The 53,995-nt window shown below is 62.5% G+C and carries 58 protein-coding genes, 3 tRNA genes and 4 pseudogenes (1 of these 65 only partly in view); 29 read left to right on the top strand and 36 right to left on the bottom strand.

Going from position 1 to position 53,995, the window contains the following annotated elements:
• Both IM733_RS04360 and IM733_RS04365 read right to left on the bottom strand, forming a co-directional pair.
• Positions 1–1,033 carry the 5' portion of a nucleobase:cation symporter-2 family protein gene (locus IM733_RS04360; RefSeq protein WP_248919703.1) on the bottom strand. It extends 347 nt beyond the left edge of the window, so only the first 1,033 of its 1,380 coding nucleotides appear in the window; the start codon lies at positions 1,031–1,033; its stop codon lies off the left edge, out of view.
• A 210-nt stretch (positions 1,034–1,243) separates the two neighbouring features.
• The gene (locus IM733_RS04365) at positions 1,244–1,915 is read right to left on the bottom strand and encodes a Bax inhibitor-1/YccA family protein (RefSeq protein ID WP_248919704.1); all 672 of its coding nucleotides are present in this window, start codon (positions 1,913–1,915) and stop codon (positions 1,244–1,246) included.
• 148 nt (positions 1,916–2,063) lie between these two features.
• Between IM733_RS04365 and IM733_RS04370 the strand changes: the two genes are divergently transcribed.
• A tRNA-Ser gene (locus tag IM733_RS04370) sits at positions 2,064–2,151 on the top strand.
• 177 nt (positions 2,152–2,328) lie between these two features.
• Here the strand turns inward: IM733_RS04370 and IM733_RS04375 are convergent.
• Positions 2,329–2,507: pseudogene (locus IM733_RS04375) on the bottom strand (integrase); the annotation flags it as partial.
• 301 nt (positions 2,508–2,808) lie between these two features.
• Between IM733_RS04375 and IM733_RS04380 the strand changes: the two are divergent.
• From IM733_RS04380 to IM733_RS04390, 3 genes are all read left to right on the top strand, one after another.
• Positions 2,809–2,991, top strand: coding sequence for a hypothetical protein (locus tag IM733_RS04380; RefSeq protein WP_248919705.1), 183 nt, complete (start codon positions 2,809–2,811; stop codon positions 2,989–2,991).
• Between the two features lie 307 nt (positions 2,992–3,298).
• A complete protein-coding gene (locus IM733_RS04385) occupies positions 3,299–4,159 on the top strand; it encodes an RNA ligase family protein (protein WP_248919706.1) in 861 nt (286 codons plus the stop codon).
• 14 nt (positions 4,160–4,173) lie between these two features.
• Entirely contained in the window at positions 4,174–5,319 is a 1,146-nt protein-coding gene (locus IM733_RS04390) for an AAA family ATPase (RefSeq protein WP_248919707.1), read from the top strand.
• Positions 5,320–5,389: 70 nt separating this feature from the next.
• Here the strand turns inward: IM733_RS04390 and IM733_RS04395 are convergent, their stop codons facing one another.
• Complete coding sequence (locus IM733_RS04395) at positions 5,390–5,818, bottom strand: anti-virulence regulator CigR family protein (protein WP_248919708.1); 429 nt, start codon at positions 5,816–5,818, stop codon at positions 5,390–5,392.
• Positions 5,819–5,938: 120 nt separating this feature from the next.
• Here IM733_RS04395 and fos point away from each other — a divergent pair, with 120 nt between their 5' ends.
• Positions 5,939–6,349: a fosfomycin resistance glutathione transferase gene (fos, locus tag IM733_RS04400; protein WP_248919709.1), complete on the top strand. Its 411-nt coding sequence runs from the start codon at positions 5,939–5,941 to the stop codon at positions 6,347–6,349.
• Positions 6,350–6,360: 11 nt separating this feature from the next.
• Here the strand turns inward: fos and IM733_RS04405 are convergent, their stop codons facing one another.
• Positions 6,361–6,546 carry a hypothetical protein gene (locus IM733_RS04405; protein ID WP_248919710.1) on the bottom strand — a complete coding sequence of 62 codons (186 nt, stop codon included), beginning with the start codon at positions 6,544–6,546 and terminating at the stop codon, positions 6,361–6,363.
• A 355-nt stretch (positions 6,547–6,901) separates the two neighbouring features.
• On the opposite strand from IM733_RS04405, the gene IM733_RS04410 reads away from it, so the two are divergent.
• Positions 6,902–7,393, top strand: coding sequence for a GNAT family N-acetyltransferase (locus tag IM733_RS04410; RefSeq protein WP_248919711.1), 492 nt, complete (start codon positions 6,902–6,904; stop codon positions 7,391–7,393).
• A gap of 46 nt (positions 7,394–7,439) precedes the next feature.
• On the top strand, positions 7,440–7,793 hold the full coding sequence (locus IM733_RS04415) for an SH3 domain-containing protein (RefSeq protein WP_248919712.1): 354 nt from the start codon (positions 7,440–7,442) through the stop codon (positions 7,791–7,793).
• 2 nt (positions 7,794–7,795) lie between these two features.
• Here the strand turns inward: IM733_RS04415 and IM733_RS04420 are convergent, their stop codons facing one another.
• Entirely contained in the window at positions 7,796–8,356 is a 561-nt protein-coding gene (locus tag IM733_RS04420) for a cysteine hydrolase family protein (RefSeq protein WP_248919713.1), read from the bottom strand.
• A 512-nt stretch (positions 8,357–8,868) separates the two neighbouring features.
• On the opposite strand from IM733_RS04420, the gene IM733_RS04425 reads away from it, so the two are divergent.
• Positions 8,869–9,063, top strand: a complete 195-nt coding sequence (locus IM733_RS04425; protein WP_248919714.1) for a hypothetical protein — start codon at positions 8,869–8,871, stop codon at positions 9,061–9,063.
• A 117-nt stretch (positions 9,064–9,180) separates the two neighbouring features.
• Here IM733_RS04425 and IM733_RS04430 read toward each other — a convergent pair whose 3' ends face one another.
• On the bottom strand, positions 9,181–10,098 hold the full coding sequence (locus tag IM733_RS04430; protein ID WP_248919715.1) for a LysR family transcriptional regulator: 918 nt from the start codon (positions 10,096–10,098) through the stop codon (positions 9,181–9,183).
• Between the two features lie 99 nt (positions 10,099–10,197).
• Here IM733_RS04430 and IM733_RS04435 point away from each other — a divergent pair, with 99 nt between their 5' ends.
• Positions 10,198–10,959, top strand: a complete 762-nt coding sequence (locus IM733_RS04435; protein WP_248919716.1) for a sulfite exporter TauE/SafE family protein — start codon at positions 10,198–10,200, stop codon at positions 10,957–10,959.
• A gap of 1 nt (position 10,960) precedes the next feature.
• Here IM733_RS04435 and IM733_RS04440 read toward each other — a convergent pair whose 3' ends face one another.
• The 4 genes from IM733_RS04440 to IM733_RS04455 form a co-directional block, all read right to left on the bottom strand.
• The gene (locus tag IM733_RS04440; RefSeq protein WP_248919717.1) at positions 10,961–12,385 is read right to left on the bottom strand and encodes a GGDEF domain-containing protein; all 1,425 of its coding nucleotides are present in this window, start codon (positions 12,383–12,385) and stop codon (positions 10,961–10,963) included.
• A gap of 115 nt (positions 12,386–12,500) precedes the next feature.
• Positions 12,501–14,330, bottom strand: a complete 1,830-nt coding sequence (locus IM733_RS04445; RefSeq protein WP_248919718.1) for an SLC13 family permease — start codon at positions 14,328–14,330, stop codon at positions 12,501–12,503.
• Between the two features lie 300 nt (positions 14,331–14,630).
• Positions 14,631–15,011, bottom strand: a complete 381-nt coding sequence (locus IM733_RS04450; protein WP_050706284.1) for a glycine zipper domain-containing protein — start codon at positions 15,009–15,011, stop codon at positions 14,631–14,633.
• Positions 15,012–15,084: 73 nt separating this feature from the next.
• Positions 15,085–15,270 carry a hypothetical protein gene (locus IM733_RS04455; protein WP_248919719.1) on the bottom strand — a complete coding sequence of 62 codons (186 nt, stop codon included), beginning with the start codon at positions 15,268–15,270 and terminating at the stop codon, positions 15,085–15,087.
• A gap of 183 nt (positions 15,271–15,453) precedes the next feature.
• Here IM733_RS04455 and IM733_RS04460 point away from each other — a divergent pair, with 183 nt between their 5' ends.
• Positions 15,454–15,804, top strand: a complete 351-nt coding sequence (locus IM733_RS04460; protein WP_248919720.1) for a hypothetical protein — start codon at positions 15,454–15,456, stop codon at positions 15,802–15,804.
• A gap of 178 nt (positions 15,805–15,982) precedes the next feature.
• On the top strand, positions 15,983–16,804 hold the full coding sequence (locus tag IM733_RS04465; protein ID WP_248919721.1) for a class I SAM-dependent methyltransferase: 822 nt from the start codon (positions 15,983–15,985) through the stop codon (positions 16,802–16,804).
• A 3-nt stretch (positions 16,805–16,807) separates the two neighbouring features.
• Here IM733_RS04465 and IM733_RS04470 read toward each other — a convergent pair whose 3' ends face one another.
• The 4 genes from IM733_RS04470 to IM733_RS04485 form a co-directional block, all read right to left on the bottom strand.
• Positions 16,808–17,575, bottom strand: coding sequence for an SDR family oxidoreductase (locus IM733_RS04470; RefSeq protein WP_248919722.1), 768 nt, complete (start codon positions 17,573–17,575; stop codon positions 16,808–16,810).
• Between the two features lie 27 nt (positions 17,576–17,602).
• Positions 17,603–18,670: a phosphotransferase family protein gene (locus tag IM733_RS04475; RefSeq protein WP_248919723.1), complete on the bottom strand. Its 1,068-nt coding sequence runs from the start codon at positions 18,668–18,670 to the stop codon at positions 17,603–17,605.
• 197 nt (positions 18,671–18,867) lie between these two features.
• On the bottom strand, positions 18,868–19,185 hold the full coding sequence (locus IM733_RS04480) for an SCP2 sterol-binding domain-containing protein (RefSeq protein ID WP_110995549.1): 318 nt from the start codon (positions 19,183–19,185) through the stop codon (positions 18,868–18,870).
• Positions 19,186–19,239: 54 nt separating this feature from the next.
• Positions 19,240–19,953, bottom strand: a complete 714-nt coding sequence (locus IM733_RS04485; protein ID WP_248919724.1) for a histidine phosphatase family protein — start codon at positions 19,951–19,953, stop codon at positions 19,240–19,242.
• Between the two features lie 200 nt (positions 19,954–20,153).
• Here IM733_RS04485 and sohB point away from each other — a divergent pair, with 200 nt between their 5' ends.
• From sohB to IM733_RS04505, 4 genes and pseudogenes are all read left to right on the top strand, one after another.
• Positions 20,154–21,170: a protease SohB gene (gene sohB, locus IM733_RS04490; RefSeq protein WP_248919725.1), complete on the top strand. Its 1,017-nt coding sequence runs from the start codon at positions 20,154–20,156 to the stop codon at positions 21,168–21,170.
• Between the two features lie 144 nt (positions 21,171–21,314).
• A tRNA-Cys gene (locus IM733_RS04495) sits at positions 21,315–21,388 on the top strand.
• A gap of 139 nt (positions 21,389–21,527) precedes the next feature.
• Positions 21,528–22,424, top strand: a pseudogene (locus tag IM733_RS04500) (tyrosine-type recombinase/integrase); the annotation flags it as partial.
• Between the two features lie 39 nt (positions 22,425–22,463).
• Positions 22,464–22,904, top strand: a pseudogene (locus IM733_RS04505) (IS66 family transposase); the annotation flags it as partial.
• Between the two features lie 316 nt (positions 22,905–23,220).
• Here the strand turns inward: IM733_RS04505 and IM733_RS04510 are convergent.
• Both IM733_RS04510 and IM733_RS04515 read right to left on the bottom strand, forming a co-directional pair.
• Positions 23,221–25,149: an acyltransferase family protein gene (locus IM733_RS04510; protein ID WP_248919727.1), complete on the bottom strand. Its 1,929-nt coding sequence runs from the start codon at positions 25,147–25,149 to the stop codon at positions 23,221–23,223.
• Between the two features lie 141 nt (positions 25,150–25,290).
• Positions 25,291–25,966: pseudogene (locus IM733_RS04515) on the bottom strand (SOS response-associated peptidase).
• Between the two features lie 422 nt (positions 25,967–26,388).
• On the opposite strand from IM733_RS04515, the gene IM733_RS04520 reads away from it, so the two are divergent.
• The gene (locus IM733_RS04520) at positions 26,389–26,577 is read left to right on the top strand and encodes a hypothetical protein (RefSeq protein ID WP_248919728.1); all 189 of its coding nucleotides are present in this window, start codon (positions 26,389–26,391) and stop codon (positions 26,575–26,577) included.
• 26 nt (positions 26,578–26,603) lie between these two features.
• On the opposite strand, the gene IM733_RS04525 is transcribed toward IM733_RS04520, so the two are convergent.
• The 3 genes from IM733_RS04525 to IM733_RS04535 all read right to left on the bottom strand — a co-directional run bounded on the left by IM733_RS04525 (position 26,604) and on the right by IM733_RS04535 (position 27,509).
• Positions 26,604–27,017 carry a DoxX family protein gene (locus IM733_RS04525; protein ID WP_248919729.1) on the bottom strand — a complete coding sequence of 138 codons (414 nt, stop codon included), beginning with the start codon at positions 27,015–27,017 and terminating at the stop codon, positions 26,604–26,606.
• 102 nt (positions 27,018–27,119) lie between these two features.
• Positions 27,120–27,204 (bottom strand) — tRNA-Leu (locus tag IM733_RS04530).
• Positions 27,205–27,296: 92 nt separating this feature from the next.
• Complete coding sequence (locus tag IM733_RS04535) at positions 27,297–27,509, bottom strand: hypothetical protein (RefSeq protein WP_248919730.1); 213 nt, start codon at positions 27,507–27,509, stop codon at positions 27,297–27,299.
• A 103-nt stretch (positions 27,510–27,612) separates the two neighbouring features.
• Here IM733_RS04535 and IM733_RS04540 point away from each other — a divergent pair, with 103 nt between their 5' ends.
• The 4 genes from IM733_RS04540 (at position 27,613) to IM733_RS04555 (ending at position 30,966) form a co-directional block, all read left to right on the top strand.
• Positions 27,613–27,903, top strand: coding sequence for a hypothetical protein (locus IM733_RS04540; protein ID WP_248919731.1), 291 nt, complete (start codon positions 27,613–27,615; stop codon positions 27,901–27,903).
• Positions 27,904–27,983: 80 nt separating this feature from the next.
• Entirely contained in the window at positions 27,984–29,144 is a 1,161-nt protein-coding gene (locus tag IM733_RS04545; protein ID WP_432760392.1) for a two-component system sensor histidine kinase NtrB, read from the top strand.
• Positions 29,145–29,150: 6 nt separating this feature from the next.
• Entirely contained in the window at positions 29,151–30,596 is a 1,446-nt protein-coding gene (locus IM733_RS04550; protein WP_248919732.1) for an ATPase domain-containing protein, read from the top strand.
• A 10-nt stretch (positions 30,597–30,606) separates the two neighbouring features.
• Positions 30,607–30,966: a response regulator gene (locus IM733_RS04555; RefSeq protein ID WP_248919733.1), complete on the top strand. Its 360-nt coding sequence runs from the start codon at positions 30,607–30,609 to the stop codon at positions 30,964–30,966.
• A gap of 72 nt (positions 30,967–31,038) precedes the next feature.
• Here IM733_RS04555 and csrA read toward each other — a convergent pair whose 3' ends face one another.
• The 8 genes from csrA to IM733_RS04595 form a co-directional block, all read right to left on the bottom strand.
• A complete protein-coding gene (gene csrA, locus IM733_RS04560; RefSeq protein ID WP_248919734.1) occupies positions 31,039–31,236 on the bottom strand; it encodes a carbon storage regulator CsrA in 198 nt (65 codons plus the stop codon).
• Positions 31,237–31,488: 252 nt separating this feature from the next.
• The gene (locus tag IM733_RS04565; protein WP_248919735.1) at positions 31,489–32,502 is read right to left on the bottom strand and encodes a DNA topoisomerase IB; all 1,014 of its coding nucleotides are present in this window, start codon (positions 32,500–32,502) and stop codon (positions 31,489–31,491) included.
• 56 nt (positions 32,503–32,558) lie between these two features.
• A complete protein-coding gene (gene modC / locus IM733_RS04570) occupies positions 32,559–33,650 on the bottom strand; it encodes a molybdenum ABC transporter ATP-binding protein (RefSeq protein WP_248919736.1) in 1,092 nt (363 codons plus the stop codon).
• A 1-nt stretch (position 33,651) separates the two neighbouring features.
• Positions 33,652–34,332 carry a molybdate ABC transporter permease subunit gene (gene modB / locus IM733_RS04575; protein ID WP_248919737.1) on the bottom strand — a complete coding sequence of 227 codons (681 nt, stop codon included), beginning with the start codon at positions 34,330–34,332 and terminating at the stop codon, positions 33,652–33,654.
• Positions 34,332–35,090, bottom strand: coding sequence for a molybdate ABC transporter substrate-binding protein (modA, locus tag IM733_RS04580; RefSeq protein ID WP_248919738.1), 759 nt, complete (start codon positions 35,088–35,090; stop codon positions 34,332–34,334). Before modA ends, modB begins: the two co-directional genes overlap by 1 nt.
• A gap of 94 nt (positions 35,091–35,184) precedes the next feature.
• Positions 35,185–36,258, bottom strand: a complete 1,074-nt coding sequence (locus tag IM733_RS04585) for an NAD(P)H-dependent flavin oxidoreductase (protein ID WP_248919739.1) — start codon at positions 36,256–36,258, stop codon at positions 35,185–35,187.
• Positions 36,259–36,293: 35 nt separating this feature from the next.
• Entirely contained in the window at positions 36,294–36,464 is a 171-nt protein-coding gene (locus IM733_RS04590) for a hypothetical protein (protein WP_011533503.1), read from the bottom strand.
• 6 nt (positions 36,465–36,470) lie between these two features.
• Positions 36,471–36,773, bottom strand: coding sequence for a DUF1883 domain-containing protein (locus tag IM733_RS04595; RefSeq protein ID WP_008090281.1), 303 nt, complete (start codon positions 36,771–36,773; stop codon positions 36,471–36,473).
• Between the two features lie 163 nt (positions 36,774–36,936).
• Here IM733_RS04595 and IM733_RS04600 point away from each other — a divergent pair, with 163 nt between their 5' ends.
• From IM733_RS04600 to ahpF, 7 genes are all read left to right on the top strand, one after another.
• On the top strand, positions 36,937–37,296 hold the full coding sequence (locus IM733_RS04600) for a hypothetical protein (protein ID WP_248919740.1): 360 nt from the start codon (positions 36,937–36,939) through the stop codon (positions 37,294–37,296).
• 145 nt (positions 37,297–37,441) lie between these two features.
• Positions 37,442–38,092 carry a c-type cytochrome gene (locus IM733_RS04605; protein WP_248919741.1) on the top strand — a complete coding sequence of 217 codons (651 nt, stop codon included), beginning with the start codon at positions 37,442–37,444 and terminating at the stop codon, positions 38,090–38,092.
• Positions 38,089–39,003 (top strand): c-type cytochrome, encoded by a 915-nt coding sequence (locus tag IM733_RS04610; protein ID WP_248919742.1) that lies wholly within the window; start codon positions 38,089–38,091, stop codon positions 39,001–39,003. Before IM733_RS04605 ends, IM733_RS04610 begins: the two co-directional genes overlap by 4 nt.
• A gap of 275 nt (positions 39,004–39,278) precedes the next feature.
• Positions 39,279–40,118 carry a UTP--glucose-1-phosphate uridylyltransferase GalU gene (gene galU, locus IM733_RS04615; RefSeq protein WP_110993910.1) on the top strand — a complete coding sequence of 280 codons (840 nt, stop codon included), beginning with the start codon at positions 39,279–39,281 and terminating at the stop codon, positions 40,116–40,118.
• Positions 40,119–40,216: 98 nt separating this feature from the next.
• Positions 40,217–41,572, top strand: coding sequence for a glutathione-disulfide reductase (gorA, locus tag IM733_RS04620; protein ID WP_248919743.1), 1,356 nt, complete (start codon positions 40,217–40,219; stop codon positions 41,570–41,572).
• Between the two features lie 222 nt (positions 41,573–41,794).
• The gene (gene ahpC / locus IM733_RS04625; RefSeq protein WP_011533509.1) at positions 41,795–42,358 is read left to right on the top strand and encodes an alkyl hydroperoxide reductase subunit C; all 564 of its coding nucleotides are present in this window, start codon (positions 41,795–41,797) and stop codon (positions 42,356–42,358) included.
• 125 nt (positions 42,359–42,483) lie between these two features.
• Positions 42,484–44,046: an alkyl hydroperoxide reductase subunit F gene (gene ahpF / locus IM733_RS04630; protein WP_248919744.1), complete on the top strand. Its 1,563-nt coding sequence runs from the start codon at positions 42,484–42,486 to the stop codon at positions 44,044–44,046.
• A 394-nt stretch (positions 44,047–44,440) separates the two neighbouring features.
• Here the strand turns inward: ahpF and IM733_RS04635 are convergent, their stop codons facing one another.
• Positions 44,441–45,544, bottom strand: a complete 1,104-nt coding sequence (locus IM733_RS04635) for an IS110 family transposase (protein ID WP_248917269.1) — start codon at positions 45,542–45,544, stop codon at positions 44,441–44,443.
• A gap of 158 nt (positions 45,545–45,702) precedes the next feature.
• Between IM733_RS04635 and IM733_RS04640 the strand changes: the two genes are divergently transcribed.
• Entirely contained in the window at positions 45,703–45,894 is a 192-nt protein-coding gene (locus IM733_RS04640) for a hypothetical protein (RefSeq protein ID WP_248919745.1), read from the top strand.
• 1 nt (position 45,895) lies between these two features.
• On the opposite strand, the gene IM733_RS04645 is transcribed toward IM733_RS04640, so the two are convergent.
• The 3 genes from IM733_RS04645 to IM733_RS04655 all read right to left on the bottom strand — a co-directional run bounded on the left by IM733_RS04645 (position 45,896) and on the right by IM733_RS04655 (position 49,282).
• Complete coding sequence (locus IM733_RS04645) at positions 45,896–46,543, bottom strand: YceH family protein (protein ID WP_248919746.1); 648 nt, start codon at positions 46,541–46,543, stop codon at positions 45,896–45,898.
• 126 nt (positions 46,544–46,669) lie between these two features.
• Positions 46,670–47,881 carry a serine/threonine transporter SstT gene (gene sstT, locus IM733_RS04650; RefSeq protein WP_248919747.1) on the bottom strand — a complete coding sequence of 404 codons (1,212 nt, stop codon included), beginning with the start codon at positions 47,879–47,881 and terminating at the stop codon, positions 46,670–46,672.
• A 93-nt stretch (positions 47,882–47,974) separates the two neighbouring features.
• Positions 47,975–49,282: a hypothetical protein gene (locus tag IM733_RS04655; protein WP_248919748.1), complete on the bottom strand. Its 1,308-nt coding sequence runs from the start codon at positions 49,280–49,282 to the stop codon at positions 47,975–47,977.
• Between the two features lie 223 nt (positions 49,283–49,505).
• Between IM733_RS04655 and IM733_RS04660 the strand changes: the two genes are divergently transcribed.
• Positions 49,506–50,720 carry a sugar transporter gene (locus IM733_RS04660; RefSeq protein ID WP_248919749.1) on the top strand — a complete coding sequence of 405 codons (1,215 nt, stop codon included), beginning with the start codon at positions 49,506–49,508 and terminating at the stop codon, positions 50,718–50,720.
• A gap of 110 nt (positions 50,721–50,830) precedes the next feature.
• Here the strand turns inward: IM733_RS04660 and IM733_RS04665 are convergent, their stop codons facing one another.
• The 4 genes from IM733_RS04665 to IM733_RS04680 all read right to left on the bottom strand — a co-directional run bounded on the left by IM733_RS04665 (position 50,831) and on the right by IM733_RS04680 (position 53,941).
• Positions 50,831–51,415, bottom strand: a complete 585-nt coding sequence (locus IM733_RS04665; protein WP_248919750.1) for a LysE family translocator — start codon at positions 51,413–51,415, stop codon at positions 50,831–50,833.
• 49 nt (positions 51,416–51,464) lie between these two features.
• Complete coding sequence (locus tag IM733_RS04670; protein ID WP_248919751.1) at positions 51,465–52,295, bottom strand: AraC family transcriptional regulator; 831 nt, start codon at positions 52,293–52,295, stop codon at positions 51,465–51,467.
• A gap of 76 nt (positions 52,296–52,371) precedes the next feature.
• Positions 52,372–52,986, bottom strand: a complete 615-nt coding sequence (locus IM733_RS04675; protein ID WP_248919752.1) for a LysE family translocator — start codon at positions 52,984–52,986, stop codon at positions 52,372–52,374.
• A gap of 34 nt (positions 52,987–53,020) precedes the next feature.
• Positions 53,021–53,941: a LysR family transcriptional regulator gene (locus IM733_RS04680; RefSeq protein ID WP_248919753.1), complete on the bottom strand. Its 921-nt coding sequence runs from the start codon at positions 53,939–53,941 to the stop codon at positions 53,021–53,023.
• Positions 53,942–53,995: the final 54 nt, after the last annotated feature.

Consider the following 53,995-nt stretch of genomic DNA (forward strand, 5'->3'; position numbering starts at 1 on the left):
TGTGGCGGCTGGCGATGCCGGTCAGCTGAATCACGCCGTTGTTCTGGGCGAAGATCGAGCTGGGGAAGGTGTTGAACAGACCCGCCAACAGCGAGTTGGCGCCGTTGACCAGCACGCCGCCCTTGATCCGCTGCATCCACACCGGGCCTTCGACGGGTTGGCGCGAGACCTTGCTTGTGGCGGTGACGTCACCAATGGCTTCCAGCGAGGTGACCAGGTAGATCACCAGCATCGGGATGAACAACGCCCAGGAGAAGCCCAGGCCAAAGTGCAGCGGTGTGGGTACCTGGAACAGCGCGGCCTGGTGCATGCCGGTGAAGTCCAGGCGGCCCAGATAGCCGGCAAGGGCATAGCCCACTGCCAGCGCGATGACGATGGCGCAGCTGCGCATCCACACCACCGGGATACGGTTGAGGATGACGATGATCGCCAGCACCACGCCCGACAGCAACAGATTCTCGCCGTTGGCGAAGGTGCCGTCGGCCATGGCGCCGAAGCCGCCGCCCATACTGATCAGGCCGACTTTGATCAGGGTCAGGCCGATCATCAGCACGACGATGCCGGTCACCAGCGGTGTGATCAGGCGTTTGACGAAGGGCAGGATACGCGAGACGCCCATCTCCACGAACGAACCGGCGATGACCACGCCAAAGATCGCCGCCATCACACTTTCCACCGGCGTCCCTTGCTTGACCATCAGCGCGCCACCGGCAATCAGCGGCCCGACGAAGTTGAAGCTTGTGCCTTGGACGATCAGCAGCCCTGCACCGAATGGCCCGAAGCGCTTGCACTGGACAAAGGTGGCGATCCCCGAGATCACCAGCGACATCGACACGATCAGGTTGGTGTCGCGGGCAGACACGCCCAGCGCCTGGCAGATCAGCAAACCGGGCGTGACGATCGGCACGATGATCGCCAGCAAATGCTGCAGGGCGGCCAGCAGGCCGATCATCAGGCGTGGCTTGTCTTCGAGGCCTAGAACCAGTTCATTGGCAGGCGCCGTGGCGCCCGGGCCCTGTTCGAGTGAACTCATGGAAATTGCTGCCCCGGATGAAAAAAGGAGCGCATTCTACGGGGTGAAATCGCAGAGGGGTAGTGGCAAGCACGATGGCCGCATAATCACAGAAGAATCAACGAATAAACTGACTTTTAGGTCAATTGCTTTTGTTGTCTATTTCCAGTTTTGACCAAGCACGAAAAAGCCCGCCGAGGCGGGCTTTTCGAGGTGTGGCGGGCAATTGGATCAGTCGTCGCGACCCATGATGCCGAACAGCTGCAGCAGGCTGACGAACAGGTTGTAGATCGATACATACAGGCTGATGGTTGCCATGATGTAGTTGCGCTCGCCGCCGTGGATGATCGCGCTGGTCTGGAACAGGATGCAGACCGACGAGAACAGCACAAAACCAGCGCTGATCGCCAGTTGCAGGCCACTGATCTGGAAGAAGAAGCTGGCCACCACGGCGCCCAGCAGGACGAAGAAGCCGGCGGTGATGAAGCCGCTGAGGAAGCTCATGTCCTTGCGGGTGATCAACACGTAGGCGGACAGGCCACCGAACACCAGCGCGGTCATGGCGAATGCCGAGCTGACCACTTCGGCGCCACCGGCCATACCCAGGTAGCGGTTGAGGATAGGGCCAAGGATGAAGCCCATGAAACCGGTGAGGGCGAACGTGGATACCAGGCCCCAGGCCGAGTCACGCAGCTTGTTGGTGAGGAAGAACAGGCCGTAGAAGCCGATCAGCACCACGAAGATGTTCGGGTAGCCAACACGCATCTGCTGGGCGACGAACGCCATGATGCCGCTGAAGGCGAGGGTGAGCGCCAGCAGGCTGTACGTGTTGCGCAGGACCTTGCTGACCTCCTGCTGCTCGGCCTGCTGGCCGTGTTGGATGGCGTAATCCTGTTCGCGCATGGCGCACTCCTTTGGTGTGAAACCGGTGGGTTGGGACCCGTGGTATTGGAACGTATGGGCTGAAGCATACCAGAGCTGCCACAACCCGCGACACAGAGAGTTTGACAGCGTGTTTCATTAAGGTATTATTGCCGCCGCAAAACTAGCTGGAAGCGTGGCCGAGTGGTTTAAGGCAACGGTCTTGAAAACCGTCGATGGGCAACTATCCTAGAGTTCGAATCTCTACGCTTCCGCCACATTCAAAGCCCTGATTATTCAGGGCTTTTTGCGTTTTTGGGGCATGGAAAAACCACACATGGGAACACTCCTGGGAATGGTTTCCTTCGGAAGCGCTTTCGAAACTTTCGCTATTGGGTGGGTTACGCCAAGGCTCCAACGCAGCGATAGACTCGCTCTGTAGTATCGCCCTTGGCCTCGATGTCGTCCCTCCTCATCACCAGCACGTCCGCTGGACGCTGGCCCGTCAGATACGTCAGGTCCATGGCGTCTTTCAGTTCACCCACCGCTTTGCATACACCGCGTTCCAGATCGCACCATTCGCGTAGAAATCCCGCGGTACTTCCTTGTTCTGACGTGCGCCTTGGCACGGGTTCCATGAGCGGTCCTTGATGGGCTGGACTTCGAGATCGCCCTGAAAGTAAAGGTACGGTCTGATCTCGCTCGTTAATTGCTCGATGCGCTTTCATAGAAAGGATCGGGCAGTTAACGTCAGGCTGACATGGCGCTGGTTGTTCAACTGCAATGCTGGGCCAGGAAGGCGTCTGCTTCCGACTTGATCGTGTCCCTGGATGCTGTACCAATGTTCAGGATTGCTGGAGTGGTTTGCGTGGGTATGGGATCTCGCGCCGAGACGCATCTAGAATATTGATAGGCGGGGAGTCGTGAGGTGAGTCATGCGCTACTCGAAGATTCGGCCCTTTCTATGGTGGGCAGCCGCACTGCAGTTTTTTGCCATCTTGGCGGCCATTGAGCACAAGGCGTGGGATGTCGTGTTCATCTGCCTGATGGTGATAGGGGGCGGGGTATGGTTCGCCAGGAATGCGCAGCGGCTGGAGACACCCAAGCAGCACAGCTGATCACGCCGATATCTGCTCAAGATGCTCTTGCAGCATCTGGCGACGGCTCGCAGTTGGAAGTTGCGCAATGGCACATGGCCGGTATCGCTTGACCCAACACGGCCATTTGCTGTTGAATGCTCGCCCTAAAGCCCCCGCAACCTTTCCCCCCAAGTGGTGAAGCCAGTGCCCTACGCCAGCCAACACGCCTGATACCGACGACGGTCCATCGTGCCTGATGGCTGCCCGCGCCCGTGCGCGGCGGCGCTTCATCGCTGTGCCTGCCTGATCCTGTCGTCGGTTTTTCCCTATTTGAATGGAGAAACCCATGAACATGGATTTTCGTGCCGACCTGCACACCCTAGAACTACTCAAGTACCCCCGCACGCCCCACCTAGAAGGTTCGCGCCTTCAAGATGGTGATACCGACGCAGGTCAGGTTCGCTATGCCTCCCTGGCCGGCCAATGGCTAGTAGTGGAGGAAAAGCTCGACGGCGCCAACGCTGGCATCAGCTTCACCGAAGGCGGTGAGCTGCGCCTGCAGTCGCGCGGTCACTACCTCAGCGGCGGCGGCCGCGAGCGCCAGTTCAACCTGTTCAAACAGTGGGCCGTGGCCCACGAGCGCTGGTTGCTGGAGCGCCTCGAAGACCGTTTCGTGCTGTATGGCGAGTGGCTGCACAAGAAGCACTCGGTGTTTTACGACCACTTGCCGCATTACTTCTGCGAGTTCGACATCTGGGACCGCGCCACAGGGCTGTTCCTGTCCACCGCGGCGCGCCGAAGCTTGCTCGAGGGCGGGCCGGTGCTGTCGGTGCCGGTGTTGTACGAGGGCCCGGCGCCGCGCCGTTATGCGGACCTGATGGCGCTGGTCAGTGATTCGCTGGCCAAGACCGTACGGTGGCGAGCGGTGTTCGAGCAGGTAGTGCGCCGCGAAGGCCTCGACCTGGCACGCGCCTGGCGCCAGTGCGACTGCTCCAGCCGCATGGAGGGGCTGTACCTGAAGCTCGAGGACGAGCGGCAGACCCTGGGGCGGCTCAAATGGGTTCGCCAGGACTTCGTCCAGGCCATCCTCGATGCCGACCAGCACCATGCCAACCAACCGTTCATCCCCAATCAACTGGCCGACGGCGTGGACCTGTACGCACCTTGCCTGTCCATGGACTGGCAAGGCCCGCGCCGCGGTTACTGAAGGAGCATCCCGAAATGGATATTCGACACCTGCAACAACTGGTGCCCGAGCCTGGGCACGACATGGACGCCACGGCCTGCCTGGCGGCGATCCCGGCCCTGGCGCGCCTGGCCGAGACACCGCAGGACCCGACCTACCACGCGGAGGGCGATGTGTGGATACACACCCGCCTGGTGGTTGAGGCACTGCTGGCACAACCCGCTTATCAGCAGGCCACTGCCGAGCAACGCCTGGTGCTGTTCTTCGCCGCGCTGTTGCATGACATCGCCAAACCCGACACCACGGTGATCGACCCGGAAACCGGGCGCATCGGCCAGCCCGGCCACTCGCGTCGGGGCGCGGTGGATGCCCGGCTGCTGTTATGGCGAGCTGGCGTGCCGTTCGAGCTGCGCGAGCAGATCTGCCGCATCATCGCCGTACACCAGTTGCCGTTCTTTGCATTGCAGGGCGATCGCAGCGGACGCAGTGCGGAGTTTCTGTTGCACAAGCTGTCGTGGGAGCTACCGGTGTGGATGCTCTGCGCGGTGGCCGAAGCCGACATGCAAGGCCGCCATTACGCTGGCAAGGCCGACGTACTCACCGCCATCGAGCTGTGGAAGGAGCTGGCGGCCGAGGAGGGCTGCCTGCACGGGCCGCGGGCGTTCGCCGACGACTACACGCGCATCCAGTACCTGCGCGGTGCGCGGGTGCACCCCGATTACTCGCTGCACGAGCCGGAGGGCTCGCAGGTTGTGATGCTCTCGGGCCTGCCGGCCAGCGGCAAGGATACCTGGACCGCGCGGCATCATCCGGATCTGCCGGTGGTGTCGTTCGACGATGCGCGTCAGGCTTTGGGTTTGCGCCATGGGCAGAACGAGGGGGCCGCCGCGCACTACGCCATCGACCGGGCCAAGGCCCTGTTGCGTGAGCAGCGGCCGTTCGTGTGGAACTCGACGCACCTGTCGGCGCAGATGCGCAGCCGTACCCTGGACTTGCTCTACGGTTACGGTGCCCAGGTGGAGATCGTCTACCTGGAGCGCCCCGAGGCCGAGATCATGCGGCGCAACCAGCGGCGTGACACGTCGCTGCGCAACGACGATATCCGCCGCATGCTGTTCAAGTGGGAGGTGCCGTTACCGACCGAGGCGCACCGGGTCATGTATCAGGCCGTGACGGTTTGATCGGGCCCGCATCACGAAAGCCCCGGCGCGTCGGGCTTTCGCGATGCCATGTGCCCTTGGCCAAGCGCCTTCAATCCAGCACGTTGTGCAGGACCTCATAGATCACGCCCGTGGCAATCGTCACCAGCAGCAGGTCTGCCCCGGCCTGTCGCCATTCATAGCCGTCGTAATGCGGAAGTCTCCCCAACAGCCGGCTATCCAGCTTCTTGGCAATCCCCGGCGGAAGTGGTTTGCCCCGTTCAAGATTCTTTTGCACTCCTGGCGGTAGCGCCGAGCCGCGGCTCCAGTACTCGCGGTTGTCATCGAGTACGACCCGCACCCCACCCAGGTCCACGGATGGGCCGCCATGCCAGTCGCTACCGTTCTGTGAATGGCCCTGGCCGCCATGCGGGTTACCCTTGTCATGGCCCTTGCCTTTGCCTGGATCCGCCAGCAAGGTAGGGCTCGCGCAAACAAGGGCCAGGCTCAATGCTGCCGTGAACAGCGATTCAAGCTTCATTAGCGGCTACCTCTGGATGGCTTCCTTGTAGCGTAGAGCGTAGTCAGTTCCTTGTGCGGTGCAGACATTCCACTGCTCGTGACCTACAGTCCAGCGGTCAATCTCTGCTGAGCCTTTTCCATGCTGACGGGTTTCAATCACCTCACCCTCGCCGTAAGCCACTTACCTCGAAGCATCGCGTTCTATCAGCAAACCCTGGGCTTCAGGTTGCACGCTAGCTGGGCGGCGGGCGCGTACCTCAGCCTGGGTGACCTGTGGCTCTGCCTGTCATTGGACGAAGTGCGTGCGACGGACTTGCAGCGTAATTACACACACTACGCATTCTCCATCGAGCAGGGGTATTTCAGTGCCTTCGCGCAACGCCTGCGTGAGCGGGATGTTGCACTTTGGAAGCAGGACAAGAGCGAAGGCGATTCACTCTACTTCCTCGACCCCGACGGTCATCAACTGGAAGCCCATGTCGGCGGCCTTGCGTCGCGTTTGGCAGCTTGTCGTGCCAACCCCTACAGCGAGATGGTGTTTTTCGACTGACCCGTGTCAGATCACTGCAAGGTGGTCGGCTTGAAGGCCTGCGAGGTCGTGATCAACCCCTGTTCCAGCTTGGCAATGATGCGCGCCAACTCGTCCGCGCGTTTCAGGTCCCCGGTTGCTTTCAGTTGTGCGTGGTCCTTGCGCATGTTCAGCAGGCATTTCTGTAGCCCCAGTGCGGAAGCGTCGTAGTTTTCCATGGTGTTCTCACTTGGCGTGGCATCCGTGCCGTTGTAGGAATGTGGCGACGGTATCAGCTCAATTCAGCATTCAGTACTGATTATTCATACACGGACGAGGGTTTTGAGTGAAACCTCCTACCTAACTAAATGATTGCTCCTACAAAGTGTTCGTCGAGACTGTTTCCACATGCTTCCAGCCGATTAGCGTCAGGCCCTGAACCTTGCGGCCTTGCACCGAAAAGGGGGGCATTCATGGACCTTTCGGGTTGGCGGTGCTTGCAGGCCCCTGCTGAAAAGATATGTTGCAAATCAGCCCCGCAGGACAAACTTCCGTTAGCATGTTGCGCTCTGTTTCCAGATATCCGGACACCCCATGAGTTCCCTGACCTTCCGCCAGGCCACGCCACACGATGTGGACCGTTGTTATCAGATCGAAACCACTGCCTACGAGGGCGATGAAGCTGCCACTCGGGAGAAGATCGCCACGCGCATCGCCCAGTATCCGGAAGGTTTCCTGATTCTGGAGCTGGATGGCCAGGTGATCGGTTTCATCAACAGTGGTTGCGCCCACGAAGTCGTGATGTCCGATGAGGCCTTCAAGGAGTTGCTTGGGCATGACCCGGTGGCCCTCAACGTGGTGATCATGTCGGTGGTGCTGGACCCGGCACACCAGGGCCAGGGCCACGCCGGGCGCTTGATGGCACGCTTCGTCGAGCAAATGTGCGAGCGCGGCAAGGCGACCATCCACCTGATGTGCAAGGATCGGCATGTCAGCCTTTACGAGAAACTGGGCTATCGCTATGTCCGCCCATCGGCCTCTGACCACGGTGGCATGGCCTGGCACGAGATGGTCATGGTGCTCTGAGACAGGTCTGTTAGCATCGACGCTTTTCGCAGCCAGGGAGAGGCTTGTGAAGTACGTCGTGATAGCACCCCACCGCAGTGAATACCCGGCACCCATCACGTTCGCCAGGGATACCCTGCTGGATATAGGCCAGCGCTACGAGGGCAACGAGCACTGGGAGGACTGGTACTTGTGCAGTTGCGCGGGGCAGGCCCCTGGCTGGGTGCCGGCCCAGGTCATCGAGCGGCTCGGTGTTGGCCAGGGCAGGGCACTGGAGGCCTACAGCGCCCATGAGCTGGACATCGACCCTGGCCAGATGGTCGAAGGCCTGCGGCCATTGAACGGTTGGCTGTGGTGCCGCAGCCTGCGCAATGGCGAACTGGGCTGGCTGCCATTGGCGAAGCTGCGGCTGATGGCCTGAGCTCAGTCGGCGGCCAGTACAGTGGCGCTGTCGACGATACGGGCATAGTCCATGGCCAGGTTGCTCAGAGACAGGGTGTGCACCTCCTCGGCAGGCCATCTGCGGCCCTGCAGATCCTGCTGGTCGAAGGTGTAGCAGGCATCGCTGACCACCGTTGTGGCGAAGCCCAGGTTGCCGGCCGAGCGCGCGGTCGACTCCACCGAATTGTTGGTGATCACCCCGATGATCACCAGCTCGGTAATGCCGCGTGCCAGCAGCCAACGCTCAAGGCCACTCTGGCAGAATGCATCGGGCACCTGTTTGGTGAAGACAGCTTCGCTGGCCAGTGGCGTGAAGGCGGGCTGGAACTCGCAGCCAGGCTGTCCGGGCCAGAACACCGAGCCGGGATCACGCGATACGTGCCGCACGTGCACCACTGGGCGACCATGCAAGCGCCAGGCCTGGAGCAACTCGCCCATGCGCAGCTCCGCCTCAGGATTGTTGCGCCGCCCCAGTCGAGGGTGGTTGATACCTGCTTGCATGTCGATGATCAGCAGGGTGGCGTTGCTGGTGAATAGGGTCATGCGTGGGCGCTCTTCGGTGTGTCTCGCGGACCGTAGCACAGCTTGTCCAAACAGCGGGTCAGCGATTCGTCTGATCCGCTTTTTTTCCACGAACCTGCATCTGTAACCGTATCAGCCAAGTGTCGACAATAGCGACCAGGCCCAGCTTTGCGAACCGGCGTGCTGGGCAGGTTGGCCTCCCTCGGCTGGCCCCGCCGTCTAGTCATCACATCGTAGAGGTTCCAATGGGCAAGCTCGCTCTGTTCCTGGGTGGTTTTCTGCTGCTGACCATCATGATTGGCCTGCTGGGAACCATCCCGCCAAGCTGACACGCACATTTTCCTTGTCTCAGCCCGTCTGCCCGCAAGGCGGGCTCGATCCTCCCCCAGGCTGGCAAGCCGCCTTTTTGCAGTTGTCTGGACAAGCGGTAGCTGCAGTCATTCTCAAGTGCAGAACGCTCGTGTAATCTCGCGCCCCCATCTACCAGGTCCGGGCACACGGGCCAATCACCTGCCTTGGAGTCGAAGTTCACTATGGAATGCAAGAAAGGCACTGCAGCGATGCTGGAGTGGCGTGGTCGTTTTCTTGGAGAAGGTATCCTGCACGAAGAAGATTATGACCAGGCACTGCGCCGTGCCGAGGCGTTGGAGCGTTCCGGGGTGATCAGCCCAAGCGAGTGGATTGAACTGGTCAAGTTGGCCAATGCGGCCTTGCTGCAATTGCGATAAACCCTACAGCCCCTGCTGAAACTGTCCACAAAAAACGTGGGTAGGTCTGTGGATAAAACGCTACAGGCCAGGTTTCGCAGGGGGTCTGTCAGATTGAGCAGAATTTGAACAGCGTTTTCACGCACGTGTTTGCGGCCAAGGGTGAGCCTCACGCAGGGCCTGCAGCAATTCGCGAACCCGTGCAGGCATATTGCCTGCGGGGTACACCGCATGCATCTGTGGGTCATGGCCGCTGCTGGAGGTCAGGTGGTACTCCGGGCAAATCTTTACCAGGCGACCAGCCTGCACATGTGGCTCGGCCAGCCAGTCGGCCAATCGCGCGATACCCGCGCCAGCCAATGTACTTTGCAAGACGGCGATGCCCGAACCCAGCCGTAACCGTGGCTGTGGGCGCAGGCTGGTGATCTGGCCGTCGCGGCAGAAATGCCAGGCCTTGAGGATGCGCGGGGCGGTGTGCAGGATCAGCGCGTGCCGCTCCAGTTCGTCCAGCGTTGTGGGTGTGCCTGCGCACGCCAGATAGCGTGGGCTGGCATAGAGGTAGCGACGATAAGCCCACAGTGGGTAGCCGATCAGCTCACTGGACTGTGGAAAAGCCCCGCGGATGACGAAGTCGAACTTGCCCTGCAACGGGTCGAGTGCCTGGTCGTCGAACTGTACGTCGAGGGTCACTTTCGGGTGGCACTGGGAGAAATCGGCCAGCACCGTGGGCAGTACATGCTGGGCCAGCACCTCAGGGGCGGCCAGGCGGATCCAGCCTCGTGCAGAGCCGGTCAGTGCCGCGAGCTCGTCGGCGGCATCCCGTTGCACATCCAGCAAGCGCTCGGCGTGGGGCAGCAGCCGCTCACCGGCTTCGGTCAGGCTGACGGCACTGGCACTGCGATTGAACAGCTTGGCCCCGGTATTGTCCTCGAGCGCCTGTACCGCACGGGTCACGGCGCTGGGTGAACGCCCCAGCGAACGGGCGGCGCTGATGAAACTGCGCTTGTGCGCAACGCTGACGAAGGCTTGTATCTCTCGCAACATGTCCAGGGCCATGGGCTTTACTCGTTGCAGTTTTTGCAATGTGGCATTTCAACACAAGCGCGATGCTTTGATTAGTCTGGTTGCCTGTTTTTCGCTACTTGGACGTTCAACATGATGGATATTGCCCTGCTTTCACTGTTCGCCTTCGCCGCCGGCTTGGTCGATGCCGCCGTGGGAGGTGGCGGGCTGATCCAGATCCCGGCGCTGTTCAACGTGTTGCCGAACGCACAACCTGCCGCGTTGCTGGGCAGCAACAAGCTGGCCTCGGTGTGCGGCACAAGCTTTGCCGCACGCTCGTTCATTCGCAAGGTGAAGTTGGACTGGGGGCTGATCGTGCCTGCGGCGTTGAGTGCCTTCGTCATGTCGTTCTTCGGCGCGGCCACGGTATCGCTGGTACCGGCGAGCGTGATGCGGCCGATGGTGCTGGTGCTGATCGTGGTGATGGCGGTCTACACCTTCTGCAAGAAGGATTTCGGCACCCTGCACAAGCCCACCGTGATTGGCCGCAAGGAACAATGCCTGGCGGTGCTGATCGGTGGCGCCATCGGTTTTTACGACGGGCTGTTCGGCCCGGGCACCGGCAGCTTCCTGATCTTCTTGTTCATCCGCTTCTTCGCTCTGGACTTCCTGCATGCCTCGGCGTCGGCCAAGTTGGTCAATATCGCCACCAACTTGGCCGCGCTGGTGTTCTTCATCCCTTCCGGCAACGTGCTGTGGGCCATCGCCCTACCCATGGCGGTATTCAACATCCTTGGCGCGCTGACGGGAACCTGGCTGGCAGTGCGCAAGGGGGCGGGCTTTGTGCGGGGGTTGTTCCTGATCCTGCTCTGCGTGCTGATTGCCAAGCTGAGCTGGGACCTGCTGGCCATTTGACTCAGACCAGCTGGCGTAGCGTCTCGGCTTGCTCGATGCGATTGCGGCCATGCGCTTTTGCCCGGTACAGGGCCAGGTCGGCCTGGGCCAGCAGTTCGTCGAGGCTGGAGGATGGATGTTCGGTGGAGCAGCCCGCCATGCCGATGCTGACGGTGATCTGCAAGCGTTGATCGGCTTGGCTGATGTGCAGCTCCTGTACCGTGCGGCGCAGGCGTTCGGCGCTGAACCTGGCCTGTTCGGGCGTAAGCCCAGGCATGACGATGGCGAACTCTTCACCCCCCAGGCGGGCGAACAGTTCGCCTTCATGCAACTGATCTTGCAGGGCCAGGGAGAATTGACTCAGCACCTGATCGCCAAGTGCGTGGCCATGGCGATCGTTGATCGTCTTGAAGTGGTCGATGTCGAGCATCATCAAGGTTAGCGGCATCGGCTGGGCGTCTTGCATACGGCTCTGCAGCAAGGTGTTGGCACGCTGGATGAAGGCGCTGCGGGTGAGGGCGCCGGTCAGGTGATCGATGGATGCCTGGTGTGCCAGGCGGGCCACCAGGTTGCGGTTGGCGCTGCTCACACAGGCCAGTACCAGCGGGCCTAGCACCAGCATGGCGATGCCCAGCCGCGCCGACATCAATGCGGTGACCCCAGGTTCGCTCTGCGGCACGCTGAAATGCATGAGGTTCTGCGCCACGGCGACGATCAGCGTACTACCGGCGGTCAGCGCCAGCAGCGAAACCAGGAACGGCGTGTAGCTCAACGCACACCACAGCAGTGCGGCGATGGGGAAGGCGATGGCGCCGGGGCCGCCGAAGGCGATGCTCAGGGCGAGGGAGGCCAGCAGCACCAGCAACGGCGCGACAGGGATTGACTGGCTGCCGCTGCGTGTCAGGGCGCGCGGCGAGGGCGCGGTGAGCAGCACCGGCAATACCAGCACGCTGGTGGATAACTGCTCGCTGAACCAGGCCAGCCAGGTGGCGCGCAAGGATTGCTCGAACCACGGAGTGGCCATCACGCAGGCCAGGCTGGCGGCCACCGCGGCACCGGCGGCGCAGGCACCGAACAGGCAAAGCGTGCCGTGTGGTGTTCGCAGGCGACGGTGCTGGCGTGGCAGGCGTGAGACCAGGTACCAGACGGTGGCGATGGCGCCCAGGTTGCACAGGTTGAACCACAGGGCCGGTTGCCAGGCTGTACCGCAGGCCAGGTCGGCGATGACCATGGCCAGGTAGATCAGGCCGAAACCTGCCGGCGTGGAGTGGCGTGGGTTGCGTAGCAACACGCCAGCGAGCACTGCATTGACCGGCCAGAACAGTGAAAGGGACTCGATCGGCCGGGCCAGGATGCCGCCCAGGGTCAGTGCCAAGGTGAGTCCGAACAGGATCAGGGCTGGCAGCAGGCGCGAAGTGACTGGAGACACCATAGGCTCGACCGGCAAGCGAGGACGGAATCCAGGAAAGCGGCTGTAGGCACCTGGGATGATGTTGTGTCAGTGTCTTTCAAGTCGCCAATTGATGTCAATTCACGAAAAAACGTGGGGATATTGCCAGGGACTACAAGTCGAACACCCAGGGAACCATCAGTACGGTCACCAGCATGACCAGCAGCGTGAAGGGCACGCCAACCTTGACGAAGTCGGCGAAGCGATATTGGCCGGGGCCGAGCACCAGTGTATTGACCGGCGACGAGACCGGCGTCATGAACGCCGCCGATGCGGCCAGGGCTACGGTCATGGCAAAGGGGTAGGGCGACATGCCCAGTTGCTGGGCAGTGCTGATCGCCACCGGGGCCATCAGCACAGCGGTGGCGGTATTGGAGATGAACAGGCCGATCAGCGCGGTGAGGGCGAACAGGCAGCCGAGGATCACGCCAGGGCCGGCGCCACCGAGCAGACCAACCAGCGCCCCGACCGCCAGGTCGATGCCGCCGGTCTTCTGCAGAGCCAAGGCGAAGGGCAGCATGCCAACGATCAGCACCAGGCTCTGCCAGTGAATGGCGCGGTAGGCGCTGTTCATGTCGATGCAGCGGCCGGCCCCCATCAGCAGGCAGCCGATCAGCGCGGCGATGACGTTGGGTACCAGGCCGCTGACCATCAGCCCGACCATCACCGCCAGGCTGATCAACGCGTAGGGCGCGCGGGCGCGTGCCGGCGCCACCTGGTCGATCTCGGCGGGCAGGCTGAGCACCAGGAAGTCGCGTGGCTTGCCTTGCAGTTGGCGTACCGCTTTCCAGGGGCCGATCACCAGCAGGGTGTCGCCCAGGCGCAGCTTTTCTTCCACCAGTTGCCCTTCGATGGCCACTTGGTCGCGGCGCAGGCCGACCACGTTGAGGTCGTAGCGGGTGCGGAAGGCCACGTCGAGAATGGTCTTGCCGATCAGTTGCGAGCCGGGCGGCAGCGAGATCTCGGCCATGCCCACTTCCTGGGACTGGTCGATGAAGTAAGCCGCCTTGAAGTGCAGCGGCTCGAGCAGCATGCCCTGGCATAGGCTGCGCAGGTCGTCGCGGTTGGCGAACAGGTCGAGCAGCAGGATGTCGCCTCGCTGCAGCAGTGTGCCGGAGTCGGCGGGGATCACCCGGGTGGTGAATTTGTGCTGGCGTTCGATCCCCACCACATTGGCGCCGTGACGGGTGCGCAGTTCCAGTTCGCCCAGGGTGTGGCCAATCAGCGGCGAGTGCGGGCGGATGCGCAGACGCCGCTCGCGACCACTGAGCTTGTAGTCCAGGACCAGGTCGAGCAGGGTGCGACGGGTCTCCACCCTACCATCCTTTCGCACCTCACCGTTGAGCCAGTGGCGAGTCAGCAGCATGTAGCCGATGCCCAGCACCAGCACCACCAGGCCGAAGGGGGTAAAGCTGAAGAAGTTGAAACCCTGTTCGCCGTGGCGTACCAGTTCACTGTGCACCACCACGTTCGGAGGCGTGGCCACGAGGCTGAGCATGCCGCTGATCAGGCCGGCGAAACTCAGGGGCATCATCAGGCGGCTGGGCGAGAGCTGCAGGCGCGCGGCGATGCTCAGCACCACCGGGATGAAAATGGCGACCACGCCGGTCGAACTCATCACCGAGCCAAGACCTGCCACCGCGAGCATCAGCAGCACCAATAGGCCGGTTTCGCTATTGCCTGCGCGCTCGCTCATCCACTCACCGATGCGGTAGGCGATGCCCGTGCGAACCAGGCCTTCACCGATCACGAACAATGCGGCAATCAGTACCACGTTGGGGTCGCTGAAACCGGCCAGTGCCTGTTCCACGGTAAGGATGCCAGACAGTGGGAGCGCGAGTATCACCAGCAGGGCGACCACATCCATGCGCGGGCGGTTGATGATGAACAGAAAGACGACAACGGCGAGCAGGCCTAGGACCCAGAGCAGCTCATGGTTCATGGGGGGAGGGGGTTCCTTCACACGAGGGCACGAACGGTAATGGCACCAGTGTGGCAGCTTGGCGTGAAGGTGGTGTTGACGTGTTGCAGTATTTTGCCGGGGAACGGAGCGTGGGTTTGAAAGCGATGTGTCTCTTATGGGGACGGACTAGGCACGAACTCGGTGCCATTCATCGCGTCGACCACGGAACAAACTTGATCCTTTGTCCAAGAGCGGCTTCAGCCGCGATCTCCCGCGTCACGGTGCCTGTATCGCGGCCAAAGCTGCTCCTACCCACGGGCTCGGCGCCCCGGTCCTGTATCAGTGACGGTGCTTGTGCTTGCGGTTGTTGTCGCCCATGTGGTTGCCGATGGCACCACCGGCCGCACCACCCAGACCTGCACCAATGGTCGAGCCATTGGAGCCACCCAGCTTGCCGCCGATCAGCGAGCCGCCGGCGGAGCCCAGGCCGCCACCAATGGCCGCCTCGGTGCGGTTGCCCTTGCGTGCACCCACCGCGCTGCCGGCGGCGCCGCCCAGGCCGGCACCTATCGCAGCGCCGGTGCTGCCACCGATCTGTTTTCCGACGACGTTACCCAGTGCGCCGCCCAGGCCACCACCAATAGCTGCGGTACCGTCACCGGCGAAAGCGCCTTGGCACAGCAGCAGGCCGAGGGCGAGAGAAGGCAGAGTCAGACGCATGTTATGAACCTCAGGGGGAGTCATCAGGGAATTTGCCGCACGGTCAGCGGCGAGTCAGGGATGCAAAGACGTTTCAGCGGTAGTAGCGGTCACGGTACTGGTGGTCATCGTCATCGCGGTCACCCCTGTCATGGCGATGGTGGTGCCGGTGCTCACGGTCACGCCAGCCGTCATCGTCATCGTGGTAATGATGGCTGTAGCAGCCCCCAAGCAGCAGGAAGGCGGCAATCAGCGAGGCACTTGCGAGGCGCGAAGTCATGAAGTAGGTCCTTGATCCGAATAGGTTTACCGGATACGCGATCAGACCTGGGATGATTCATTTGGTTCTTTGACGCACAAAATTTTGTTGTGACGTATTCATGTGGATCGTAAAGATGGAGGGCTCACTCTTCAGGCCTGCACGATGCTAGAGTCGCCTTCTTTTTTGTCCCGAGGATGGAACATGCGAGCGATTCTGCCGATCACCGTGGCGCTGCTGCTGGCGGGCTGTGCGTCATCTACCATGGAGGCGGCGCGCACTGGCACGCCGACCGCGCGGCTGGATTCGCACAAGACCCCGGACGTGGTCGCCCAATGCATCCAGTTCAGCTGGCAGGAAGAGTCGTCGTTTGGTGTCGATGCCAGCGGCTATCTGGAGGCGCGCAAGCAGGGCGGGTTTACGGTATATACCCGTGAAGCGGAATCGTTCGTCGATGTCTATGCACAGGCGGGTGGGACGCGGGTGGACTACTACGCCCAGCAGGATGATGGCATGGCATTGCGCCGGCGGGCCGCGGCCGCGACCTGCCTGTAATGATGGGCAAGGCCAGCCCCCACTTCCATGGGAGATTGTTGCCCGGCCTACTGTAGTAGCGGCTTCAGCCGCGATGAAGGCACCGCGGTGTCGGGCACTGGTTTCGCGGGTGAGTGGTTGTAAGGCGATTCACCGGCGGCTAACGTGGCGTCACGCCATCAAGCCAAGGAAGGACCGCATGAGCCGTTCACTTGAACTCAACCGCGCCAGCTGGGACGAACGAGCCCCGCTGCACGCCGCGTCAAAGGACTATGAGGTCGAGCGTTTCGTCAGCCACCCAGGGTATCTCTCCGAAGTGGTACGTTTCGACCTGCCTCGGTTGGGCGACATCCGTGGCTTGCGCGCGGTGCATCTGCAATGCCATATCGGTACCGATACCTTGTCACTGGCTCGTCTGGGTGCCCAGGTCAGTGGGCTGGATTTTTCAGAGGCCTCATTGCACCAGGCGCGGCAACTCGCCGAGCGCGCCGGGGCACGCATCGACTACGTACAAGCGGAGGTCTACCGGGCGGCCGAAGTGCTGCAGGCGGGCAGTTTCGACCTGGTCTACACCGGTATCGGCGCCCTGTGCTGGCTTCCCAGCATCGAGCGCTGGGCACGCACCGTGGCGGCGTTGTTGAAGCCTGGCGGGCAACTGTTCCTGCGTGATGGCCATCCGATGCTGATGGCCGTCAACGAAGACTATCAGGATCGCCTGCAACTGGATTACCCGTACTTCGAGCGGGAAGCACCGACGATCTGGCACAGCGACCAGACCTACGTCGACACCGACCAGGCCCTGACCCATACCGAAACCCATGAGTGGAATCACGGCCTGGGCGAGGTCATCAGCGCCTTGTTGGCCAACGGCCTGCGGATAGTCGGCCTGGAAGAACACCAGAGCATCCCTTGGGAGGCTTTGCCCGGGCAGATGGCGCTCGGAGCCGACGGCGAATGGCGCCTGTGCGAAGCACCCTGGCGCCTGCCGCTGAGTTACACGCTGCAGGCGCTCAAGGCCTGAACATCAGGACAGGAAGCCACCGTCGACATTGAGTGCGGTACCGGTGGTGTAGCTTGACGCGTCGCTGGCCAGGTACAGCACCGCGCCGGCCATCTCGCTCGGGTCGGCCACGCGTTTGAGCGGGATCTGCTGCAAGGCGGCATTGCGGATGCTGTCGTTCTTGACCAGCGCCGAGGCGAACTTGGTGTCGGTCAGGCCCGGCAGCAAAGCGTTGCAGCGGATGCCGAACTGCGCGCACTCCTTGGCGAAGACCTTGGTCATGTTGATCACCGCGGCCTTGGTCACCGAATAGATACCTTGGAACAGCCCTGGCGAGACACCGTTGATCGACGCGACATTGATGATGCTGCCGCCCCCATGCTCGCGCATCAGTTTGCCGGCTTCGACCGACATGAAGAAGTAGCCGCGAATGTTTACATCGACGGTCTTCTGGAACGCGCCCAGGTCGGTGTCCAGCACATTGCAGAACTGCGGGTTGGTGGCCGCATTGTTGACCAGGATGTCCAGGCGCCCGAATTGCTCGCGGATGCCGGCGAACACCTGCCGGATCTGTTCCATCTCACCGATGTGGCAAGCCACTGCGGTGGCCTTGCCGCCCGCGGCGATGATCGCCTCGGCCACCTGCTGGCAGCCTTCGAGCTTGCGGCTCGAGACGATCACATGGGCACCCTGCTGGGCCAGCAGATGGGCGATGGCCTCGCCGATGCCACGGCTGGCGCCGGAGACGAAGGCAATCTTGCCGTCGAGGTCGAACAGGTGGGTCTTGGACATGCCGGGATTCCTTGTTGTCTGCCGGTGTTACAGGCTGGATTTGTCGATCAGTTGCAGGCTCATGTGCTCCAGCAGCCGGTTCATGTGGATGAACTGGGCGAAGCGCTTATCCTGGGTCTGGCCGTGGAAGAAGCGGTAGTAGATCTGCTGAACGATGCCGGCCAGGCGGAACAGGCCATAGCAGTAATAGAAGTCGAAGTTGTCGATGCGGATGCCGGCGCGCTCGGCGTAGTAATCGACGAACTGCCGGCGGGTAAGCATGCCGGGTGCGTTGCTGGGCTGGCGGCGCATCAATTGCACGGGGGCCGGGTCGCTTGCCTCGATCCAGTAAGCGAGGCTGTTGCCCAGGTCCATCAACGGGTCGCCGATAGTGGCCATTTCCCAGTCCAGCACACCGATGATGCGCATGGGGTTGTCGCTGTCGAGGATGACATTGTCGAAGCGGTAGTCGTTGTGCACGATGCCAGGGCGAGGGTGGTCGGCGGGCATTTTCTCACGCAGCCAGGCGATTACTTTCTCCCAGCGTGGCGCGTCGGGGGTCAGCGCCTTTTCGTAGCGGCTGGCCCAGCCCTCGATCTGGCGACGTACATAGCCTTCCGGCTTGCCCAGGTCGGCCAGGCCGCAGGCGGTGTAGTCCACCTGGTGCAGTTCGACCAGGCGATCAATGAAGCTCTTGCACAGGGCTTCGGTGCGGGTGGCGTCGAGGTCGAGTTCAGCGGGAATGTCCGAGCGCAGAATGATGCCCTTGACCCGCTCCATCACATAGAACTCGCCGCCGATCAGCGCTTCGTCGGTGCAGTGCGCATAGGCTTTCGGGCAGTAGGGGAAGCCTTCGTTGAGCTGGTTGAGGATGCGAAACTCGCGGCCCATGTCGTGGGCCGACTTGGCCTTGTGGCCGAACGGCGGGCGACGCAGGACGAACTCCTTGCCCGGGTAGGCCACCAGGTAGGTGAGGTTGGAGGCGCCGCCAGGGAACTGGCTGATCGTCGGTATACCTTCCAGGCCTGGAATGTGATCCTTGAGGTACGGATCGATGACGACGGCATCGAGTTCTTCGCCGGGGCGGACCTGGGTGGACTGGTCGGTGAGCGTCATGCGATTTCCTTATGATCGGTAGCAAGGACTATTGGTTAATCTAATTTCCTGAAGCAGTTGGTACAAGCGTGCCAGGCCGTTATAGGCCAGGTTGTTGCACGACGATCAATGGCCCTGATGGCCCGATCATTTTCGTGCGCAAAAAAAAACCGAAGCGCGTCGGCTTCGGTTTTTTCTTTTACGATACGCCCTGGCGATCAGGCCGGGAACAGCTCGCTGAGCTTCATCGACAGCATCATGTCGCCTTCGACGCGCAGCTTGCCGCCCATGAAGGCCTGCATGCCGTCGGTTTCACCGCTGACGATGCCCTTCAGCGTCTCGCTGTCCAGTACCAGGGTGCAGTTGGCGTCGGCGTTCTCGCCTTCCTGGATCTCGCAGGTGCCATCCTTGACGAGCAGTGCGTAGTGCTTGTCTTCATCGGTGATGTTGAAGCCGAACACCAGGTCCAGGCCGGCGGCCGCTGCAGGGTTGAATTTTGCCTTCATCGCCTCGACGGCTTTAGCTACATCGCTCATGGTGTATTCCTTGTTAAGTGATATTCGCGTCCGCAGGGACACAACAGACCGGGCTCATCGATAGGTGATGAGCTCCGGCGCCCGCAACAGCTGCACATGGGCTTGGCTGTTGAAGGAAGCCAGTGCCACGTCGCGGCCTCGGAATTTCAGGTGGCTGAGCGACGTGTTGATGATCTGCCAGTTCAGGTTGAAGGCCTGCGCCGGCGTGACTCCGGTAACCAGGTGGAGCAGGGCGGCAATGGTGCCGCCCGAGGTGAACAGGGCAATGTTGTCGCCACTGGCGGCGCTTGCAAGCAAACGACGAAGGCCGTCGCCGACCCGGTCCATGAAGGCCTGCCAGGTTTCCAGATGGTCAACGTGGTTGTACTCGCCGTCATGCCAGCGCTGTACCATCAGCGCGAACAGGCGCTGGAACTCGCTGCGATGCTGCGTGCCATTACGCAGGATGTGCAGCGCCTCGGGTTCGTCGGGCAACAGTCCCGGGAGCAGGGCGCGGATGACGCCGTCGGCGTCGAACTCGTTGAAGGCGGCATCGGTTTCTACGGCCGGTACCGGGCTACCGCTTTGCTGCAGTGCCTGGAGTGCCAGCCGGGCTGTGTCCTGCTGGCGACGCAAGGTGCCAGCGACGCAGCGATCCAGACGCAGCCCCAGCTGGGCGAGGTGCTCACCTAGGGCTTGGCTCTGGCGCTCACCCACGGGCGAGAGGACGTCGTAGTCGTCGGCACCGAAGGAGGCTTGGCCATGTCGGATCAGGTAGAGGTTGCCCACGAGGTAGTCCGGCCCGGTTGGAGGTTGCTGCGAGGTTAGGATGCCCTAGGCAGGCTGTCAACGAAAAAACATACAAGCGTTTGAAAAGGTCGTTTGAACTGTGTTGCCAGCGTTTTCCCTAGCTGGCAGCCGCTCATGCGCACCGGTATGCTTGCAAGCATTTCGCGCCCCTCGTGGCGCTGGTCTATCAAGGAGTCAATGTGGAGTTTCTTGCCGAATACGCAAGCTTTCTCGCCAAAACCGCCACGCTGGTGATCGCCATGCTGGTCGTACTGTCGGCCATCGCCGGGCTGCGCGGCAAGGGTAAGCGCAAGCCGGGCGGGCAGTTGCAGGTCACTCGTCTCAACGAGTTCTACAAGGAACTGCGCGAGCGCCTGGAGTCGGGCCTGCTCGACAAGGCCCAGCTCAAGGCCCTGCGCAAGCAGCAGGCCAAGGCGGAAAAACAGCAGAAGAAAAAGCCCGAGGACAAGCGCCGGGTGTTCGTTCTCGATTTCGATGGCGACATCAAGGCATCGGCCACCGAGAGCCTGCGCAATGAAATCACCGCGTTGCTCACCCTGGCTACCCCGCAGGATGAAGTGGTGTTGCGTCTCGAGAGTGGCGGTGGACTGGTGCACAGTTATGGCTTGGCAGCCTCGCAGTTGGCGCGCATCCGTGAGGCCGGTATTCCGTTGACCATCTGCATCGACAAGGTGGCGGCCAGCGGCGGTTACATGATGGCCTGCATCGGCGAGAAGATCGTCAGCGCCCCCTTCGCGGTGCTGGGCTCGATCGGTGTGGTGGCGCAGATGCCCAACGTCAACCGCCTGCTGAAAAAGCACGACATCGATTTCGAGGTGCTCACGGCGGGTGAGTACAAGCGCACCCTGACCGTATTCGGCGAAAACACCGACAAGGGGCGAGAGAAATTCCAGGAAGACCTAGACATCACTCACCAACTGTTCAAGGACTTCGTTGCCCGCTACCGCCCACAGTTGCATATCGACGAAGTGGCCACTGGTGAAGTGTGGCTGGGTATCGCCGCGTTGAATCGCCAGTTGGTTGACGAGTTGGGCACCAGTGACGAGTACCTGAGCCAGCGTGCCCGCGAGGCCAACCTGTTCCACTTGCGCTTTGCGGAGCGCAAGACCTTGCAGGAGCGCATTGGTGTAGCGGCCAGTGGCGCGGTGGAGAATACTCTGGTCGGTTTGTGGAGCAAACTCGGGCGTTTGCGCTAACACCTTGAACCCCTTGAAGATTTTTTTCATAAAGGGGGTTGCAAGGGGAATCGAATGCCGACATAATGGCGTCCATCGAAACGCAGCTGACTTGAAAAAGCCCAGCGGTTTCAAGGGGATAGCGAAAGCTTACTCCGACTTTGAGGCCGAGTAGCAAAGTGGTTATGCTCCGGATTGCAAATCCGTCTACGCCGGTTCGATTCCGACCTCGGCCTCCACCATTCGAAAGCCCCGCAATCATTGAGGTTGCGGGGCTTTTTTCATGCCTGCGGATTGTCCATGGACGCCCGGTTTGGGACAAATATGGGACACCGAAGGAAATTGCGTGCCCCACAAGCCCCCGGCAGAATCCGCAGCATGGCTACTTTTGAGCAGCGCCCAGGCGGCGCATGGCGGGCAAAGATCCGCCGTAAGGGATACCCCGCACTCTCCGCAACTTTCGACACCAAGGCCGAGGCCCAACGATGGGCGGCTGAGATCGAGGGCGACATGTCGCGGGCACGCTTCGTCGACATGCGCGAGGCTGAGCGAACCACTCTGTCCGAAGCCCTCGACCGGTATGCCCGCGAGGTCAGCTCAACGAAGAAGGGCGCCAAGCAGGAACTGACCAGGATCAACAAGTGGAAGAAGCATGCGTTCGCCGGCAAAAGCCTGGCCGCGCTGAGATCCAGTGATTTTGCGTTGTACAGGGATGATGAGCTCAAGGAGGGAAGGTCCACAGCCACGGTCCGGCTGGACCTGGCGATCATCAGCCACCTGTATACGGTGGCGATCAAGGACTGGGGTATTGAGGGGCTGAGCAACCCGGTAATGAAACTGCGCATGCCCAAGGGGGCAAAGGAGCGGGATCGGCGGCCGCTCAGTTTCGAACTGGCCAGCGTGATCGAGAAGGCGGGGGAGATTCATGCCGAAATGCCGGCGATTATCCAGCTCGCGGTCGAGACGGCCATGCGCCGCAGCGAGTTGCTGTGGCTGCGCCGCGAGAGCGTGAAGGCCAAGCATGTGTTGCTCGAGGATACGAAGAATGGCAGCCGTCGGCTTGTGCCGCTGTCCTCCAGGGCCAGGGCGCTGCTCGACGGCTTGCCGGTTCGGTTGGATGGGAAGATCTTCTCGTTGTCGCCGCATTCGGTGAGCCAGTACTTCCACCGGGCGTGCAAAGCGGCCCTGGTCCGCGACCTGCACTTCCATGACCTTCGCCATGAGGGCACGTCCAGGCTGTTCGAGAAGGGGTTGTCGATCATGGAGGTGGCCACCAGCTGACTTTTGTTCGCCACGTGCAAATCAAAGAACTTGCGTCGGGCGTGGGACATGAGTGATGAAGAGCGCTGGCGAATACGACAAGAATTGGCGGTGCCGATCCTCAAAAAACTGCATGACTGGATGTTGGCTCAGCGAGACCTGGTGCCCAATGGATCAGCCACGGCCAAAGCCTTCGATTACAGCCTGAAACGCTGGGTAGCGCTGACGCGCTACCTGGATGATGGGGCTGTGCCCATCGACAACAACCAGGTCGAAAACCAGATACGGCCATGGGCACTCGGGCGCTCGAACTGGTTATTTGCGGGATCCCTGCGCAGCGGTAAGCGGGCTGCAGCAATCATGAGTTTGATCCAGTCGGCGCGCATGAATGGGCATGATCCGTATGCCTATCTCAAAGATGTGCTGACGCGGCTGCCGACCCAACGGGCCAGTGAGATCGGACAGTTGCTGCCGCATCAGTGGGTGCCGGCATGACTTACGCAAGGTGAGTTCGCCGGACGCTTACAGTCGACGGGCTTGGGGTAGAGGTACACTTTTTCGACTTTGGCGTCGGGTCGCATCATGGTCGGCGAGCTCCAGAAAGAAATCGGGAGCACAGCATCGGGGATCAGGTAAGCGCTTTGAATGTGGGGTTCATGGAGCGCTTACACTCGAACTCGCCTTCACACACGTCGTAGGCCATCGTCTTGTCGCCGTAGTAGGCTCGCCCAATGTAAAAACCCGCAGGTTCAAATCTGCGGGTTTTTACATTGGGCGTGGAGCGGGGGCCGTATAAACCGGCTCGTATGAATTACTCTTGTATCTTGTGGAGGCTCTGGACTATTGACTCGGACGCCAGGAGTGAACCATCAATAGACAGGTGGACGGCATCGGAGTACAGGATCTCACCTTTAAGGGCGGCGCTGCAGACTCCATCTTTGCATAGGTGATCAGCTGGATCTACATAGTAAGTGTTGGGGTGAGCGGCTGAAAACTCTTTTAACTTGCTGTTAAATGCGTGTGAATAGGACAGGTCAACCGGATATTCAAGGGCATTCTGACAACCCTGATAGACGAATTGAGGTCTTAACAGGCAAGAGGCCGCAGAGTTTTCCATCGAGAAGTAAGGCTGAGTGCCAACGATGAGCAAAGGCCTATTGCCGATGTCAGCGCGTAGTCGTTCGAGCATATCAATGATTACGCGGTTGTACTCCGCATCGTTCGACGTATTGATGCGTTCGCCCTGGGCATTGGCAATCATACCCTTGTAACCCTCCCAGCTCTGCGCGAAGACAAAGGGCAGGTTATTGTTGTCAAGTTTAGCCATGGCGCTGCGGTAAGCATCCCGGCAGTCCTGCCTCGGCACATTATTGAGAAGGCGCGTGTACTCACCCGACAGCAAGCAACCATGCTGGAACACGCCGAGGACTTTCTCGCCTGTCGCCTTGAGGTGCTTGTCCAGGCCGCTGGCGTACTGCAGCGCAAAACTGTCGCCGGCAACGATGGCGATGAGCTTGCCGCCCGCGTCTCCTATCGTTGTATCCAGCGCAAAACCGGTCCCGCCGTAATGGGTAGCATGGAAATTCGCCGGGTCGTCGGCGAACACCAGATAGTCCGCAGGCACCCTGTCTTTCATCCCGTTGCCTATGACGACCATATGCGCGAGGTAGGCGAGCGCGGCCACGCTGGAGGTGACTGTAATCAAACCTACTGGTTTCACCCAGAGGTCTTTGCGCATAAAGACCGTTTCTACCAGACGGTACATCAGGTAGCCCAAGAGGATGGATGCGACGAGCAGCCCAGTTTTTTCTGGCCAGCTGATAGGGCGGAAGACGTAGTATTTGTAGAAGACGGCAAGTGGCCAATGGACAAGGTAAACGGAGTATGAAATCAGGCCCAGCTTCACCAGTGGCCAGGTCCGCAAGATGCTGGCTGTCGATGACCTGCCAGCATAGATGCAGGCCGCGGCACCGAGGCATGGCACCAGCGCGCGAACGCCTGGGAAAGGAGAGCCCGGATCAAGCAATAGCGCCGATGCCACAATGGCAAGCATACCGATAAGCGCAAGGCTGGATTCAACTTTTGCACCAAGCCGATGGTGGCTGATGAAGACCAGTAGCGCCCCGATCGACAACTCGAACACACGGAAGGGCATCATGAAATAGGCCGCAGAGGAGTCGTGGTCAAGTATGACCTGGGAGGCAGCCAAGGAGAGCAGCGTGAGTATTACCAGTAAACCGATAAGAAAACGGTCAGATAGTTTCAGGGCACCCCATACAACAAATGGCCACGCGACATAGAACTGCCACTCGGCGCCGAGAGACCAAGTGTGAAGCAGGGGCTGGGTTTGTGCCGAGGCATCGAAATACCCCTGGTTCAGCCAGAAGTAAAAATTGGACGCGGAAAGCAACGAGTACTTTGATGACTCCGCCAGGGCCTTGAACGCAGCCGGGTCCATGATCAGATACCCGAACAGCAATGAAAGCAGTACGGTGACAATGAGTGCGGGGTGCAAGCGCAGCAAGCGCCTGACATAGAAGTCGATGAAGGAAAAGCGCTCATTCTTGATGGCGTTACGAATGACTTCGGTAATCAGATAACCCGAAATCACGAAGAAAACGTCAACACCGATGAAACCACCGCTTACCCCAAGTTCGAAGTGAAACAGCAGTACAAGGAATACTGCCAGGGCGCGCAGCCCGTCTATGTCTGGTCTGTACGCCAGCTTGTTGCCTTTCATTATCGGTTTCCCTTTCTGGGCCGTCTTTCAAGGCGCGAATGATACCGTTTGCTCGCCATCAGCGGGCTTCTTTTTGACTGCTGGAAAAGGAAGATGATGGGCGCCCATCCGTCGCTGCCCCTTGAGGGGCGGCGGACGCCATTAATGCGGCGACCCCTTCAGGGGAGTGATCAGGTCGCTTCCTTGGTTTCTGGCGTTTCCCACCACAGGGCTCACCCGGTACCATTGAAAACTTCGGCTGGCTCACCAGACACGAGCACCATCTGTTCGGCCTGCGCTGCAGATGTTGTAGTGGCGAGCCACTCGCGGGCCAATGCCGGGGCTAGCATTACGGGCCGTCGGTCATGCACATCGACCATTCCGCCTTGGGCGTTGGCAGTGATGATCACGAAGCCATCATGTTCAGTGCCGGTGAATTGGCCGATCGATGCGCATAGGGCAGGGCGCCCATCTCGGCGCTTGATGAAATAAGGCTGTTTTCCCGGGCCGCTTTCATCAACCCATTCGAACCAGCCGTCCACCGGGGTGATTGCACGATAGGGCTAGATCGCCCGAAAGAATGGGCCATGTGCGACTTTTTCAGCCCTGGCGTTGATCGGCGGGACGCGGTCTGTCGCCCAGTGAGGTCGCCACCCCCATTTGACCCAATCCGCACGGGGCCGGTGTGTTCGAGCCGAATCACGACGACCGGCATCGAAGGGGCAATGTTGTAGCGCTGTAGCGGCTGATCACCGACCGTGTTGTGCCAGGCACCTTCCATGTTCAGGGTGTCGGCGAACTCATGCAGACCTCGATACTGTGAAAGTCTTCCGCACATGGGGTGAACCTCCGCCCCCTGAGCATAGTTGCCGGCAAGTAGATCAGTCTGTGGCCCGTAGATATCGATATAAAAAAGAAAACCCGCCAAAGGGGCGGGTTGAATAGAACGTATTAAAGCCAGGCCAGTGTGCCGCCACGAATGTCAGCATTTCGTGAAAACCTGCGAGTGAGGGGGCCACTAACCGTTACTGAATTTTTCATTGGTTCGGTGTCTTGCCATTGCACACTGGCGGATAAATGGATAATGGCCAATTGCGCAGTCATGCAGAAAAAAGCCCGCCAACGAGGGCGGGCAAGAACGTTTCTGAAGGGAGAGCCACTAACCTGCGTCATGCCGGTTAAGGCAGGGTTAAGTGTGCAGAGGATTGACCCGGTACTGCGGTCGGCTTATACAGGCGTGCTGTTTTACCGGAGGCTGCAATGCACGAAGATGACGATTTGCCCGAACCTGAGCACGACCACCTGCTCGACCCTGAATTCCACGATGACTTCGACCCCGAGGCCGACGCCCATGGTGCGCTGGACGAAGTGGAGGAGGACGAAGAGCTGCTGGATGACTTCGACGATGAGGAAGACCATCCAGCCTGGCATGACGACTACGACGATTGACGCCGCTGTCACCCTGAACGGCCAGCTCAGCGCCGATCGAGTGAGAATCGGCCAGGGCCGCTGACTGCAAGTACGAGCAGGCCACCAATGATGCTCAGGTTCTTCAGGAACTGGGTCATGTTGGCGCTACGCTCAGGGTCGACCATGTTCCAGAAGGGGTGGCCGAGCAGTGCGGTGCCAAGTACGAACAAGGCGAGCAACAGGGCCAGCGGCCGGGTGTAAAACCCCAGGATCAACAGGATACCGACCAGCAATTCCATGATCACCGCGATCGTCGCGGCAAGCATGGGGGCGGGTGCGCCCAGTGACGTCATATAGGCGACCGTGCCTTCGAAGCCGGTGAGCTTGCTCCATCCCGAGAGTACGAACAGGATCATCAGCAGGAGGCGGGCGAGGAGCAGGATGAGATCGCGTTGACCGTCTAGCAGTGTGTAGCGCATGGCGGCGTTCCAGTGGCCGGGGACATCCTCCACTGTAGCAGGCGGGCGCTTGTTGGACGGGTATGAAAAAGGCGCCGCAAGGGCGCCTTCATCGAAAGAGGATGGTGCGAGTGGCGGGACTCGAACCCGCAAGGCTCACGCCGACAGATTTTAAGTCTGCTGTGTATACCAATTCCACCACACTCGCACGTTTGACCGCCGCGCTTCATAAGCAGAAGGGCCTGACAATCAAGGGCGCTTTATAACCCATTGTTATAGAAGCGTCAACCGGCGGGAGATTCAGGCTTCGATGCTGTTGGCGATGTGGCGCATCTCGCAGGCTGTGTCACGTAGGCCTTCGACATGCCCGCCCATGGCCTGTGCATCGGCCTTATGAACGGAGTCGCGCAGGAACAGGGCGTGCCCACTCAACGCCTCGCACAGTTCGTCCAGTTCCGTGGCAGTGCGCATAAGGTCGTCCTGCAGGCCTTGCATGCGAAGGTTCGAAATCATGTCGCTTCCTTGTGGGTTCGAGGCGGGCCCAACTATAGATCAATTGACAGAATGCTACCATTACGCCACCTTCTGCGCATTGGATCCAATAGAGTGCGCTGTCATGCCTTCGTCTCCTTCCGACCCCGGTACTGTGCCGGGGCGCATCGTGCGTCCGCGACTGTTCTGGCGCCTGCTGTTCATTCAGGTCTGTCTGCTGGCGGCTTTTCTGTATGCGGGCCTGATGTGTCTGGGCGGTTACCTGGTGATGCTGGCGATCGACGAACAGCACCCCGATCCACAGCGGTTCCTTGCCCTGTGCGGCGGTGCGCTGATTCTCCTGGTGGGCTTGTGGCTGTTGAAGGTGGCGATGCCACGGCGCCTGGTACCTTCGATGTTCGAGCGCGAGAGTTGACGATCGTCGCATGAGGCCCTGTGCCCGCTGGACTTTTGACTACGCTCAATATGTCCTTTCGCGGTGCTTGTGGAGCTCGCATGGTGTCAGCGCAGCAGCCCGGCCAATCCAGCATGCCTGAAGCGCGCTATGAACAGCTGGTTCAGGCGGTGGTCGACTATGCCATCTACATGCTCGACCCTTCGGGCCATGTGGTGTCGTGGAATGCAGGGGCCCAGCGGATCAAGGGCTACCGTGCGGATGAGGTGATCGGCAAGCATTTTTCCCTGTTCTTCACACTTCAGGATTGCGCTGATGGGCGCCCTGAGCGTTTGCTGCACCAGGCGTTGGAGCAGGGTGGGGCGCAGGACGAAGGCTGGCGAGTGCGCAAGGACGGCACACAGTTCTGGGCACTGGCCGCGCTGGACGTCATCCGCGACGACCAGGGGAAAGTCATCGGCCTGGCCAAGGTGACTCGGGATATCACTGACCGCCGCGAATCGGCCCTGCAACTGGACGCTATGCGCGCGCAACTGTTCCAGGCGCAGAAGCTTGAGGCGCTTGGGCAGTTGACCGGAGGGTTGGCCCACGACTTCAACAATTTGCTGACCATCATCCTCAGTTCCGCGCGCTTGGCGCTGAACAACCGGGACCCGGCCCGTACCCGACGTCTGCTCGAGCATATCCTCGACGCCGGGCAACGGGGTACGCAATTGACCCAGCAGTTGCTCAGCTTCGCCCGCCATCGCCAACTCAGCGTGACCTGCATCGCGCCTGCCGAGGTGGTGGAGGCGACGCGTGGTCTCTTGGAGCATGCCTTACCGCGGGGCATCGAGTTGCATGAGCAGGTTGAGGCTGGGCTGCCAGAGATCGAGGTGGATGCGGGGCAGTTGCAGATGGTGCTTCTCAACCTGATGTTCAATGCCCGAGACGCGATCCAGGGTGCCGGAAAGATTCGCCTGGTGGTCGAATGTGTCCAGCTGGCCGGCGAGGTGGAAGACCTGCGGGGACGCTTCGTGCGCTTCGCCATACATGACGATGGCCAGGGTATCGATTCGAACGTGCTGCCGCGGATATTCGAGCCTTTCTTCACTACCAAGGCCTTTGGCAAGGGCACGGGCCTCGGGCTCAGCCAGGTCTATGGTTTCGCCAAGCAAAGCAATGGTGCGATCAGCGTGGCCAGCCGACCAGGCGAGGGGACCTGCATGAGCCTCTACTTGCCGGCCAGCCCGGCGGCCAACGATCTTGAACCGCAAAGGTAGACAGCCATGGTAGAACAACTCAAGCGCCTGCCCACAGGTATTGCTGGGCTCGACGCCTTGCTCAAGGGCGGGTTGGTGGCCGGCGCCTCGTACATCGTCCAGGGCCATCCGGGCTCGGGCAAGACCATCCTGGCCAACCAACTCGCCTGCAATCATGTGCGCGACGGTGGGCGGGTGCTGGTGGCCACCTTGCTCAGCGAGTCCCATGAGCGGTTGTTCCAGTATCTGTCGACGCTGGCCTTCTTCGACTCTTCCCAAGTGGGTGACGCCATTCAGTTCGTCAGTGCCTTCGATACGTTGGAACAGGACGGCCTGGACGCGGTGGTGCGTTTGTTGCGTCAGGAGATCGCCCGGCAGCAGGCCAGTCTCCTGATCGTCGATGGCCTGCTCAATGCCCGTTCGCGAGCGGAGACCAGCCTGGACACCAAGAAATTCGTTTCCGAATTGCAGGGGCATGCTGCATTCGCCGGCTGCACCGTGTTGCTGCTGACCAGTGCGCGCCTGGAGGAGGGCAGCCCCGAACACACCATGGTCGACGGCGTGATTGAGCTTGGTGAGCGCTTGGTCGGCAGCACTGCCGTGCGCCATGTCCAACTGCGCAAGACGCGTGGCAGCGGGGCATTGTCCGGACGTCATGAGTGCCTGATCGACGAGGATGGCTTGCAGATCTACCCGAGGCTGGAAGCGCTCTACAGCCGTCCCGGCGGGGAAGGTGGGCGTACCGTGAACAAGGTGACCACAGGCGTCCCTGACCTGGACACGATGCTTGGCGGTGGCCTTGCCGAAGGCTCCGTAAGCCTGCTGATGGGGCCATCCGGTGTCGGCAAGACAGCCCTGGGGGTCGCCTTCCTCGCCGCATCAAGCAAGGAATCGCCTGGGCTGCATTTCGGGTTTTACGAAACACCAGTGCGTCTGCGCTTGAAGGCTGCGGCGCTGGGCTATGAATTGGCTGGACTGGAGCGCGACGAAGCGGTGCGGTTGAGCTGGCAACCGACAACCGAAGGGCTGCTCGACCAGCTCGGTGAGCGTTTGCTGCGGCAAACCCGAGAGATGGGCGCGCGGCGCGTGGTGATAGACAGCCTTGGCGCCTTTGGGCGCCTGGCGCTGGACCCGGCACGCCTGAATGCTTTTTTCCGTGCCTTGACCGGCGAACTGCGATCACGTGATATCACCGTACTGCTGACTTGGGAGATGCGCGACATCTTCGGTTCGGAGATCACCGCCCCGGCCCCGGACCTGTCGAGCATCGTCGATAACCTGATACTGTTGCGCTTCGCCGAGCTAGAAGCCCGCCTGCACCGCGTATTGTCGATTGTCAAGGTGCGCGACAGCGAGCATGAGCCGGCCCTGCAGGCGCTGCACCTCGGGCCCCATGGCATCAGCCTGGGGCAGGTGTTCGACGGTGCCAGCGGTGTGCTCAGTGGTACGGCGGTCCCTCAGGGAGATCGCTGATGATAGCGCGATGAATACCATCTTGATCGTCGATGACGAATACCTGATCGCCAATATCCTGGGCTTTGCCCTGGAAGACGAAGGCTTTCTGGTGGAAAAGGCCAGCAACGGGAGTAAGGCCTTGGATGCATTGAGGGAGAAACGCGTAGACCTGGTAATCACCGACTACATGATGCCAGTGCGCAATGGCCTGGAACTGGCGCGAGCTATCCGCGAGGAACTGCAACTGCCGGACCTGCCGGTGATTCTCATGAGCGGCGCCCAAGCCAGCCAGGGGCGCGATTGCCCGGAGCTGTTCGCGGCGGTGTTCGACAAGCCATTCGACATGGACAGGATGATCGCCAAGGTGCGCGAACTGCTGGGCACCTGAGGCTCAGGGTGGCTCCCCCGCGTGGGCGGGCAGTCGATCAGACGCGTCCGTGCGGCTTGTAACCTGGTGTTGTCAGTGGTGCTCGTTGTCTTTCTCCGGGGCTGGGCTACCCGCCTGGATACGCTTGAAAATCTCTTCACGGTGCACCTGGACGTCCTTGGGTGCATCAATGCCGATCCTCACTTGCATCCCCTTGACGCCCAGAATGGTGACTTTGATGTCATCGTTGATGATGATGCTTTCGCCAACCTTGCGGGTGAGTATCAGCATGTAGTTCTCCTTGGTGGTGTAGAAAACCGCGGGGCCTATGCCCAACGGGTGGGAGCTTGTCCCTCTTCCTTCTCATTAAAGACGCTTTCGGCGGATAGTAATTCCCTGGCGGACAAATTCTGTTGCCAGTCTTCAGGTGAAGATGCCGCTGAAAATGACAAAGCCAGCATCGGCGAAGGTGCTTGGTGGCAAGGATAGGGTGCTTGGCGTCATATGGGAAATTTCTGTGCTCGATGGGTTAAATAGTCCGCGTCAATGATCGTCCAGGCCTTGCAGAAAGCGCAGCAGGGCCACTTCCTCCATCTCCAGGCCTTTGCGCTGGCGGGCACGAGGCAGTTTGGCCAGATGTCCCAACTGAAAATGTTCCAGCACGGCGGGGTGGATGTAACAGCGCCGGCAGACCGCCGGGGTGTTTCCCAGCCGGGCTGCCACCTGGCGGACAATCGCGGCCACCTGGCGCCTGGCCTCGCTGTCAGGCTCCCACGCCAGTGGTTTCAACAGGTCGAGGGCCAGGCTGGTGCCCGCCCAGGTGCGGTAGTCCTTGGCCGTGAAGTCGGCCCCCGTGAGTTGCTGGATGAACTGGTTGATATCGGTCGAGCCGACGCAGTGGCGTTGCCCTTGCTCGTCGAGGTATTGGAACAATGCCTGGCCGGGCAGTTCGATGCAGCGCTTGAGCAGCCCGGCCAGGCGCCTGTCGCGCAGTGTGACGTCATGCTCGACGCCGCGTTTGCCACGGAACTGGAAGCGTATGCTGCTGCCCCGCACCCTGACGTGACGTGTCGCGAGGGTGGTCAGCCCATAGGAGCGATTGTCACGCAGGTACTGACGGTTCCCGATGCGTATCAGCGTGTTGTCGAGCAGGCTGATGACCAGCGCCATGACCTTCTCACGGCCGAGGCCGGGGCGCGCCAGGTGACGATCCAACTGTTTGCGCAGGCCCGGCAGGGCTTCGGCGAAGGCCAGCATGCGGTCGTACTTGTGCTGATCGCGCAGTTCGCGCCAGAGGCTGTGGTAGCGATACTGCTTGCGCCCGCGGGCGTCGCGGCCGGTGGCCTGCAGATGCCCCTGCGGATCGGCGCAGATCCACACATCGGTATAGGCGGGCGGGATTACCAGCGCGGCGATGCGTGCGAGTGTTTCGCTATCGCGTATCCGCTTGCCTTGCATATCGAAGTAATGAAAGCGATCGCGCCAACGGCGCCGCGTCAGGCCGGGCTGGGTGTCATCGACATAATGCAATGAGGCGGGCAAGGGGCAGTCAGGCATCCTGGGGATCCTGGTGAGGGTCATGCTGCAGTGGACACCTGCAGCACTGGCATTGCTCAACCCAGGAGTGCAACCGACTTTATCTGTGCCCATAGCAACTGACCGGCTTGCACACCCAGTTGCTCGGCCGAGTAACGGGTGATGCGTGCCAGCAGCGGGTTGCCGGCGGCATCCAGGCTGACCAGAACATGGGCCGGGTTGTCGGCGGGGCGGCATTCGCGTACCCGCACCGGCAAGCGGTTGAGGATGCTCGAGGCAGCGTCGGCGTTCAGCGCCAGGCTCACGTCGCGCGCCTGCACCTTGAGCCGCAGGGTGCTGCCGACGTGCAGGTCCGGATGGGCGATGCGCAGCAGTTGCCCGTCGCTGCCGGGCAGGCGCAGGTCGAACAGCCCGTAATGCGGATCATGGCCGACCACCACGCCTTCGAGCACGACGCCGGCGTCCTCGCCCTGGGCCAGCGACAGGTCGAGGCGGGCCAGGGTATGGCCGATGGGGCCACTGGCCACGGCCTTGCCGTGTTCCAGCAGCACGAGGTGGTCGGCCAGGCGTGCCACTTCGTCCTGGGCATGGCTGACGTAGATCAGCGGGATGTCCAGTTCGTCGTGCAAACGTTCCAGGTAGGGCAGGATCTCGCGTTTGCGCGCACTGTCCAGGGCTGCCAGGGGTTCGTCCATCAGCAGCAACCGCGGGCTGCTTAGCAGTGCCCGGGCAATGCCGACACGCTGGGCCTCGCCGCCGGACAGCGTTGCCGGTTTGCGCTCGAGCAGGTGGCCGATACCAAGCAGTTGGCAGGCTTGCGCCTGGTTGATCTTGCGTTCGGCGGGGGCTATGCGGCGCCAGCCGAATTCCAGGTTGCCGCGTACCGACAGGTGCGGGAACAGGCTGGCTTCCTGGAATACATAGCCCACTGGGCGTTTATGGGGGGCGAGGAAGTGCCCGCGTGCGCTGTCCTCCCAGACCTTGCCGTTGACCTCGATGTAGGCGCTGGCGGCACGCTCGAGCCCGGCCAGGCAGCGCAGGCAAGAGGTCTTGCCCGAACCCGAGTGGCCAAAGAGAGCGCTGATGCCACGGCCAGGCAAGCGCAGGTCGACATCCAGGGTGAAATCGTCGCGGACCATTTGCAGCCGCGCCTGTATCGTTTTCGTCATTTCAGCTCCAGCCCGCCTTGCCACGGCGGCCAGCATAGAGCATCAGCAGCACCAGGAAGGAGAACACCAGCATGGCCCCGGCCAGCCAGTGGGCCTGGGCGTATTCCATGGCCTCGACGTGATCGAAGATCTGCACCGAGACCACGCGGGTCTTGTCGGGGATGTTGCCGCCAATCATCAGCACCACACCGAATTCGCCCACGGTGTGGGCGAAGCCGAGGATGCTGGCGGTGATGAAGCCGGGCCGGGCCAGCGGCAGCACCACATGAACGAAGGTGTCCCAGGGGCTGGCGCGCAGTGTCGCGGCCACCTCCAGCGGGCGTTGGCCGATGGCGCCGAAGGCGTTCTGCAGGGGCTGCACCACGAATGGCATGGAGTACACCACCGAACCGATCACCAACCCGGTGAAGCTGAACACCACGCTGCCCAAACCCAAGGCTTGGGTAGCCTGGCCAATCCAGCCATGGGGGCCGAGGGCCAGCAGCAGGTAGAAACCGATCACCGTCGGTGGCAGCACCAGAGGCAGGGCCACCACCGCGCCAATTGGCCCGCGCAGCCAGGAACGAGTGCGGGCCAGCCACCAGGCGATGGGCGTGCCCACCACCAGCAGGATGGCAGTGGTCAGGCTGGCCAGCTTGATGGTCAGCCAGATCGCCCCCAGGTCACTGGCGTCGAGCGGCATCAGATTTCATAGCCGTACGATTTGATCAGCGCAGCGGCTTTCGGGCCCTTGAGGTAGTCGACCAGTGCCTTGGCGGCGGGGTTATCCTTGCCTTTGTTGAGGATGACCGCGTCCTGGCGGATTGGGTCATGCAGTTCGGACGGGACGATCCATGCCGAGCCCTCGGTGATCTTGCCGTCCTTGTAGACTTGCGACAGGGCGACGAAGCCCAGCTCGGCATTGCCGGTGGAGACGAACTGGAAGGCTTGGGTGATGTTCTGGCCCTCGACGATCTTGCCCTTGATGGCCCCGGTCAGCTTGAGCTTGTCCAGCACCTGGGTGGCGGCCAGGCCGTAAGGCGCTGCCTTGGGGTTGGCGATCGACAGGTGCTGGAACGCGTTCTTCTTCAGCACGTCACCCTTCGTATCGACATAACCTGGCTTGGCCGACCACAGTGCCAGGGTGCCGACGGCGTAGGTGAAACGCGATCCCTCGACGATCTCCTTTTCCTGCTCGAGTTTGGCGGGGGTGGTGTCGTCGGCGGCGAGAAATACCTCGAACGGTGCACCGTTCTTGATCTGTGCGTAGAACTGGCCGGTGGCGCCATAGGCGGCGACCAGCGTGTGGCCGGTGTCCTTCTCGAAGTCCTTGGCGATGGCCTGGATGGGCGCGGTGAAGTTGGCCGCCACAGCGACCTGCACTTCATCTGCCAGGGCGTTGTTGACGGAAACCAGGGTAGCCAGGGCACTGATGGCCAGGTGGGACAGGCGAATACGCATGCAGACGGCTCCTAAGGGGCGGCGGGTTATCGTTATATTGTGGAATATATAGCGATAAGCCATCCGTCGGGAAGAGGGCGGTCGGGGGACTTGATCAGAAGGTCAGTTTTTTCAATGCGTTGTCCGCGATGTCCCGGGTCAGCTCGCCGGCAGGCATGTGCCGCCCAAGGCGCAGGGCCTGGCCGGACCACAGGTTGCTGAAGTCGGCGTTGCCCTGCGCATCGGTGATTGCCCGCAATGGCATTAGCGCGCCGCCTGCCAGGGGGAAGCGTGGGGCGAGGGTGTTCATCGGCCCAAGCTCGCGCATAAGCCGGTTGTTGATGCCCCGCGCGGGGCGGCCGGTGAACAGGTTGGTCAGCGCTGTATCGCTGGCGGGGGCAGTGTCGAGCGCGCGGCGGTGGGCCGCGGAGACTTTCGCTTCCGGGCAGAACAGGTAGGCCGTGCCGATCTGTACGGCCGAGGCGCCCAGCGCGAGGGCGGCGATCAGGCCGCGGTGGTCGCCGATCCCGCCGGCGGCGATCACTGGCACCCGCACGGCATCGACGATCTGCGGTACCAGGGCGAACGTGCCGATCTGGCTGGTGATGTCGTCACTGAGGAACATGCCGCGATGACCGCCGGCTTCATAGCCCATGGCGATGATCGCATCGCAGCCATGCTGTTCCAGCCAGCGGGCTTCCTCGACCGTGGTGGCGCTGGACAGTACCTTGGCGCCACTGGCTTTGACCCGCTGCAGCAGCGTCATCGCGGGTAGGCCGAAGTGGAAGCTGACCACTTCCGGGCGTAGCGCCTCGACCAGTTGGCAACCCTGCTCATCGAAGGGCGCGCGGTTGGAGACGGGACTAGGCGCGTCGAAATCGGCGCCGACTTCGTCGTAGTAGGGCTTGAGTGCCTGTTTCCAGCGCGTGTCGCGTTCAGGGTCGGGCTCGGGAGGCTGGTGGCAGAAGAAGTTCAGGTTGAGCGGGCCCTGGCAGGCGGCGCGGAACGCCTCGATCTCGCCACGCACCTGTTCGATCGTGAGCATGGCGCAGGGCAGGGCGCCCAGGCCGCCGGCATTGCCCACGGCGATGGCCATGGCCGCGCCGCTGGCGCCGGCCATGGGCGCCTGGAGGATGGGCACCTCGATGCCCAGCAGGTCGAGGATGCGGCGGTCTTGCCAGGTGCTCATGGGCGACTCCTTTCGTGCGGCGGGATCGGACGTGGTTACAGCGCCTTGCTCACCTGGATGTCGCTGATCTTGTCGGCATCGTCGCCGTGGATCTTGCGCAGGGCTTCCCGGGCTTGCTCGAGGGAGGCGTCCGGCATCTGGGCGAAGTCCCAACGGCGCTCGCCGTCGAGCTTGTACTTGATCACATACTTGATGGTCTGGGTCATGCGGTCTTATCCGAGTTTCGACGACGAGCGGCGAATGATCTTGATCTTGTGGGTGAGTGTTGGCTTGCGTGTCACCGAGATCGGCCGTGTGGTCACGGTGTCGATGGTGATGTTCCAGAAGCCGGTGCTGGGCACGGTGATCTTGGCCGGGAAGCGTTCGAAGTGGCCGCCGTGATAGGTGTGCCGGCCGCCGTTCTTGAAGCTGCGGAAGTTGGCGTCGTTCATCAGGCGGATGTTGCAGCGCTGGGAGCATTCGATGACGACGATGTCGTCCTCGTTCAGGTGCTCGCGCTGGTGTACGAATTTCATGGGGTGCTCCGCAAGGATTGGGTTCTGCAAAGGCGAAAGATATCACGATGTGAGGGTACACTTGCGCCCGGGCTGGCCAGGCCAAGGAGATTTCTGCCAGAGAGGGGAGCAAATCCGCCTGGTCGTGGTCACAGGATGACTTTTGAAGTTGGAGATGGCGTGCATGAAGTGGATGGTAGCGGCAGCTGCGCTGGCGTTGGGTGGTTGTGTCAGTGTCGCGGAGCTGGAACAGACTCACGCGACCCTGGATGTGATCTCCGGCAAGACGCCGCGTGAATACGCGGATTGCGTGAAGCGCAAGCTTGCGGATTCGCGGGACCCGCTGCAGGAAGAAGGGGCGGGCGATTCGCTGCGCCTGATCGTGCCGCAGAAGGTGTCGGCGGGTGTCGGCCCTGCCGCGCTGGTGGATATCGACAAGCGTGGGAGTGGTAGCGCCATCAAAGTGTATGAGCGTTTGAACAACTTCCCGCTGCGCCTGGGGGATGTACGCAGTGCGACGACCGCATGCATTTCAGGTTCTTGATCCAGCTCAGCAAATGAGCGATTAAACGGCGGTTTGCCCGTTTCCTGCCCGGTGGCGCGTTGTCGCATGCCGGGGAATAGGCCTAGTATTTATTGGCTTATATCGTTTAAGCCTAAGCTTATAACAAGGAAATGGAGCCTCCGTGATGAAACCCCTGAGCCGTGTCGTGATCGGCAGCGTGCTGATCTTGGCCTGGCCCTCGGCGCACGCTGCCGATGGCCAGAAAATCTTCAATCAGGGCGGGCAGAACCCCGCTGCCATGGCTTGTCTGGGCTGCCATGGCGCGGACGGCAAGGGTATTGCCGCCGCTGGTTTTCCCCGCTTGGCCGGCTTGCCTGCTCGCTATCTGGCCAAGCAACTGCACGACTTTCGCAACGCCAGCCGCAAGCAGGCGGTAATGGAGCCGTTGGCCAAGGCGCTGGACGATGCGGAAATCGAAGCGGTGAGCGCTTACCTGAGCACACTCCCAGCTGACGCGGCCCCCGATCAGCGCCGCCAGCAGATTGCCACCGATCCGGTCACCCGCCTGGCACTGTATGGCGACTGGAGCCGCCAGATCCCCGGTTGCGTGCAATGTCATGGGCCTGGCGGCAGTGGTGTTGGCGAGCACTTTCCACCCTTGGCCGGGCAGCCGGCCGGTTACCTGGTGGCGCAGCTCAATGCCTGGCGCGACGGCAGTCGCAGCAACGACCCCAATCAGTTGATGGTCAATGTCGCCAAGGCGATGACCGACGCCGAGGTCAAGGCGGTCGCCGAGTACTTCGCCCATCCCGCTGTCCAGGAGGCCAAGCCATGAAAGCCGTGATTCCAGCCCTGCTGTTGTTGGCCATGAGTGGTACCCAGGCGGCGCCGATCGCCATGGAAGACCAATCCCAGCTCAAGGTGCCTGGCGCCCAGGCCGCGCCGCTATTCGTGCCGCCGAGCGAGGATGCGATCCCGGACAATGCCTTCGGCAAGATGGTCCGCCAGGGGCATGCGCTGTTCGTCGATACCCGGCGCCTGATGCCCGAGGCCGTGGGCAATGGCTTGAACTGCAGCAATTGCCACCTCGACCAGGGACGCTTGCCCCATTCCGCTCCGTTGTGGGGCGCCTATCCGATGTATCCGGCGTATCGCAAGAAGAACGACAAGGTCAACACCTTCGCCGAACGCATCCAGGGCTGTTTCCAGTTCAGCATGAACGGCAAGCCACCGGCAGCGGATAGCCCACAGATGACCGCGCTCAGCGTATATGCCTACTGGCTTTCGACCCAAGCCCCGACGGGGGTGGAAATTGCCGGCCGGGGTTACCCAGAGGTGCCCAGGCCTGAAGGCGGGTATGACTTCAAGCGTGGCCAGCAGGTCTTCCAGGCGCAATGCGCGATCTGCCATGGCAGCAATGGCGAGGGCCAGAAGGTCGCCGGCGAGTACGTGATGCCGCCGTTGTGGGGCAAGGACTCGTACAACTGGGGTGCCGGCATGCACCGGATCAACACATCCGCCTCTTACATCAAGTACAACATGCCCCTGGGCAAGCCCGGCAGCCTGAGTGACCAGCAGGCCTGGGACGTGGCGGCCTGGATCAATCGCCACGAGCGGCCGCAGGACCCGCGGCTGGTGGAGGGCTCGATCGAGAAGACCCGGCTGAAGTTCCATGCCAATGATGGGGTCAACCTGTATGGGCAGACGGTCGACGGGGTGCTGATCGGGCAGGGGACCGGCGGCTGACCGCGCTGTCTGGCCTTGGCTGATGAGAGGTCGATGGCCATGCGTGGGAGCGGGCTTGCCCGTCACGGGGCAAGCCCGCTCCCACGGTGTGAGGGCTTCCTGATCCACCGGCCGCAACCGTTCGACGGAGGCAATATTTGCGATCCCCCGGAACTATCTACACTTGGATATCTCTATCATGGCATCGGCCAAGCGCGGGTGGGGCATTGTAAGGTGACCGCCGCCTGATTAGACTGCGCCGAATTTCGTACGCAAAGCCCTTGTTAAGGACGTTTATGATCAAAAAATGCTTGTTCCCGGCAGCCGGTTACGGCACTCGTTTCCTGCCCGCTACCAAAGCCATGCCCAAGGAAATGCTGCCGGTGGTCAACAAGCCACTGATCCAGTATGGCGTTGAAGAGGCACTGGACGCCGGTCTGAACGAGATCTCCATCGTCACTGGCCGTGGCAAGCGTGCCCTGGAAGACCACTTCGACATCAGCTACGAGCTGGAAAACCAGATCAAAGGCACCGACAAGGAAAAATACCTGGTCGGCATCCGTCGCCTGCTGGACGAATGCTCGTTCGCCTACACCCGCCAGACCGAGATGAAGGGCCTGGGCCATGCCATTCTCACCGGCCGCCCGCTGATCGGTGATGAGCCATTCGCCGTGGTGCTGGCGGACGACCTGTGCGTCAACCTCGACGGTGACGGCGTGCTCGCGCAGATGGTCGCGCTGTACAAGAAGTACCGCTGCTCGATCGTCGCCATCCAGGAAGTCGATCCGCAGGAAACCAACAAGTACGGCGTTATCGCCGGTGAAGAGATCAAGGACGGCATCTTCCGTGTCGACTCCATGGTCGAGAAGCCGAAGCCGGAAGACGCGCCATCGAACCTGGCGATCATCGGTCGCTACATCCTGACCCCGGACATCTTCGAGAAGATCGAACAGACCGAACCAGGCAAGGGTGGTGAAATCCAGATCACCGATGCGCTGATGAAGCAGGCGGCAGAAGGCAACGTGATCGCCTACAAGTTCAAGGGCAAGCGTTTCGACTGTGGTGGCGCCGAAGGCTACATCGAGGCGACCAACTTCTGCTTCGAGAACTTCTACAAGACCGGCAAGGCGTACTGAGTTCGCCCGCCAAGTCACCAAGCCACCCCTCGGGGTGGCTTTTTTGTTTGTGGCGGCCATCGGCGCTATGCTGGGCGACCGCCAAGGAGACTGAATACATGGCCTACGATTTTGATCTGTTCGTGATTGGCGCCGGTTCCGGCGGTGTGCGCGCGGCGCGCTTCGCCGCCGGCTTCGGCGCCAAGGTGGCAGTGGCCGAGAGCCGCTATCTGGGGGGCACCTGCGTCAACGTCGGTTGTGTACCGAAGAAGCTGCTGGTGTACGGGGCCCACGTCGCCGATGAGCTGGAGCAGGCTGCTGGCTTCGGCTGGACTCTGGAAGAGGGCCATTTCGATTGGGGCACGCTGATCTCGAACAAGAACCGCGAGATCGAGCGCCTCAACGGCATCTACCGTAACCTGCTGGTCAACAGCGGCGTGACCCTGCTGCAGGGCCATGCGCGCATGACCGCTGCCCACGAAGTGGAAGTGGACGGCCAGCGCTACAGCGCCGAGCACATCCTCATCGCCACCGGCGGCTGGCCGCAGGTGCCCGACATCCCTGGCAAGGAACTGGCGATCACCTCCAACGAAGCCTTCTACCTCAAGGATTTGCCACGCCGTGTGCTGGTGGTCGGCGGTGGCTACATCGCCGTGGAGTTCGCCGGCATCTTCCAGGGCCTGGGCGCCGACACCACGCTGCTGTACCGCGGCGATCTGTTCCTGCGCGGCTTCGACGGTTCGGTGCGCACGCACCTGAAGGAAGAACTGGAGAAGCGCGGGCTGGACTTGCAGTTCAACGCCGATATCCAGCGTATCGACAAGCTCGACGACGGCAGCCTCAAGGCAACGCTCAAGGACGGTCGCGAACTGGTGACCGACTGCGTGTTCTATGCCACCGGCCGCCGGCCGATGCTGGACAACCTGGGCCTTGAGAACACCGGTGTCGAACTCGACGAGCGCGGTTTCATTCGCGTCGACGAGCAGTACCAGACCACCGAACCGTCGGTGCTGGCCATTGGTGATGTGATCGGCCGCGTGCAGCTCACGCCCGTTGCCCTGGCCGAAGGCATGGCCGTGGCGCGCAGGCTATTCAAGCCCGAGCAGTATCGCCCGGTGGACTACCAGAACATCCCCACCGCTGTGTTCAGCCAGCCACCGATCGGTACTGTGGGCCTGACCGAGGAGCAGGCGCTCAAGGCCGGGCACAAGGTGCAGATTTTCGAGAGCCGCTTCCGGGCGATGAAGCTGACCCTCACCGATATTCAGGAAAAGACCCTGATGAAGCTGGTGGTGGATGCCGAGACCGACAAGGTGCTGGGTTGCCACATGGTCGGGCCCGATGCCGGCGAGATCATCCAGGGCTTGGGTGTAGCACTGAAGGCCGGTGCCACCAAGCTGCAGTTCGACGAGACCATTGGCGTGCACCCGACGGCGGCGGAGGAGTTCGTTACGATGCGTACCGTGACCCGTTGACCGTGCGTTCGCTGGCAAGCCGGCTCCTACCTGGCCCGTAGGCGCCGGCTTGCCGGCGAACAGGCCGCGCAATCCTTTGCTCAGCCCAATCCCTTCTATTAATAAACCTCGCTTATAGCCAAAACCAATTGCCAGCATGAGCTTTGCCAATGAGCCTTCTTCAGGACCAGCGGTTAGGATTCTCTCCGTCAACTGATTCCAACCCATGAAGGAGCGTCTCTCATGCCTATCATCAACAGCCAGGTCAAACCGTTCAACGCCACCGCCTACCACAACGGCGAGTTCGTCCAGGTCAGCGAAGCCGACCTGAAAGGCAAGTGGTCCGTCGTGTTCTTCTACCCAGCCGACTTCACCTTCGTCTGCCCGACCGAGCTGGGCGACCTCGCCGACAACTACGCCGAATTCCAGAAGCTGGGCGTGGAAATCTACGGTGTGTCCACCGACACCCACTTCACCCACAAAGCCTGGCACGACACCTCGGACACCATCGGCAAGATCAAGTACCCGCTGATCGGTGACCCGACCCACGTCATCTCGCGCAACTTCGACGTGCTGATCGAAGAAGCCGGCCTGGCCGACCGCGGCACCTTCGTGATCAACCCGGAAGGCCAGATCAAGATCGTCGAAATCAACGACGGTGGTGTGGGCCGTGACGCCAGCGAACTGCTGCGCAAAGTGAAGGCTGCCCAGTACGTCGCCGCTCACCCAGGTGAAGTCTGCCCGGCCAAGTGGAAAGAGGGCGAAGCCACGCTCGCTCCATCCCTGGACCTGGTCGGCAAGATCTAAGCCGATGAGCACCCCGCGGGCGGTAGACAGCCGCCAAAGCTGAAGTACCTACCGCCCCGTAAAAGCGCCCGGGCGACCTCGCCTGGGCGTTTTTGTATCCGAGTTTTGAAAAAGGAATCGCCCGTATGTTGGACGCCACGCTTAAATCGCAACTGAAAACCTACCTGGAGCGGGTCACCCAGCCGATCGAGATCGTTGCCTCCCTCGACGACGGCGCGAAGTCCCGCGAATTGCACGACCTGCTGGTGGAAATCGCCAGCCTGTCGAACCTGATTACCTTCAGCGCGGATGGCAATGACGCCCGTCGCCCTTCGTTCTCGCTGAACCGCCCAGGGAGCGATATCAGCCTGCGCTTCGCCGGCATCCCCATGGGCCACGAATTCACATCCCTGGTGCTGGCACTGCTGCAGGTCGGCGGCCATCCGTCAAAGGCCAGCGCCGAAGTGATCGAGCAGATCCAGGGGCTGCAAGGTGAGTTCACCTTTGAAACCTATTTCTCGCTGTCGTGCCAGAACTGCCCGGACGTGGTCCAGGCGCTGAACCTGATGGCGGTGCTCAACCCCAATGTGCGCCATGTGGCCATCGATGGCGCGCTGTTCCAGGATGAAGTCGAAGCCCGTAAGGTCATGGCGGTACCGAGCATCTACCTGAACGGCGAAGTGTTCGGCCAGGGCCGCATGGGCCTGGAAGAGATCCTCGGCAAGATCGACACCAGCGCCGGTGCCCGCCAGGCCGAGAAGATCAACGCCAAGGATGCCTTCGATGTGCTGGTGGTCGGCGGTGGGCCTGCTGGCGCCGCAGCTGCAATCTACGCCGCGCGCAAAGGCATCCGTACCGGTGTCGCCGCCGAGCGCTTCGGTGGCCAGGTGCTCGACACCCTGGCGATCGAGAACTTCATCTCGGTGCAGGAAACCGAAGGGCCGAAGCTGGCCACGGCCCTGGAAGAGCACGTCAAGCAATACGACGTCGACATCATGAACCTGCAGCGCGGCGAAGCGCTGATCCCGGCCACCGACGGCGGCCTGCACGAAGTACGCCTGGCCGGCGGCGCCTCGCTCAAGGCCAAGACCGTGATCCTGGCCACCGGCGCCCGCTGGCGTGAGATGAACGTGCCAGGCGAGCAGGAATACCGCTCCCGTGGCGTGGCCTACTGCCCGCATTGTGACGGCCCGCTGTTCAAGGGCAAGCGCGTGGCGGTGATCGGTGGCGGTAACTCCGGCGTGGAAGCGGCCATCGACCTGGCGGGTATCGTCGCCCAGGTGACCCTGATCGAGTTCGACAGCCAGTTGCGCGCCGATGCGGTGCTGCAACGCAAGCTGCACAGCCTGCCGAACGTCAAGGTGATTACCAGCGCGCTGACTACTGAAGTAGTTGGTAATGGCGAGAAGGTCACCGGCCTGCGCTACAAGGACCGCACCAGCGACACGCTGCATGATCTGGCGCTGGAGGGCATCTTCGTACAGATCGGCCTGCTGCCGAACACCGACTGGCTCAAGGGCACGGTAGAGCTGTCGCCGCGTGGCGAGATCATCGTCGATGCCAAGGGCGCGACCAGTATCCCGGGCGTGTTCGCGGCAGGTGACGTGACCACCGTGCCATACAAGCAGATTGTCATCGCGGTGGGCGAGGGCGCCAAGGCCTCGCTGGCGGCGTTCGATCACCTGATCCGGACCTCGGCGCCGGCCTGAGTCTGATTGCTGGATAGAGAAACGCCGCCCCTTCGCGAGAACGGGCGGCGTTTTTCGTTGGTGTAGGAGCGGCTTTAGCGGCGATGCAGGCAACGCGGTGTCTGGCACCCGCCTGGCGGGTGATCGCGGCTGAAGCCGCTCCTATGTATGGACTCGCCTACATTGTCTACCTGCTTTTCGAACAAGGTTACCCGGTTGCATCTATGTATCAGGCCTATTCGAGGAAGCTTGGTGCTTCTGGCCAACATCGGGGTGAGCTCGCAGCATGCCCATTACATTTAGGCCTCTTGGGCCGGTAGGAGCGTAGGCATTAATCCGCGACGGTCTTACCTAGGGTCGATGTTCACTAGCAGGGGCTGGGGCGCTCGGCACCCCGGTGGCGTAACACCGTAAGTCAGTGGCTCATGGCGGGCTCCTGACGATCGTTCGGTTGGCGTTGGTAGACCTGCTCACCTTGTAGCAGCACCCAGATGATGCGCAGATTTCGATTAGCCAGTCTGATCGCCGCCTCCTTGCGACCAAGTCGAGTTAACCATCGCAAGAGGCGGCGATCGTCTGGCTGATCGGAATCAGGCTTCAAATGGCTAAGAACCGCGTGCGCACCCTGGATCATCATGCTGCGCAGGTAGCCGTCACCTCGCTTGCTCATCTTGCCTAGCCTGACCTTCTTTCCACTGCTGTGCTGGTCGGGCACCAGGCCAAAGTAAGCGGCAAACTGTCGAGCATTGGGGAAACGCGAGGGTTCAGGCTGCTTGGCCAGCATCGCTGTGGCGATGATCGGGCCGACACCGCGTATCGTCATCAGGCGGCATGCGACCTTGTCGGCCTGCGCCGCTGTTTCGAGCCGTCCTGTCAGGATGGCGATACGCTCACTCAGATAGCGCCATTCGGCGAGCAGTTCATCGAGCAATTCACGCAGCAGATCTGGCAATGGTTGAGTCGTATCTTCAAGAATGCGCGGTACACCGTGGCTGACGGCTAAATCGCCTTGCGCCAGGGCGACGCCCTGTTCCAGTAACAGGCCGCGGATCTGGTTGCCTAGCGCGGTGTGGCGCCTGACATAGCCTCTGCGGGCGCGGTGTAAGGCTTGAATCGCCAAAGCGGCAGTGCTCTTGATCGGCACCGCAGCAATGCTGGTATCCCGGCCTGCGCGCAAGATGGCATGGGCGTCGTTACGATCGTTCTTGGCACCACTGCGGTGCTCCGCCACTCGCTGCGCGGGCAGGATGCGGACTGGCGTTCCCTGCGCCTGTAGCAAACGCCCCCATGCTTGAGCGCCGGGGCCACTTTCCATCAGGACCGTCACGGTGGGTGGCAGCCTGGTCAGGAACGCATGAAAGGCTTCACGGGATTTGATTCGATCTTCGTAGATGACGCGCCCGGAACCGTCATCTCCGGCCACCTGAAAGACTTGCTTGGCCAGGTCGACTGACAGATGTTGGCAAAGCGTTACATCGTTGGAAGACAGGGAATTGCGCTTCGTCCTATGCTTGCTCATGGTCTCGCCCTCGCTGCCGTTGGCTTCTTAGAACGCCACCGTGGCACTGTGATGCCTAGGCGGGGGCGAGTCCATCCGATTACAGCGAACCGGGCAGCGCAGTCTGAATGGGGCGGCAGGTCTACGCTTAAGCTCAGTTCACCTCAGGAACCTGTCCCATGAAACCGATCAGCCGCGAACCCTGGTGGCTCGTGCCACCCCAGCCCGGTCAGAAGGAGCAGGACCTGCACTGGGGCTACCTGGAAATCTACGCCGACGGCCGCACTGTGTTCGTCGACCAGCGCCCCAGTGACAAGGAGCTGGCCGAACGCAAGAGCTGCCGCAACTTCCCGGAGGCGGAGCAGCCCTGAGTCAACCCTCCAACTGGGCCAGGCGAGCCTCCAGCGCGGCGATACGCGCTTCCAGCGCCTCGATGCGTTCTTCCGACACATTTCCGCCCGCACTGCGCGCACCACCTTCCTGCTGGCGCGCGGCGAGGATTTCCTCGATCTGTGCCGGATCGCCCAGGGCGTGGGTGTAGCGGTCCTCGCGTTGCCCTGCCTGACGCGGCAGGTGCAGGGCCAGGCCACGGGAGACCAGGCGCTCCAGCTGGTGCTGGACCTGGTCGACGTCCTCGAAGTCATGCAGGCGGTTGCTGCGGGTCAGCAGTTCGTTGAGGGTTTGCGGGCCGCGCAGGAACATCAGCCCCATCAGCACCAGTTGCGCCGGTACCAGTTCCAGGGCCTTGTCCACCCGCTGCTCCCAGCGGTCGGCACGGCTGCCCATCTGCAGGCGCGCCATCTCCTGGCCCTCAAGGGTGCGCAAGGCCTGGCCGACCTGGCCGGGGGAGAGGTTCATCACGGGCTCGCGGCTGGTCTTCTGGTTGCAGGCCAGAACCAGTGCGTTGAGGGTCAGGGGGTAGGTTTCCGGGCTGGTGGCTTGCTTCTCGATCAGCGAGCCGAGCACGCGGATCTCGATGCTGCTGAAGCGGCCTTCGCCGGTGGTTTCGTGTTCTGACATGGCCCTGTCTCGTTGCGAGGAAAAGGCCACTAGCCTAGGTAAAGCGCCCGGCTTAAGCAATCGGTGTGGCGGTTCGCCGACAAGCCGGCTCCTACAGGGAGCCGGCTTGTCGGCGAAAGGGCCCAATCAGGCGCTACGCTGCTCCATGGCCTGGCACGCGGCCGCAGTGAACAGCACGTCGGTCGAGGAGTTCAGCGCCGTTTCCGCCGAATCCTGCAACACACCGATGATGAAGCCAACCGCCACCACCTGCATGGCAATCTCGCTGGGGATACCGAACAGGCTGCAGGCCAGCGGGATCAGCAGCAGCGAACCACCGGCCACGCCGGATGCGCCGCAGGCACAGACGGCCGCAACCACGCTGAGCAGCACGGCGGTGGGCAGGTCGACCGGGATGCCGAGCGTATGCACGGCGGCCAGGGTCAGCACGGTGATGGTGATCGCCGCGCCGGCCATGTTGATGGTCGCGCCCAGCGGGATCGATACCGAGTAGGTGTCTTCGTGCAGGCCGAGCTTCTGCGACAGCGCCAGGTTGACCGGGATGTTGGCCGCCGAGCTGCGGGTAAAGAACGCTGTGATGCCACTTTCTCGCAGGCACATCAGCACCAGCGGGTACGGGTTGCGGCGGATCTTCCAGAACACGATCAGCGGGTTCATCACCAGCGCCACGAACAGCATGCAGCCGATCAGCACGGCCAGCAGGTGCAGGTAGCCCAGCAGTGCGTCGAGACCCGACTGCGCCAGGGTGGCGCTGACCAGGCCGAAGATGCCCAGCGGGGCGAAGCGGATGACCACGCGCACGATCAGGGTGACGCCGTTGGACAGGTCTTCGACCACGCCGCGGGTGGTGTCGCTGGCATGGCGCAGGGCCACGCCCAGGCCGATGGCCCAGGTCAGGATGCCGATGAAATTGGCGTTGAGCAGCGCGTTGATCGGGTTGTCCACCGCGCTGAGCAGCAGGTTTTGCAGCACCTCGCCGATACCGCCCGGCGCGCTGAGCGATGCTTCGCTGGTGCTCAGCACCAGGTTCGACGGGAACAGCATGCTGGCGGCCACGGCCACCACCGCCGCGGCGAAGGTACCCAGCAGGTACAGCCAGAGGATTGGGCGGATGTGGGTTTCCTGGCCGTGGCGGTGGTTGGCGATCGAGGCCATCACCAGGATGAACACCAGCACCGGCGCCACGGCCTTCAGCGCGGTGACGAACACCTTGCCGAGGAACGCCAAGTCGCGGGCCACGGCCGGGGCAAACAAGGCGAGGGCGATACCGGCCAGCAGGCCGATGCAGATCTGCGTCACCAGGCCGGTGCGGTTGATCAGGCGAAGAACGGGGGTCATGTGCAGCACGGTCTCGGTTTTTGAAAAAGGGCGCGACTTTACCATAGACCTTGGTCGGGCTGTTCTGACGCTTGTCATGTCAGGTAGCGGTCGCTACCAGGCCATGGGCTTGTCGAAGCCTTTCCAGCACAGCCAGCGGCGGATCTCCCCATGCGCGCCGGTGCCGATCTGCCAGGCGGGGCGGCCCTGGTCCAGGGCGATGAGCGAAATGACGCCGGCCTGGTTGGCCGCCACCAGTTTGCGGCCATCCTGGCTGATGTCCATGGCGCTGATGGTCGAGCCGAGGTAGTGCTGCCAGTGCTCTCGGCCGTCTTCGCCGAAGGCGCGCAGGTAACCCTTTGCGTCACCGACGATGTACTCACCGTCGCGGGCCACGCCGGCATGCAGCGGTGCGCCTTGTTGCAGCAGGGGAGCCACGCCGTGGGCGTCGGTGCCCAGGCTTGGCAGGTCCGCGACGCGCACGCCGACGGTGGTGCCATGACAGCAGCGACAGGCATGGAGAAGCAACTGATCGCCATGACGGTTGAACAAGGCGAAATGAGGAGACTCGCTGCCTGGGCTGAGTTCGGCAAGCTGGCGCAGTTGCCCGTCGAGCACCAGGTGACGGCCACAGCGCTCGCCAAGGGCGATCAGGTGGCCATCCGGCGACAACGCGGCATGCTCCCTCTCCAGTGCCAGGGGAACATCGTCCGGGTCGGTGCCGTTGCGTAGCGCCTCGAGGATCTCGCTTTCCCGTGGCAACAGGCGGGTCGCTCCCCGGGCGGCCAGGAGGAAGATGCCGTCGCTGCTGACCAACAACACGCGCTGGCCGTCGGGGAAGGGCAGCAGCGCGCTGGGCGTCGGGGGCAGGTCGAGTGGGTCGAACGGGTAACCCTTGGGTAGCCCCTCCAGCCCATGGGGCCAGGCCAGCCGCGCAACCTGGGGGCCACCCCAGCCATCGGTGACGCGCACGCCCTCGCTGTTGGCCAGGGCGTAGTAGCGCCGCTGCGGGCAACGGCCGAAGTGTTCGACGCCGATCACCGGGGTGACGGTGTAGCCATCGATATGCAGCACCTGGCCCCTGTCCCAGGGCCGGCCGACCCGCACCAGCAGGCTGCCGTCGTCGAGCATCAGCAGGTGACCGATGCCCTGGGCCTGCTCTTCCAGCAAGGGCAGCAACGGCAGGTGCGCCGGCGGCCATGCTTCACGGAACAAGGCGCGCTGCTGCGCGTCGGTGCCGGGCCGGTTGATCGCTTGCAAGGCACAACGCCAGGCGTCGAGCAGGTGCGCGGTGGCGGGTGCCTGGGGTTGGTCGAGCGTGTCCCAGCCCTGTGCGCGGCCCTGCGCCACATAAGCGTTGATCGCTTCGGCATGGGCGACTACGGCTTCGCGCCACTGCTGCTGGGGGTGTTGCTTGTCCATGGCCGGATCGAACTCCTTGTTCCGCGAGGCTGACCGAGTGCGTGCCTCGAAAGGGGGCACGAATGCGCGCATGGTACTCCGTCCGCGCCCGTGGTTGTGAGGGCCAGGCCGGATGCGTACCATGCCGGCATCCTTCCAATAACAAAACGTGCTTCAGCCGCCTGGTTGCCAGGTGGGCGGCGTGCGTTCCCTTGCCTTGTCCGCGGAGTAAAGACTTCATCACATGAATGGCCCCGTCCCCTCGAACCTGCCCCCCACCGCCGGCAACGGCAGTTGGCTGAGCGTCATCGCCCTGGCGCTGGCGGCGTTCATCTTCAACACCACCGAATTCGTGCCGGTGGCGCTGCTCAGCGACATCGGCCGCAGCTTCGACATGACCACCGCCCAGGTCGGCCTGATGTTGACCATCTATGCCTGGGTGGTGGCGCTGGCGTCGTTGCCGATGATGCTGATGACCCGCAACATCGAGCGGCGTCGCCTGCTGCTGTTCGTGTTCGTGGTGTTCATCCTCAGCCACCTGATGTCGTGGCTGTCGCAGAGCTTCGCCATGCTGCTGGTCAGCCGTATCGGCATCGCCCTGGCCCATGCCGTGTTCTGGGCCATCACCGCGTCGCTGGCGGTGCGCGTGGCGCCGCCCGGGCAACAGGCCAAGGCGCTGGGGCTGCTGGCCACCGGCACCACCCTGGCGATGGTCATGGGTATCCCGCTGGGTCGGGTGGTGGGCGAGGCGCTGGGCTGGCGCATCACCTTCCTGTGCATCGCCGGGGTGGCGCTGGCGACCATGCTCTGCCTGATGAAGTCGCTGCCACTGCTGCCCAGCCAGAACTCCGGTTCCCTGCGCAGCCTGCCGATCCTGTTCAAGCGCCCGGCGCTGGTGATCACCTACTTGCTGGTGACGCTGGTGATCACCGCGCAGTTCACCGCCTACAGCTACATCGAGCCGTTCGCCCTGCATGTGGCGCAGATCGGTGGCGAGCGCACCACCTTGCTGTTGCTGTTGTTCGGTGGCGCCGGGGTGTTCGGCTCGCTGCTGTTCAGCCGCTACAGCGAGCGCTTCGCGCACGGTTTCCTGGTGATGGCCATCGCCGCCCTGGCGGCCTGCCTGCTGTTGCTGCTGCCGCTGTCGGGCAACTTCTACTGGTTCGCCGGGCTGAGCATGGTGTGGGGCGTGGCGATCCTGAGCTTCAGCCTGGCGCTGCAGTCGAAGACGCTCAAGCTCGCTTCGGACGCCACCGACGTGGCCATGGCGCTGTTCTCTGGCATCTACAACATCGGTATCGGTGGCGGCGCGCTGCTGGGCAGCATTGTCAGCAGCCAGCTGGGCGTGGCCGATATTGGCCTGGTCGGTGGCAGTGTCGCGCTGGTGGGGCTGGTGCTGGCGCTGGCCAGCGCCCGGCGTTTCCGCGAAGCGCTGGGCGGGGTGGCTCACCAGGGGTGAGCCGCCAGCTGCCGGTGTGGCTTGGTTCGCCAGCAAGGCTGGCGCCTACGGCACGTTGCACAGTGCCTGGAGGCGCCGGCTTTGCCGGCGAACCAAGCCACCATGGTCTTTCAAACCAGCAACGCCGACCACGCCGATACCAGCAGCAACCCGGCCAGCCCTTGGTTGAACCCACGCAGCCTTCGCGGCGAGCGCAGCCAGCGCGCACTGCCCACGCCCAGCAGCGCCCAGGCGGTCATGCTCGGCAGGGCGATCAGCAGGAACACCAGCGCCAGCCAGCCCATCGACAGGGCTGGCGTGGCGAACAGCCCGACCATCGCCACCGCCGTCACCCACACCTTGGGGTTGACCAGTTGCAGCGTCGCCGCGCTCAGGGGCGACAGGCACGCACCTTCGCCAGCCCGCAACGGTGCACCGGCAGCGCGCAGCAGGCGCCAGGCCATCCAGCTCAGCCACACGGCCCCTATCCAGCTCATGGCGTGCTGCAACCGCGGATGGCGCAGCAACAGTTCGCCCAGGCCCACCCCCACCAGCAGTATCACCGCCGAGGCGGCGCAGCAGGCGGCGAGGATCGGCCCCACGCTGGCGCGCAAGCCGCGCTGGGCGCCATGGGCCAGGATCAGCAGGTTGGTCGGCCCCGGGCTGATGCTGGCGGCGAGGGCGAAGAGGATGAAGGGCAGCAACGTGTGCGACATGGTCAAGGCTCCGAGTGATCGAAGCACCATGCTCACCGTTGCTGGGCGTTCAGTCTGGAAGCTTTGAGCAGCGCTTGCGGTAGTCGGCCGGCGTGAGCCGGTAGGCGCGACGGAACCAGCGGCCCAGGTGGCTCTGGTCGGCAAAACCCAGCAGGCTGGCCACCGCTGCAGGTGTCTCGCCACGGGACAGCAGGCGCCGTGCACGGGCCAGGCGCAGTTGGATGAGGTAGGCGTGCGGCGCCAGGCCGAAGGCCGCCTTGAAGGCGCGGGTGAGGCGGAAGCGATCGGTGCTGCAGACACGCGCCAGGTCGTCCAGGCCGATGTCCTGGTCGAGGTGGGCGTGCAGGTAGTCGCGGGCGACCTGCGCGGTCAACGGCAGGCGCGGGTCCGGGTCCAGGCGCTTGCGCCAATGCAGGTGGCCGGTGAGGCAGGCCAGCAGGTCGTCGAGGGCGGTCTGGCGGACGATGCGCAGCTCCCCGTGATGCACCGCCGTGAAGGCGCGGGCGGTGGCGCCGGCCAGGCGCGTGTCGCGGTGCAGCAGGGCGGCAAAGCTTGGCAGGGCACCGGACGGGGCATGCTCGAACAGTGCGCGCAGTTCGGTTTCCAGCCAGTTGGCGTCCAGGTAGAGGGTGGAGTAGGTGAAGCCGTCGTCCGTCGGCGCATGGCCGTCGTGCAGGTCGCCGGGTTCGAGTACGAACACCTGGCCGGGCGTGCTCTGGTGGCGCGCGCGGCGGCAGTTGAACTGTTGCACGCCCTGCTCGGTGACGCCGACCAGGAAGCTGTCGTGCCAGTGCGGGTCGTAGGCGTGACCGGTGAAATGGGCGCGGACCGACTCGATGCCGGTGTCGGCGTCCTGTCTGAGGTCGATCCAGTTGCTCATGGTAGCGGGCCGTCCGGGGTGATCGAACGACCTTAACGTAGAACCGCGCTATCTGCTTAGAACGTTTGTGCAGCCTTCAACGCTGGGCAAACGCAAGGTTGATCCCCAACCCGGCGAACGACGCGGCAAAGCCCCGGCGCAACCACGCCTGAACGGCAGGCGAGTCGATCACCGCGCGGCGGAACAGGTGGGCGAGCAGGCCGTAGAGCACGAACACCACGAAGGTCATGGCCATGAACACGGCGCTCAGCCCAAGCATCTGCAGGGTGGCGGAGCCGGCGCGGGGGTCGATGAACTGCGGCAGGAAGGCCAGGAAGAACAGGGTCAGCTTGGGGTTGAGGATATTCAACAGGCAGGCCTTGAGCACCAATTGGCCAGCCGAGGCAGGCGCGGCCTTTGCGTCCACGGCGAAGGCCGCGCGGTCGCGCCAGGTGGCGTAGGCCAGGTACAGCAGGTAGGCGACCCCGGCGAACTTCAGCCCCTGGAACGCCAGGGCGCTGGCATGCAGCAGCGCCGACAGGCCCAGCACCGAAGCCAGCAGGTGCGGGACGATGCCCAAGGTGCAGCCCAGGGCGGTCCACAGGCAGGCCCGGCGCCCGGCCACCAGCGCGCTGGAGACGGTGAGGATGACGCCGCTGCCGGGGATCAGCACGATGATCAGGGCAGTGACCAGGAATTCGAGGCTCGGCATCGGTGACGGCTCCTTGCAGTCGGGGGTGGATGCACTATACGCCGGGTGCCGGTGGCTGCAACACGTCCTCCGGGCGCAGCGCGGCGAAGCGCTCGCGCAGCCACAGGTGCAACTGCGCCACGGCCGGTGTCAGCTGCTTGCGGTGCGGGCAGACCAAGGTCACCGGGGTAAGTTCGCCGGGGTGTTCGGGCAGCAGCACTTCCAGCTCGCCGGCGGCGACATTGGCGAATACATCCAGCCACGACTTGTAGACGATGCCTTCGCCCTCCAGCGCCCAGCGGCGGACCACGTCGGCATCATCGCTGAACAGCGGCCCGCGCACGTGCACGGTCTTGTGGCCCAGGCGCCATTTGTCGTAGACCCGGCTCTGTTGCAGGTACAACAGGCAATCGTGCTGCTGCAGCTCCTCGGGCGTGCGCGGGCGGCCATGGCGCGCCAGGTAGTCGGGCGAGGCCACCACCACCCGGCGGTTCCAGGGTGCCAGGGGCAGGGCGATGTAGTTGGCGTCTTCGTTGAGGCCATAGCGGATGGCGACGTCCACCGGGTCGCGGTACAGGTCGGCCATCTGGTCGGAGAGAAAGAAGCGCAGGTTCAGGCCTGGGTGTTCGCGGCGAAAGGCGCTGAGCCAGGGGCGCAGCAGGTTGCGGCCCATGTCCGAGGGCGCGGCGATCTGCAGCACGCCGCGCAGGCTGCTGTGGTCGCCGTGCAGGTCTTCGCGGCCCTGGCGCAGCGTATCCAGCACACGCAGGGCGGTCGGCAGGTACAGCTCGCCCTCGGCGGTCAGGCGCAGGCTGCGGGTGGTGCGGGCGAACAGGCGCACGTCCAGTTCGCGCTCCAGGCGCTTGATCGCCGCCGCCACCTGGCCGGGCAGCAGGTCGGCCTCATGGGCGGCGGCGGTGAAGCTGCCCAGGGCGCTGGCACGGGCGAACAGTTCCAGGTCGGTGATGCGCAGCATTTTCACTCCAGGGATGAAAGTGTTGCTGCATTGTGCGGTTTTTTCTTTGCAGGC

Source organism: Pseudomonas entomophila (genome assembly GCF_023277925.1).
Classification (GTDB): domain Bacteria; phylum Pseudomonadota; class Gammaproteobacteria; order Pseudomonadales; family Pseudomonadaceae; genus Aquipseudomonas; species Aquipseudomonas entomophila_D.

Bases quoted from the DNA above. Each gene is read 5' to 3' on its own strand.
- IM733_RS04595 (WP_008090281.1), bottom strand. From the start codon at position 36,773: ATGAAATTCGTACACCAGCGCGAGCACCTGAACGAGGACGACATCGTC.
- IM733_RS04655 (WP_248919748.1), bottom strand. From the start codon at position 49,282: ATGGACAAGCAACACCCCCAGCAGCAGTGGCGCGAAGCCGTAGTCGCC.
- gorA (WP_248919743.1), top strand. From the start codon at position 40,217: ATGGCCTACGATTTTGATCTGTTCGTGATTGGCGCCGGTTCCGGCGGT.
- sstT (WP_248919747.1), bottom strand. From the start codon at position 47,881: ATGACCCCCGTTCTTCGCCTGATCAACCGCACCGGCCTGGTGACGCAG.
- IM733_RS04520 (WP_248919728.1), top strand. From the start codon at position 26,389: ATGCACGAAGATGACGATTTGCCCGAACCTGAGCACGACCACCTGCTC.
- IM733_RS04410 (WP_248919711.1), top strand. From the start codon at position 6,902: ATGAGTTCCCTGACCTTCCGCCAGGCCACGCCACACGATGTGGACCGT.
- IM733_RS04365 (WP_248919704.1), bottom strand. From the start codon at position 1,915: ATGCGCGAACAGGATTACGCCATCCAACACGGCCAGCAGGCCGAGCAG.
- IM733_RS04455 (WP_248919719.1), bottom strand. From the start codon at position 15,270: ATGACTTCGCGCCTCGCAAGTGCCTCGCTGATTGCCGCCTTCCTGCTG.
- ahpF (WP_248919744.1), top strand. From the start codon at position 42,484: ATGTTGGACGCCACGCTTAAATCGCAACTGAAAACCTACCTGGAGCGG.
- IM733_RS04445 (WP_248919718.1), bottom strand. From the start codon at position 14,330: ATGAACCATGAGCTGCTCTGGGTCCTAGGCCTGCTCGCCGTTGTCGTC.
- IM733_RS04510 (WP_248919727.1), bottom strand. From the start codon at position 25,149: ATGAAAGGCAACAAGCTGGCGTACAGACCAGACATAGACGGGCTGCGC.
- fos (WP_248919709.1), top strand. From the start codon at position 5,939: ATGCTGACGGGTTTCAATCACCTCACCCTCGCCGTAAGCCACTTACCT.
- modA (WP_248919738.1), bottom strand. From the start codon at position 35,090: ATGCGTATTCGCCTGTCCCACCTGGCCATCAGTGCCCTGGCTACCCTG.
- IM733_RS04475 (WP_248919723.1), bottom strand. From the start codon at position 18,670: ATGACGCTCACCGACCAGTCCACCCAGGTCCGCCCCGGCGAAGAACTC.
- IM733_RS04565 (WP_248919735.1), bottom strand. From the start codon at position 32,502: ATGCCTGACTGCCCCTTGCCCGCCTCATTGCATTATGTCGATGACACC.
- IM733_RS04535 (WP_248919730.1), bottom strand. From the start codon at position 27,509: ATGATTTCGAACCTTCGCATGCAAGGCCTGCAGGACGACCTTATGCGC.
- IM733_RS04680 (WP_248919753.1), bottom strand. From the start codon at position 53,941: ATGCTGCGCATCACCGACCTGGAACTGTTCGCCCGTGCCAGCGCCCTG.
- IM733_RS04585 (WP_248919739.1), bottom strand. From the start codon at position 36,258: ATGAGCACCTGGCAAGACCGCCGCATCCTCGACCTGCTGGGCATCGAG.
- IM733_RS04380 (WP_248919705.1), top strand. From the start codon at position 2,809: ATGCGCTACTCGAAGATTCGGCCCTTTCTATGGTGGGCAGCCGCACTG.
- IM733_RS04435 (WP_248919716.1), top strand. From the start codon at position 10,198: ATGATGGATATTGCCCTGCTTTCACTGTTCGCCTTCGCCGCCGGCTTG.
- IM733_RS04460 (WP_248919720.1), top strand. From the start codon at position 15,454: ATGCGAGCGATTCTGCCGATCACCGTGGCGCTGCTGCTGGCGGGCTGT.
- IM733_RS04590 (WP_011533503.1), bottom strand. From the start codon at position 36,464: ATGACCCAGACCATCAAGTATGTGATCAAGTACAAGCTCGACGGCGAG.
- IM733_RS04670 (WP_248919751.1), bottom strand. From the start codon at position 52,295: ATGAGCAACTGGATCGACCTCAGACAGGACGCCGACACCGGCATCGAG.
- modB (WP_248919737.1), bottom strand. From the start codon at position 34,332: ATGCCGCTCGACGCCAGTGACCTGGGGGCGATCTGGCTGACCATCAAG.
- IM733_RS04555 (WP_248919733.1), top strand. From the start codon at position 30,607: ATGAATACCATCTTGATCGTCGATGACGAATACCTGATCGCCAATATC.
- IM733_RS04420 (WP_248919713.1), bottom strand. From the start codon at position 8,356: ATGACCCTATTCACCAGCAACGCCACCCTGCTGATCATCGACATGCAA.
- IM733_RS04545 (WP_432760392.1), top strand. From the start codon at position 27,984: ATGGTGTCAGCGCAGCAGCCCGGCCAATCCAGCATGCCTGAAGCGCGC.
- IM733_RS04525 (WP_248919729.1), bottom strand. From the start codon at position 27,017: ATGCGCTACACACTGCTAGACGGTCAACGCGATCTCATCCTGCTCCTC.
- IM733_RS04600 (WP_248919740.1), top strand. From the start codon at position 36,937: ATGAAGTGGATGGTAGCGGCAGCTGCGCTGGCGTTGGGTGGTTGTGTC.
- IM733_RS04465 (WP_248919721.1), top strand. From the start codon at position 15,983: ATGAGCCGTTCACTTGAACTCAACCGCGCCAGCTGGGACGAACGAGCC.
- IM733_RS04550 (WP_248919732.1), top strand. From the start codon at position 29,151: ATGGTAGAACAACTCAAGCGCCTGCCCACAGGTATTGCTGGGCTCGAC.
- IM733_RS04425 (WP_248919714.1), top strand. From the start codon at position 8,869: ATGGAATGCAAGAAAGGCACTGCAGCGATGCTGGAGTGGCGTGGTCGT.
- IM733_RS04665 (WP_248919750.1), bottom strand. From the start codon at position 51,415: ATGTCGCACACGTTGCTGCCCTTCATCCTCTTCGCCCTCGCCGCCAGC.
- IM733_RS04660 (WP_248919749.1), top strand. From the start codon at position 49,506: ATGAATGGCCCCGTCCCCTCGAACCTGCCCCCCACCGCCGGCAACGGC.
- ahpC (WP_011533509.1), top strand. From the start codon at position 41,795: ATGCCTATCATCAACAGCCAGGTCAAACCGTTCAACGCCACCGCCTAC.
- IM733_RS04390 (WP_248919707.1), top strand. From the start codon at position 4,174: ATGGATATTCGACACCTGCAACAACTGGTGCCCGAGCCTGGGCACGAC.
- IM733_RS04405 (WP_248919710.1), bottom strand. From the start codon at position 6,546: ATGGAAAACTACGACGCTTCCGCACTGGGGCTACAGAAATGCCTGCTG.
- IM733_RS04480 (WP_110995549.1), bottom strand. From the start codon at position 19,185: ATGAGCGATGTAGCTAAAGCCGTCGAGGCGATGAAGGCAAAATTCAAC.
- IM733_RS04430 (WP_248919715.1), bottom strand. From the start codon at position 10,098: ATGGCCCTGGACATGTTGCGAGAGATACAAGCCTTCGTCAGCGTTGCG.
- IM733_RS04640 (WP_248919745.1), top strand. From the start codon at position 45,703: ATGAAACCGATCAGCCGCGAACCCTGGTGGCTCGTGCCACCCCAGCCC.
- IM733_RS04395 (WP_248919708.1), bottom strand. From the start codon at position 5,818: ATGAAGCTTGAATCGCTGTTCACGGCAGCATTGAGCCTGGCCCTTGTT.
- csrA (WP_248919734.1), bottom strand. From the start codon at position 31,236: ATGCTGATACTCACCCGCAAGGTTGGCGAAAGCATCATCATCAACGAT.
- galU (WP_110993910.1), top strand. From the start codon at position 39,279: ATGATCAAAAAATGCTTGTTCCCGGCAGCCGGTTACGGCACTCGTTTC.
- modC (WP_248919736.1), bottom strand. From the start codon at position 33,650: ATGACGAAAACGATACAGGCGCGGCTGCAAATGGTCCGCGACGATTTC.
- IM733_RS04635 (WP_248917269.1), bottom strand. From the start codon at position 45,544: ATGAGCAAGCATAGGACGAAGCGCAATTCCCTGTCTTCCAACGATGTA.
- IM733_RS04645 (WP_248919746.1), bottom strand. From the start codon at position 46,543: ATGTCAGAACACGAAACCACCGGCGAAGGCCGCTTCAGCAGCATCGAG.
- IM733_RS04610 (WP_248919742.1), top strand. From the start codon at position 38,089: ATGAAAGCCGTGATTCCAGCCCTGCTGTTGTTGGCCATGAGTGGTACC.
- IM733_RS04675 (WP_248919752.1), bottom strand. From the start codon at position 52,986: ATGCCGAGCCTCGAATTCCTGGTCACTGCCCTGATCATCGTGCTGATC.
- IM733_RS04470 (WP_248919722.1), bottom strand. From the start codon at position 17,575: ATGTCCAAGACCCACCTGTTCGACCTCGACGGCAAGATTGCCTTCGTC.
- IM733_RS04605 (WP_248919741.1), top strand. From the start codon at position 37,442: ATGAAACCCCTGAGCCGTGTCGTGATCGGCAGCGTGCTGATCTTGGCC.
- IM733_RS04540 (WP_248919731.1), top strand. From the start codon at position 27,613: ATGCCTTCGTCTCCTTCCGACCCCGGTACTGTGCCGGGGCGCATCGTG.
- IM733_RS04450 (WP_050706284.1), bottom strand. From the start codon at position 15,011: ATGCGTCTGACTCTGCCTTCTCTCGCCCTCGGCCTGCTGCTGTGCCAA.
- IM733_RS04385 (WP_248919706.1), top strand. From the start codon at position 3,299: ATGAACATGGATTTTCGTGCCGACCTGCACACCCTAGAACTACTCAAG.